The sequence below is a fragment of the Pseudoxanthomonas sp. UC19_8 genome, assembly GCF_042700505.1.
GTDB classification, from domain to species: domain Bacteria; phylum Pseudomonadota; class Gammaproteobacteria; order Xanthomonadales; family Xanthomonadaceae; genus Pseudoxanthomonas_A; species Pseudoxanthomonas_A winnipegensis.
The window spans coordinates 1,728,784-1,786,107 of record NZ_CP170559.1 but is presented as its reverse complement, the minus strand read 5'-3'; the positions used below and the strand labels follow the sequence as shown (position 1 = coordinate 1,786,107).

Genomic DNA, 57,324 nt, shown 5'->3' with positions numbered 1-57,324 from the left:
AGCGCGCCGAGGCCAGCCCGACCAGGACCATGCCCACGGCGGCGATGAGATAGACCGCGCGCCAGCCCCAGATTCCGGCAATCAGGCCGCTGCCCACGCGCGAAAGCAGGATGCCCAGCAACAGGCCGGTCATGACCGTGCCGACGATGCGGCCACGGTGTTCGATCCGCGCCAGCGTGGCGGCGGCGGGCACGAAGTCCTGCGCCACCGTGGCGGTCAGGCCGATCGCCAGGCTCGCGCAGAGCAGGGTGGTCATGCCCGGCGCCAGGCCGCCGACGGCCAGCGCCAGCGCCAGCAGGCCGCACTTGGCCAGGATCACCCGGCGGCGGTCGTAACGATCGCCCAGCGGCGCGCACAGCAGGATGCCCAGCGCATAGCCGAGTTGGTTGAGCGTGGGCACCAGGCCGGCGGTCTGGGCGCTGGCGTGCAGGTCGCCGGCCAGCACGCCGAGCATGGGCTGGCTGTAGTAGAGCGAGGCCACGCTCATGCCGGCGCCGATCGCCAGCAGCAGTACCAGCCGGCGCGGCAGGCCGGTGTGGCCGGGGGCTTCATGCGGATATTGAATGTGAGTCATGGCGTCGAGCGGCTGCAAGGTGGGGTGCGCGGTATTCTCCGGGCCGCCCGGCGCGCGTGGTAGCCTGCGCGCCGACACAATGCCTATGCGTCGGGCGTATGCAAGAGCCGATTTCCACCGGAACCGACCGCCTCGAGCTGATGCAGACCTTCGTCCGCATCGTCGAGGCCGGCAGCCTGTCGGCCGCCGCCGCGCAGCTCGGCGCCAGCCAGCCCACCGTCAGCCGGCGGCTGCAGGCGCTCGAACGCCTGCTCGGGCTCAAGCTGCTGCGTCGTTCGACCCACGCCATGACGCTGACCGAAGACGGCGCGCGCTGCTACGACAAGGCCCGCGACCTGCTGCAGGACTGGCAGGCGCTGGAAGACGACCTGCGCGGCGCCGGACAAGCCCCGCAGGGCCTGCTGCGCGTGGTGGTGCCGCACGCCTTCGGCCAGCGCCAGCTGATGGAACCGATGGCCGACTACCTGCGCCGCTATCCGCAGGTCTCGGTCGACTGGCTGCTGCACGAGCGCGAGCCGGACTTCGTCGCCGACAACATCGACTGCGCCATCCACGTCGGCACGGTGATGGATCCCTCGGTGGTGGCGGTGCAGATCGCCGAGGTGCCACGCATCGTGGTCGGCGCGCCGGAACTGCTGGAAGGGCGCGAGGCACCCGACGCCATCGAGACCCTGCGCGCGCTGCCCTGGCTGGCGATCAACCTGTTCTACCGCAACGACATCAGCCTGACCCATCGCCAGGACGGGCGGCAGTGCCATTTCCAGATCCGCCCCAGGCTGAGCACCGACAGCCTGCATGCCCTGCGCACCGCGGCGCTGGCCGGGCTGGGGGCGTGCATCGCCTCGGCCTGGCTGGTGGCCGAGGACGTCGCCGCGGGTCGGCTGCTGCACCTGGCCCCGGATTGGCGCGCCACGCCGCTGCCAGTGCACCTGGTCTATCCGCCGGCGCGGCACCAGCCGGCCAAGCTGCAGCGCTTCATCGAGCTGATGCGCCTGGCCGGGGCCAATATGACCGGCGTCGAGCCGCTGCGCGGCCGCGCGGGCTGAGTGCCGCTGAGAAGCTTCTATCGTCGTTCCCGCGAAGGCGGGAACCCAGCGACGCTCACGCGGGACGCTAAAAGGAGTAACGCGTTCCGGCGTCTGCAGCGTCAACGCCGCTCGAAACCCGATTCACCCGGAACGCGATGCCGGGCGCCGGTCGCTCACTGCGCCGGCGTCTTGGCCTTCTCGTCCAGCGAGAAACAGGCGTCCGGGCGCACTTGCGGGGCGGGGAAGTTCACCGGCACGTTGAGGGTCTGCGCCACCGGCTGGCCGCCGCGCGTGGCCGGCTTGAAGGTCCATTGCTTGACCGCGGCCACCGCCGCATCGTCCAGCGCCGCGTTGCCGCTGCCCTTGGCCACCACCACCTCGGTCGGCGTGCCGGCGGTGCCGACGGTGACCTTGAGCGTGGAGACGCCGCCGTGGCCGCTGCACGCGGCTTCCAGCGGGTACTGCGGCGGCGGGGTCTGCAGCGCGGTCAGCTCGGTGGCGGCCGGCGCGGCGGCCTCGGGCGCGGCCTGCCCGCCGCAGGCGGCGGCCAGCACGGCGAAACACGACAGCGCCAGCAGGCGCAACGGACGGGAAACGGTGTGGGTGTTCATGCGTCGGGTTCCAGTGCCTGCGCCTTGGCGGCGCAGATGAAGTCGTTCTCGCTCAGGCCGCCCACGTCGTGGGTGGAGAAACGCACCACCACCCGGTCGTAGTGCACGCCCAGGTCCGGATGATGGTCCTCGGCGTGGGCGATGTAGGCCAGCGCGTTGACGAAGGCCAGCGTGCGGTAATAGTCGGGAAAGCGGAAGGTGCGCACCAGCGCCTTGTCCTGTTCGGCCAGCTCCCAGCCGGGCAGCTGCGGCAGCAGCTCGGCGATGCGCGCCTGGCTGAGGCGGTGCTCGCTGCCGCTGCGCGGCAGGCAGTGCGCGGCGGCCAGGGGGACGAGGTCGGACATCGGGGGCTCCTGCAGGTGGCGCGGGGAACGTAGCATTCCCGCGCGTGACCATTCCGTTCTGACCGGTGCGCGGGCAGACCGCTAGAATACGCCGCATGATCCAGATCTCCGAGACCGCCCAGCACCATTTCCGCAAGCTGATCGAGCGCGAGGCCTCGCCCGGCCTGGGCGTGCGGCTCAGTGCGGTCGATCCGGGCACCCCGCGCGCCGACGCACGGCTGGAGTTCGCCGAACCGCGCGAACTGGCCGGCGACGAGTGGGCCGTGGACTGCGAAGGCTTCACCCTGTACGTGGACGCGGCCAGCGTGCCGTGGCTGGACGATGCCGAGATCGACTTCGTCACCCAGGGCGCCGGCAGCCAGCTGACGATCAAGGCGCCGCACATCAAGGGCAAGGCGCCGGCCGAGGGCGCCTCGCTGGTCGAGCGCGTGCGCTGGGTGGTGGAGCACGAGGTCAACCCGCAGCTGGCCTCGCACGGCGGCCGCGTGGCGGTGGAGGAAGTGACGGGCGAGGGCGTGGTGTTCCTGCGCTTCGGCGGCGGCTGCCACGGCTGCGGCATGGCCGATGTCACCCTGAAGCAGGGCATCGAGAAGACCCTGCTGACGCGCGTGCCGGGCGTGACCGCGGTGCGTGACGCCACCGACCACGACAGCGGCCAGGCGCCGTACATGCCGCGCGACGCGGCCTGATCCGTCCGCATCCGGTGACGACTGCCACCGAGATCATCGCCGCCCTCCTGCAGCGCAGGCCGGCGCCCATTCTGGAAAAACGCACCGGCCTGCCGCACGGCTGGGGCATCTGGCTGCGCAACCGGCCGGCGCAGGCCGGCCAGCTGAGCCGGGCCCCGGTCGAGGCGCTGGTGGCCGCCGCGGCCGCGCGCCCGCGCGTGGCGCCAATGGCGCGGCCGATGAACCGCTGGCAGGCCGCGTGGTCGCTGCACTGGCAGCACGGCGAGGCGCCGCCGCGCGAGGAGCGCTGGATCCGCTGGGTCGGGCGGCTGGGGAGCCTGCTGCTGCACCTGGCGTTCCTGGCGCTGCTGATCTTCGTCAGCCTGATGGCGCTGCCGCCCACGCCGACCGAGGAAGACGGCAGCCGCGTGCAGCTGACCTTCATCGGGCGCGGCACGCCGGGCGAGGGCGGTGGCTCGGGGCCGCAGCTGCCCACGCCTGGCGCGCAGCAGGCCGCCCCCGCCGCGCCGCGTGGCGCGAGCCGGCCCGCGCCTGCGGCGGCGACGCCCGAGGCCGCCGCGCCAGCCCCGGCGCAGCCCGCGCCGGCGCAGGCGGCCCCGTCTCCGCCCACGCCCACGCCGCCGCAGGTGGCCGAGCAGCCGGCCACCTCGCCGCAGCCCGAAACCCCAGCGCCGCCGACGCCGCCGGTCGAACAGCCGCTGCAGGTGACCGAGACCGCGCAGCCGACCCAGCGCTTCGTCCTGCCGCCGACCACGCCGCCGCAGGTGCAGTTGCCCGCGCCCCAGGTGCAGTGGCAGCCGCCGGCCGCGCGCGTGCGCCAGGTGGAGACCGTGCAGACCCAGCAGCCAGTTGCCGTGCAACAGATCGCCCCGCGCGCGGTCGACCTGCCGGCGCCGGCCGCGCCGCCCACGCAGGTGCGCCAGCGCGAGATCCCCAATCCCGAGCCGGTGCCCCAGGTGCAGGCGCCGGCGCTGCAGGCCCTGCGCAGCCCCGAGCCGGCGCCGGTGCAGCTGTCGGCCTCGACTCCGGCCCAGGCCCGCGTGCGCGAAATCCCGATGCCGGCGGCCCCCGCACCGGCCGCGCCGGCCCAGTCCGTCGCGGAGACCGCATCCAGCGCGGCCAACGCCGGCAGCCCGCAGGCCCAGCAGGGCCAGGCCGAGCGCGCCAGCCAGGCGGCGGCCGAGACCGGCCAGCAAGCCTCCAACACGGCCACCAACAGCGGCGCGCCGCCGTCGCCGGTGCAGGGCGGCCAGACCGCCGGCAGTCAGGCCAGCAGCCCAGGCGCCGGCGCACGTGCCGCGGACGAGTGGGGCACGCCGGGCCAGAAGCGCGCCGACGACTGGGGCGCCTCGCGCAACGCGCAGGCCGATAATCAGGGCAGCGCGGGGCAGGGCCTGCAGGGGCTGTTCAACGCAGACGGCAGCGTCAAGGTGCCGGATGCTTCGGGCAGCGGGCGCTCGGACCGCCCCGGCGCGCCGGGCTCGCGCCAGCAGGCCAAGATCGATGCGAACAACGCCGGCACCTGGCTGGACCGTCCGGCGTTCGGCTACGAGCCGACGATGTTCGACAAGTACTGGATGCCCGGCGGCACCCTGCTGCAGGACTGGGTCCGCGCCGGCATCCAGGACCTGGAGATCCCGATTCCCGGCACGTCCAAGCGCATCAAGTGCGTGGTGTCGATCCTACAGGCCGGCGGCGCCTGCGGCGTCTACGACCCCAACCTCAACGATCACCCCGCCACGGCGCGGCCGCCGCCGGACATCCCGGTCAAGCGCAATCCGATTCCGGTGGGGAGTTGAGGGGCGGGAAGCCTAAAGGCGGTCGCTCTCGCGGAAGATCTCGTCGCTCGAAGGTGTGCTGGTTCCCTCGTTCTAGGAGAACGACGATGGCGCCTTGCGTCTGGGTTGATCGGGAACGCCTCGACCCCTCCCCCTCAATCGCTAGCCGCGATTTCGAGCTCCCCTGCGCTTCGCGCAAGGGAGGGGGCACCAGGTCGCGAGCTGTCGCACCGTTTGTCACGGAGCGGAGTTCCTTAATCAAGCGCGCTTCGCGCGTGGAACCACAGCGCCAAGCGCTTCTGCCCCTCCCTTTCGCCGAAGGCGAAGGGGAGGGCTGGGGAGGGGTGCTGTTGCTTTTCGCTTTTCGCTCCCGACAAAGCGGACCGGCGCAAAGCCTTTATCCCGCGAGGCGAGCCATAGGTGGTTGGCGCTTTGGCGCGAAAGCCACTGGGTTCCCGCCTTCGCGGGAACGACGGTAGAAAGTTGGTCGGCTGCGTTTAGGCCAGAGGCCAGGCGATTTGAAAGCGGCTTGCGCCCGGCGTGACGCGGGCTGACGGCAATCGTTCGGTAAGAAGCGGCTTAACCGGCTCGGCCGCCGAGCCCTCAATCCAACCCGTGCAAGTCCCGCAGCTCACCCTTGCGCGAGGAGAAGTAGGCGGCCAGGTTGGCGATGTCCTGATCGCTCAGGTCCTTGGCCTGCGGCGTCATCAGCGCGTGCTGGCGATCGCCGGCGCGATAGGCCTGCAGGGCGTGGGCCAGGTAGTCGGCGTACTGGCCGGCCAGATGCGGGTAGGTGGCCGCGATCGGCTTGTCGCCTTCCGCGCCATGGCAGTCGATGCAGCTCTGGCCGGTGGCCTTGCCCTTTTCCTTCGACTTCTTCTCGCCGGCGGCGATGTTGCCCGGCGGCAGGCCGGCCGAGGAGGCGCTGCCGTGCTCGCCGCTGGCATGGCCAGGATCGGCCGCGGCGGTGTCGGTGGACTCGAGCTTGGTGCAGGCGCCCAGCGCCAGGGCGGCGGCCAGGGCGAAGGTCAGACGCGAAGCGAAGGCGGTGCGCATGGTCGGCTTACTTCAGGCTAGACAGGTAGGCGGCCAGGTCTGCGATGTCCTGGTCGGAGAAGCTCTGGGCCTGGGCCTGCATCGTCGGATGCTTGCGCTTGCCCGCCTTGTACTCGGTCAGGGCCTGGGCCAGGTACTCGGCCGACTGCCCGCCGATGCGCGGCACGTGGTAGTTGGGGTAGGCGTTCTTGTAGCCGATGACGCCGTGGCAGCCCTGGCAGGTATAGGACAGCTGCTTGCCGGCGGCGGCGTTGCCGCGCGGGGCGGCGACGGCGGCGGGTGCGGGAGTCGGGGCAGCGGCCGGGGCCGGGGCGTCCTGGCGGGCCTGGCCCGTGCCGGACACGCCGGCGTACAGCAGGGCAAAACAGGCGGCGAGCAACAACGATCGCGTCATGTCGTGTTCCGGGATTCGCGCGCGCCCCGTCCCATCCGCGGCGCTTGGCTTGCGGCGAGTATAGCCTGCCGTTCAGCGTCTCCGGCAAGCGCGCGACAGCGGAAAAAATGCCGCAGCGCAACAACTTACGCACGATTCGCGCAGTCCCGTGCTGTCGGCGCGCGTGCGGTGGGATGGGCGATCAAGGACACAGGTCACCATGACCTTCGGCGCATGGCGAGTTGTTGTTTTGGTGGTGTAGTTGCCTACAACACCAACAGCGACGCATCGCCATGTCCAAGTCCGCCCATCCCCGTCCCGCCACCGTCCTGGGGGCCGCCGCCCTCGCGCTGGCGCTGATCACCGCCTTGCCCGGCTGCGGCAGCGCGCAGGGCGCCGACCCCAAGGCCGACGACGCCAAGGCCGACAAGAGCAAGGACAAGGACAAGGAAAAAGCGGCCGACGCGGTGCCGGTGGAAGCGGTCAAGGCCACCCATCGCGCCGTGGCCGCCAGCTACGCCGGCACCACCACGCTGGAGCCGCGCGCCGAGTCGCAGGTCATCGCCAAGACCTCCGGCGTGGCCCTGGCGGTGCTGGTGGAGGAGGGTCAGGAGGTCCGGGCGGGCCAGCCGCTGGTGCGTCTGGACGCCGACCGCGCGCGGCTGTCGGTGGCGCAGACCGAGGCGCAGATGCGCAAGCTGGAGAACAACTACCAGCGCGCCCTGAAGCTGGTCGACCAGCAGATGATCAGCGCCAACGACGTCGACCAGCTGCGCTACGACCTGGAGAACATGCGCGCGCAGAACCGCCTGGCGCGGCTGGAGCTGTCCTACACCACGGTGGTGGCGCCGATCTCCGGCGTGGTCGCCTCGCGCTCGATCAAGCCGGGCAACTTCGTGCAGATCAACACGCCGATCATCCGCCTGGTGGATCGCTCGCGGCTGGAGGCCACGCTCAACGTGCCCGAGCGCGAACTGGCCACACTGCGCGCCGGCCAGCCGGTGACCCTGCAGGCCGATGCGCTGCCGGGCAAGGCCTTCACCGGCAAGGTCGATCGCGTCGCGCCGGTGGTGGACGCCGGCAGCGGCACCTTCCGCGTGGTGTGCGCGTTCGAGGGTGGCACCCAGCTGCAGGCCGGCATGTTCGGCCGGCTGCGGATCGAATACGACCACCGTGCCGACGCGCTGGTGATCCCGCGCGCGGCGCTGCTGGACGATGGCGATCCGGCGGTCTACCTGGTGCGCGCCGGCAAGGCGGTGCGCACCGCGGTCGAGCCGGGCTATGTCGATGGCGCCTGGGTCGAGATCCGCAAGGGGCTCAAGGTGGGCGATGCGGTGGTGACCGCCGGCAAGGTCGCCCTGCGCGACGGCAGCGCGGTGACGGTGATCGAGGCGCCGCCGGCGCCGGCGACGCAGGTCGCGCTGGCCGGCAAGCGCTGAGGGCGTCGCGATGCACACGGGGAATGGGGAGCACGCGCACGACGAGACCGGCGCCGGCGGCGGCCTGGTCGCCCTGGCGGTGCGGCGCCGGGTGACGGTGGCGATGGTGACGGTGACGCTGCTGCTGTTCGGCTTCATCGCGCTGCGGAGTCTCAAGGTCAACCTGCTGCCGGACCTGAGCTATCCGACGCTGACGGTACGCACCGAGTACACCGGCGCGGCGCCGGCCGAGATCGAGACGCTGCTGTCCGAGCCGGTCGAGGAATCGGTGGGCGTGGTCAAGAACCTGCGCCGGCTGACCTCGGTCTCGCGCACCGGGCAGAGCGATGTGGTGCTGCAGTTCGCCTGGGGCACCAACATGGACCAGGCCGGGCTGGAGGTGCGCGACAAGCTGGAGGCGCTGCAGCTGCCGCTGGAGGCCAGCGCGCCGGTGCTGCTGCGTTTCGATCCGTCCACCGAGCCGATCATGCGCCTGGCGCTGTCGGCCAAAGTGCCGGCCGATGACGCGCTGGCCGCGCAGCGGCAGCTGGTGGCGCTGCGTCGCTTCGCCGACGAGGACCTGAAGAAGAAGCTGGAGCCGGTCAGCGGCGTGGCCGCGGTCAAGGTCGGCGGCGGCCTGGAGGACGAGGTGCAGGTCGACATCGACCAGCAGAAGCTCGCCCAGCTGCACATGCCGCTGTCCACCGTGATCGAGCGGCTCAAGGCCGAGAACGTCAACCTGTCCGGCGGTCGCCTGGAGCAGGGCACGCAGCGCTATCTGGTGCGCACGGTCAACCAGTTCGGCAACGTGGAGGAGATCGGCGACCTGCTGCTGACCACGCGCAGCGGCGGTGACAACGCCGCGGCCAACGCGGCCGCGCAGATGGCCGCCATCGCCGCCTCCAGCGGCTCGGCCGAAGTGCTCGCCGCCGCTGCCTCGGTGCAGAGCGCTTCCTCTTCCAGCAGCACCGCCGTCGCCGCCGGCATGCCGGTGCGGCTGCGCGATGTGGCGACCGTGCGCCAGGGCTACAAGGAACGCGAGGCGGTGATCCGCCTGGCCGGGCGCGAGGCGGTGGAGTTGGCCATCTACAAGGAGGGCGACGCCAACACCGTGGCCACCGCCAAGGCGCTGTCGCAGCGGCTGGAGCGCCTGCGTGCGCAGCTGCCGGCCGACGTCTCGCTGGACACGCTGGACGACCAGTCGCGCTTCATCGAACACGCCATCGGCGAGGTCAAGCGCGACGCGGTGATCGGCGGCCTGCTGGCGATCCTGGTGATCTTCCTGTTCCTGCGCGATGGCTGGAGCACCTTCGTGATCGGCCTGTCGCTGCCGGTGTCGATCGTGGCCACGTTCTTCTTCATGGACCGGCTGGGGCTGAGCCTCAACGTGATGTCGCTGGGCGGCCTGGCGCTGGCCACCGGCCTGGTGGTGGACGACTCGATCGTGGTGCTGGAGAGCATCGCCAAGGCGCGCGAGCGGGGCTTGGGGATCGTGCAGGCGGCGATCGCCGGCACGCGCGAGGTGAGCATGGCGGTGGTCGCCTCGACCCTGACCACGATCGCGGTGTTCCTGCCGCTGGTGTTCGTCGACGGCATCGCCGGCCAGCTGTTCCGCGACCAGGCGTTGACCGTGGCGATCGCGATCGCGATCTCGCTGGTGGTGGCGATGACGCTGATCCCGATGCTGAGCTCGCTGCGCGGGCGCGCGCCGCTGGGTTTCGCCACCGAGGCGCCGCATCCGCGCTGGCAGCCCGATGCGCGCTGGCAGAAGCCGTTCGCGCTGGGCGGGCGCGGCGTCGGCGCGGCGGTGCGCGGTGCGGTGTTCGGGCTGGGCTGGCTGCTGGTCAGGCTGTGGCGGGGCGCGGTGTTCCTGATCGCGCCGCTGATGCGCCGGCTCAGCACGGTGGCGATGAAGCCCTACGGCTGGCTGGAGCGCGGCTACCTGCGCCTGCTGCCGGCCGCGCTGGCCTGCCCGTGGCGCGTGCTGGGCCTGGCCACGCTGGCGCTGGCCGGCACCGCGGCGCTGGTGCCGACCCTGGGCACCGACCTGATCCCGCAGCTGGCGCAGGACCGCTTCGAGATGACGGTCAAGCTGCCGCCGGGCACGCCGCTGCGCGACACCGATGCGGTGCTGCGCACGCTGCAGGAAGAGCACGTCAAGGACGCCGGCGTGGCGGCCATCTTCGGCGTCAGCGGCAGCGGCACGCGGCTGGATGCCAACCCGACCGAGAGCGGTGAGAACATCGGCAAGCTGACCGTGGTCATGGCCGGTGGCGGCACTCCGCAGATCGAGGCGCGCGAGACCGAGGCGCTGCGCGCCTCGATGCAGGCCTGGCCGGGCGCGCAGGTCGACTTCGCGCGGCCGGCGCTGTTCAGCCTGTCCACGCCGCTGGAAGTGGAGCTGCGCGGCCAGGACCTGGCCACGCTGGAGGTCGCCGGCCAGCGCCTGGCCCAGCTGCTGCGCGGCAATGCGCACTACACCGATGTGCGCTCGACGGTGGAGCAGGGCTTCCCCGAGATCCAGATCCGCTTCGACCAGGAGCGCGCCGGCGCGCTGGGCCTGACCACGCGCCAGGTCGCCGATGCGGTGGTGCAGAAGGTGCGCGGCGAGGTGGCCACGCGCTACAGCTTCCGCGATCGCAAGATCGACGTGCTGGTACGCGCCCAGGCGTCGGACCGCGCCTCGGTCGAGGACGTGCGCCGGCTGATCGTCAATCCCTCGAGCAGCCGGCCGGTCACCCTGGACGCGGTGGCCGACGTCATCGCCACCACCGGCCCCAGCGAGATCCATCGCGCCGACCAGGGCCGCGTGGCGATCGTCTCGGCCGGTTTGAAGGACATCGACCTGGGCGGTGCGGTGCGCGAGGTGCAGGCGCTGGCCGCCGCGCATCCGCTGGGCGCCGGCGTGTCGATGCATATCGGCGGGCAGGGCGAGGAGCTGGGCGATTCGGTGCGCTCGCTGCTGTTCGCCTTCGGGCTGGCGGTGTTCCTGGTGTATCTGGTGATGGCCTCGCAGTTCGAGTCGCTGCTGCATCCCTTCGTCATCCTGTTCACCATCCCGCTGGCGCTGGTGGGCGCGGTGCTGGCGCTGAAGCTGAGCGGCTCGCCGGTGTCGGTGGTGGTGTTCATCGGCCTGATCCTGCTGGTCGGCCTGGTGACCAAGAACGCCATCATCCTGATCGATTCGGTCAACCAGCTGCGCGCGGCCGGCCTGGCCAAGCGGCGGGCGTTGGTGGAAGGCGCGCGCTCGCGCCTGCGGCCGATCGTGATGACCACCCTGTGCACGCTGCTGGGCTTCCTGCCGCTGGCGCTGGCCTCCGGCGAAGGCGCCGAGGTGCGCGCGCCGATGGCCATCACCGTGATCGGCGGCCTGCTGGTGTCCACGCTGCTGACCCTGCTGGTGATCCCGGTGGTCTACGACCTGCTGGACCGGCGCGGCGCGGTGCGCACGGCGGACGAGCCGGGCGCGGAAGCGGCTGTCGTGGCGTCCTGAGCTCGCCTCGCTATCGCCGATCCCTGCCGCGCCCGATCCCCATCTTCATCATTGGAGTCACAGCATGTTCAAAGCCTCACGAACGCCGCGCCACTGGCCCGGTCTCAGCACGCTTCCGCTGTTGGCCGGGCTGATGATGCTCAGCGGCGCGGGGTGGGCACAGCTGCCTGCGGGCGAGGGCGATCCCTGTCCTTCGCTGGCCTCTGCCGCCCGCGATCAGCTGCTGGTCCATGTGCCCTTCGAAACGGTGGACGGGCGCATCTATGTCCGCGCCAAGGTCAACGGCCGCTCAGGCTATCGCTTCGCCGTCGACACCGGCGCCAGCGGCCTGGCGCGCGCCGATGCGCGCCTGACGGAAAGCCTGCATCTGCCCGCCGCGGGTCAGTCCGGGAATTCGGACGGCGTGCAGACCGCGGTGGCGCAGACGGTTCGTATCGACACGCTCGAGCTGGACGGTCTGCGACGCGCAGGCATCGAGGCGATCACGCGCGACTATCGCGCCAAACTGAAGGACGAAGCCGCCTTCGACGGCATCCTCGCGCGCGAGTTCTTCGCCGATGGCCTGCTGATCGTCGACTACCCGGCGCGGATGCTGTCCTTCAGCCGCACCTTGTCGCTGCCCGGCGACCGGGCGGACATGCTGCCCTACACCCGGCCCTTCCGCGTCCCCGTGCGGATCGGCGAGCGCCAGCTGGAGGGCAATCTGGATACCGGCGCCAACGTGGCGCTGGTGCTGCCCAAGGCGCTCTACGATCAGATCGAGGCCGGTCCCCTGGCCGAGGCCGGTTCGGGCCAGCTGAGCCACACCGCGATCGAACTCGGCAAGGCGACCGTGCACGGGCCGGTCCAGGTCGGTGGACTGGTCCTGCGCGATCTCGACGCCCGGGTGTCCGATCGCTATCCGGAGCTGCTGGTCGGCGCACTGGCCCTGAAGGGCAGCGTGCTGATGATCGACCAGCGCGCGATGCGCGTGGCGGTGTGCACGCCATGATGTCGCGCGCTCGCCTGTCTCCAGTCCTGCCTGGACGCCCCGGTCCCGCGCGGGGACCCCACGCCTGTGCCCGAGGTGAAGGATCAGCATCGCTGCGCTGAGCATCCGCCGGCCGGTGACCACGGTGATGTGCTTCGTCTCGCTGCTGGTGATCGGCGCGATCGCGGCGGTGCGGCTGCCGCTGGAGGCCTTCCCGGACATCTCCGCGCCGTTCCTGTTCGTGCAGCTGCCGTATCCGGGTTCCACGCCGGAGGAGGTTGAACGCAACATCCTGCGCCCGGCCGAGGAGGCGCTGGCGATCATGCCGGGCATCAAGCGCCTGCGCGGCACCGCCACCGCCGATGCGGCCAGCCTCTTCATCGAGTTCAGCGACTGGGACCGCGACATCGCCATCGCCGCCTCCGACGCGCGCGTGCGCCTGGACGCGATCCGCGGCGACCTGCCGGACGATCTGAAGCGCTACTCGGTGTTCAAGTGGTCCAGCAGCGACCAGCCGATCCTGCGCGTGCGCCTGGCCGGCGATCGCGACATGACAGCCTCGTACGACATGATCGAGCGCGAGTTCAAGCGCCGCCTGGAGCGCATCCCCGGCGTGGCGCGCGTGGAGATCTCCGGCGCGGCGCCCAACGAGGTGGAGGTGGCGATCGCGCCGGACCGCCTGAGCGCGCACGGCCTCAACCTCAACGACCTGACCACGCGCCTGCAGGCGGCCAACTTCTCGATCTCCGCCGGCCAGATCGACGACCACGGCCAGCGCCTGCGCGTGCAGCCGATGGGCGAGGTCGCCGACCTGCAGCAGCTGCGCGAGTTGGTGATCGCCGACAGCGGCCTGCGCCTGGGCGACATCGCCAGCGTGCAGCTCAAGCCCTCGCGCATGGACTACGGCCGCCGCCTGGACGGCAAGCCGGCCGTGGGCATGGACATCTACAAGGAGCGCAGCGCCAACCTGGTGCAGGTCTCGCGCGACGCGCTGGCCGAGGTGGAGGCGATCCGCGCCCAGCCCGAGCTGTCCGACGTGCAGATCAAGGTGATGGAGAACCAGGGCGAGAACGTCACCTCCTCGCTGCTGGAACTGGCCGAGGCGGGCGCGATCGGCCTGCTGCTGTCCATCGCCGTGCTGTTCTTCTTCCTGCGCCACTGGCCGTCCACGCTGATGGTGACCCTGGCCATCCCGATCTGCTTCGTGATGACCCTGGGCTTCATGTACTTCGCCGGGGTCACGCTCAACATCCTGACGATGATGGGCCTGCTGCTGGCGGTCGGCATGCTGGTCGACAACGCCGTGGTGGTGGTGGAGAGCATCTTCCAGGAGCGCGAGAAGATGCCGGGCGAACCGGTCAAGGCCGCCTTGCTCGGGACCAGGCATGTGGCCATCGCGCTGTCGGCCGGCACGCTGTGCCACTGCATCGTGTTCGTGCCCAACCTGTTTGGTGAGACCAACCAGATCAGCATCTTCATGGCGCAGATCGCGGTGACCATCTCGGTCTCGCTGCTGGCCTCCTGGCTGGTGGCGATCAGCCTGATCCCGATGCTGTCGGCACGCATGAAGACCCCGCCGCTGCTGCGCTCCGAGCGCGGCCTGATCCCGTGGCTGCAGCGCCGCTATGCGCGCCTGCTGCGCTGGACGCTGGAGCACCGCGGCTGGAGCGTGCTGGGCATCGTGCTGATCGTGGCCGCCAGCCTGGTGCCGATGAAGCTGACCGAGATGGACATGTTCGGCGGCGGGCAGGCCGGCGAGACCTCGGTGCTGTACCAGTTCCGCGGCTCCTACACGCGCGACCAGATGTCGGCCGAAGTGGCGCGCGCCGAGCAGTACCTGGAAAGCCAGCGCAAGGCCTTGGGCATCACCCAGATCTATTCGTGGTTCAGTGAGAGCGAAGGCGCCTCCAGTTCGGTCAAGTTCGACACCACCGATCCAGACGAGACCAAGCGCCGCGTCGAGCTGCTGCGCAAGGGCATGCCCAAGTCGGCGCGCGCCGAGATCGTGATGGGCAGCGGCAACGGCAACGGCGGCGGCAACAAGAACGGCGTGCAGGTGCAGCTGACCGGCGATTCGACCGCCGTGCTGCAGGAGATCGCCCGTGACGTGCTGCCGGCGCTGGCCAGCCGCCCCGAGCTGCGCGATGTGCGCATCGACGCGGGCGACCAGAGCAGCGAGCTGAAGGTGCACGTGGATCGCGAACGCGCCGCCGCGTTCGGCTTCTCGGCCCAGGACGTGGCGAGCTTCGTCAACATCGCCCTGCGCGGCGGCAAGCTGCGCGAGCTGCGCCGCGGCGACACCGAGGTGCCGGTCACCCTGCGCTTCGCCGGCGCCGAGCAGTCGACCATCGCCGACCTCGAAGGCTTCATGGTGCGCGCCAAGGACGGGCGCAGCGTGCCGCTGATGTCGATGGTCAGCATCGACATGGCGCCGTCGGCCTCGCAGATCTCGCGCAGCAACCGCCAGACCACGCTGGCCATCACCGCCAATCTGGCCGAGCAGGTCACCGCGCCCAAGGGCCGCGAGGCGATGGAGGCGGTGCTCAAGTCGATGTCCTTCCCGGCCGGCTACCACTACACCTTCGACGGCGGCGATTACCAGGACGACGGCGAGGCCATGCAGCAGATGCTGTTCAACATGGTCATCGCCCTGCTGATGATCTACCTGGTGATGGCGGCGGTGTTCGAGTCGCTGCTGTTCCCGGCGGCGATCATGTCCGGCGTGGTGTTCTCGATCTTCGGCGTGTTCTGGCTGTTCTGGCTCACCGGCACCGCCTTCGGCGTGATGTCCTTCATCGGCATCCTGGTGCTGATGGGCGTGGTGGTGAACAACGGCATCGTGATGATCGAGCACATCAACACGCTGCGCCGCGGCGGCCTGAGCCGCACCGATGCGCTGGTGGAGGGCAGCCGCGAGCGCCTGCGCCCGATCATGATGACCATGGGCACGGCGATCCTGGCGATGGTGCCCATCGCCATGGGCGGCACGCAGATGGGCGGCGACGGACCGCCGTATTTCCCGATGGCCCGCGCCATCGCCGGCGGCCTGGCGTTCTCGACCGTGGTCAGCCTGCTGTTCCTGCCCACGATCTACGCGATCCTGGACGACCTGCGCGCCGGCATGGGCCGGCTGGTGCGCCGCGCCCGCGGCGTGCCGCAGGCGGCGGCGGTCGGCACGGCCTGAGCGCCGTGCCGGTCGGCGTCCGTCGCCGGGCCGCGCCTCAGCCCAGCAGCTTGCGCGCCACCAGCACGCCGGTGATCCAGAAGCCGGCCATGCTGCCCAGGTTGGTCAGCATGAAGGTCAGCACCACGCGGCAGACGCGGTTGCGGTACCAGCCCTTGAGCGTCTGCGCATCGTCGCGCAGCGCCAGGAAGTCGCCGTAGGCAGGCTTGCGCAGGTGCACCTCGACCAGTGCGCTGAAGGCGCCGGCCGGCAGGCCCGGGCGGAACGGCTTGAGCGGCGCGGCGACGATCGCCGCCAGGATGCTCAGCGGATGGCCGGCCGCGGCCAGGCAGCCCAGCCCGGCCAGGCCGCCGGTCAGCAGCAGCCACTGCACCAGCAGCGTGCTGCCGACCTTCAGCCCGCCGCTGTAGAAGCCCCAGACGATGCCGCCCAGCACCAGCACGCTCAGCAGCATCATGATCCAGGGCAGCTTGCGCTTGGGCTGGACGAATTCCAGTTCGCTGCGCACCACGACCGGGTCGGCCTGGTCCTCGGCCAGATGCCTGGCCAGGCCCTGCAGATGGCCGGCGCCGACCACGGCCAGCACTTCGCGCGCGCCGCCGGCCTGTCCGCGCAGGCTGGCGGCCATGTAGCGGTCGCGCTCGGCGATCACCGCCTCGTACAGGGCCGGACTCTCCTTGGCGAACTCGCCGAAGCTGGCCTCGAGCATGTCGCCCTGCTTGAGCTGTTCGATCTCCGCTTCGCCCACCTCGTCGGAGGCGAACAGGCCGCCGAGCAGGCCGGCGCCCAGCTTGAGCTTGCCGAACAGGCCCAGCTTGGCCGAGGCGCGCTTGAAGGTCAGGCCGACCTCGCGATCGATCAGATGCACGGCCAGCCCGCGCGCGCGGGCCACGTCCACCGCGCGCTTGAGCTCGGCGCCGGGCTCGATGCCCAGCTGCTCGGCCAGGCGCCGCTGATAGGCGGCCAGCGCCAGGTTGGCGGCGAACAGCGCCACGCGGCCCTTGCGGATCACCTGCACCAGGTCCAGCTTGGCCAGCGCGTCCGGATCGCTCAAGGCCTGCAGGCGCTGGGCGTCCAGTTCGACCGCCACCGCGTCGTAGGCGCCGCTGTCGATGGCCTGCTGCACGGCCTCCACGCTGGCCTTGGACACGTGCGCGGTGCCCAGCAGCGTGTAGCGCACGCCATCGCGTTGCACCACGCGCTGCGGCTGTTCGGCCGTCTCCTCGTGCGCGGGCGTGGCGGGCAGGGCGGTGGAATCGGAATCGGTCATGGATTACTCGTCGAAAGGAGCGCCAGCAGCGCCTTCACCCAGCGCGCGCTGCATCTGAAGCAGGTCGAGCCAGCGGCCGTGCTTGCGGCCGATGCCCTGGAAGACGCCCACGGTGCGGAAGCCGGCGCGCTCGTGCAAGCGCACCGAGGCGGCGTTGGCCGAGTCGCCGATCACCGCGATCATCTGGCGGAAGCCGCGCGCGGTGCAGTCCTCGATCAGCGCCTGCAGCAACGCGCTGCCGATGCGCCGGCCGTGCAAGGCCGCATCCACGTAGACCGTGTTCTCCACGGTGAAGCGGTAGGCACTGCGGGCGCGGTAGCTGCCGGCGTAGGCGTAGCCGGCGACGCGACCGTCGCACTCGGCCACCAGATACGGATAGCCCTGATCCAGCAGCGCCTGCATGCGGCGCCGCATCTCGTCGACGTCCGGCGGGTCGTATTCGTAGGTGGCCACGCCGCCGTCGACCTGCGCGGCGTAGATCGCCGTGATCGCCGGCATGTCCTCGACGCGCACGGGTCGGATGCGCGGCAGCGCGGCGTTCATGCGGACGGCGCGCGCTGGGCCATCAATCGATGTAACGGCGGGTTAGATCGCCGTAGGCGTCGATGCGGCGATCGCGCAGGAACGGCCAGATGCGGCGCACGTGCTCGCTGCGCTGCAGGTCGACCTCGACGCTGAGGATCTCCGCCTCGCCGCCGGCTTCGGCCAGGAACTCGCCCTGCGGCCCCAGCACATGGCTGTTGCCCCAGAAGTCGATCCCCGAGGCGCCCAGCGGCGAGGCCTCGTGGCCGACGCGGTTGCAGCTGAGCACCGGCAGGCCGTTGGCCACGGCGTGGCCGCGGTGGCTCAGCACCCAGGCATCGCGCTGGCGGGTCTTCTCGTCCTGCGCATCGTCCGGATCCCAGCCGATGGCGGTGGGGTAGAGCAGCAGGTCGGCGCCGGCCAGCGCCATCAGCCGCGCGCCTTCCGGATACCACTGGTCCCAGCACACCAGCACGCCGAGGCGGCCGACCGAGGTGTCGATCGGCTTGAAACCCAGATCGCCCGGGGTGAAGTAGAACTTTTCGTAGAAGCCCGGGTCGTCCGGGATATGCATCTTGCGGTACTTGCCCGCCGTGCTGCCGTCGGCGTCGAACACCACCGCGGTGTTGTGGTACAGCCCGGCGGCGCGCCGTTCGAACAGCGAGCTCACCAGCACCACCTTGTGCTGTTTGGCCAGCTCGGCCAAGCGCGCGGTGCTCGGGCCCGGGATCGGCTCGGCCAGGTCGAACTCGTGCACCGACTCGTGCTGGCAGAAATAGGCGCCGTTATGCAGCTCCTGCAGCAGCACCAGTTTGGCGCCGCGCTTGGCGGCCTCGGCCACGCGCTGCTCGATCACCGTCAGATTGGCATCGGCGTCGCCGTGGTTCTTTTCCTGGATCAGGGCAACGGGCAGGGTGCGACGGGTCATGGCAGCAGTGCGACAGCAGGGGAGAAGGAATGGTAACGCGGATGTGTGGGACGCCCTGCGTCCGCGCAAGGCCGCTCACGCTGCCGGGCGCGATGCCGCACGGCGCAGATTCACGCGGCCAGCAGGCCTTCGGGCAGCTGCATGGTCACGCAGTGCAGGCTGCCGTTCTGCCAGATCAGCGGACGGCAGGGGATCTGCACGATCTCCCGGCCGGGATAGGCCTTGGCCAGCACCTCGGCGGCCGGGCCATCGGCCGGATCGCCGTAGGCAGGCATCAGCACCGCGCCGTTGAGGATCAGGTAATTGGCGTAGCTGGCGGCCAGGCGACGGCCGTCGTCCAGGATCGGCTGCGCCCACGGCAGCGGATACAGCGTGTAGGGCGCGCCATCGGGCGTGCGCAGCGCGGCCAGCTCATCGCCCATCGCGCTCAACTCGGCGTGGTGCGCGTCGCCGGCGTCGTCGCAGGCTTGGTAGACGATGGCATCGCCCGGTGCGAAGCGGGCCAGGGTATCGATGTGGGCATCGGTGTCGTCGCCTTCCAGATAGCCATGGTCCAGCCACAGCACGCGCTCTTGCTGCAGCGAGGTCTTCAGCGTGTCGGTGATCTGCCCGCGCGTGGCATCGGGATGGCGCTCGTGCAGGCAGCGCCAGGTGGTCAGCAGGGTGCCGGCGCCATCGGTCTCGATGCCGCCGCCCTCCAGCGCGAAGTCCACGCGCTGCACGTAGGCATCGCGGAACACGCCGGCCCCGGCCAGCGTGCCGACCAGCAGGTCGTCCAGCGAGGCCTCGTACTTGCCGCCCCAGCCGGTGAAGCGGAAGTCCATCAGCTTGAAGCCCTCGCTGCTGCGCAGGCTGATCGGGCCGGAATCCCGCAGCCAGGTGTCGTCGTATGGCGCCTCGACGAAGCGCACGCGGTCCATGTCCACACGCGCCGAGCGCAGGCGCGCCTCGGCGTAGACCTGCAGGTCCGCGTCGGCCACGCAGATCACCACCGGCTCGAAGCGGGTGATGCCCGCCACCAGGGCGATATAGGTCTCCTCGACCGATTCCAGGCGCGCGGCCCAGTCGGTGCCGGCATGCGGCCACGCGATGAGGATCGCGGATTGGGGTTCCCACTCCGCGGGGAAACGGACATTGGTCATCGGGTTTTCCATCAGCTGCGCCGGGATCGCACACCGGCAGGTCTTGCTTGATTATGCGGTGCTCGCGTCGGTGCGATGACCGCGAGCCGGCCTGCGCATCGCAGGCCGCGCGTGAACCGGCTTCAGCGGATCGGCGGCTTGGGGCCGATCTCGCTGGGGCTGGCCTTGTTGGTCACCACGTCGATCACCTTGTTCTTCTCGAAGTACACGGTGAAGTTGGGGTAGACCCAGCGGTTGATCGTCGGCCACTGGCGCTTCTGCCCGCCGCGCGGGTCCAGGCGCTGCTGCGGCGCGCCGAACCTGGCTTCCACCTGGCTGGTGGTGAGCCCGCGCACGGGCAGGTTGGAGGCCGGATCGCGCGCCCGGTCGACCAGCAGGGTCTCCGCGCCGGACGGGCCGGCCAGCGCAGCCAGGGCAATCAGGGACAGCAGGCGCATGCGAGGCTTCATCACGAGGTTCCCCCAGGTAAGGTCGTCTTTATAGCAGAGCGACCGCAACAAAAAACCGCCCGGCGAAGGGCGGTTTCCGGTGGACCGTACAGCGCTGGAACTCAGCGCTGGCGGGCCTTGAAGCGCGGGTTGGACTTGCAGATCACGAAGACCTTGCCACGACGGCGGACCACCTTGCAGTCGCGGTGACGGGCCTTCGCCGACTTCAGGGAGGACAGGACCTTCATGACGTAAAACCTCGGCGTGGAATGGGATGGAACCTACTAAGCCCGCCATTCTAGCCTGGCTTTCCGAGTCGATTCAAGCAGTTGGCCGGAAATTTCTTCGCATCCGGTCCGGAGGGTGCCGGCGAGGGCGCGCGCGTCGGCGATAATGCGGCGTTTCCCCTGCCGAGCCGCCCCATGATGACAGCCTCCGTTCCCGTTCTCACCATCGATGGTCCGTCCGGGGCGGGCAAGGGCACCGTCAGCCGCCTGGCCGCGACCCGGCTGGGCTGGCACTACCTGGATTCGGGCGCGCTGTACCGGGCGGTCGGCGTGGCGGCCAGCTGGGCCGACCTGGACCTGTCCGACGCCGCCGCGCTGGTGCGCTGCACCTTCGACACTCACGTCAGCTTCCGCGACCAGGACGGCGCAGAGATGCGGGTGCTGGTCAACGGCGTGGACGCCACCGACGAGCTGCGCCTGGAGACCACCGGCACGGTGGCCTCGGCGATCGCCGCGATCCCCGAGGTGCGCTCGGCGCTGAAGGAGCGCCAGCGGGCGTTCCGCACCGCGCCCGGCCTGGTCGCCGACGGCCGCGACATGGGCACGGTCATCTTCCCGGACGCCCCCTACAAGGTGTTCCTGACCGCCAGCGCCGAGGAGCGGGCCGAGCGTCGCTATAAGCAGTTGAAAGACAAGGGGGTTTCAGTCACAATCGACGGTCTGCTGCGCGAGATCCTCGCGCGCGACGCCCGCGATGCCCAGCGCACGGTGGCGCCGCTGCGGCCGGCGCAAGACGCCGTCCTCATCGACACCACCGGCCTGGACATCGAGACCGTCGTGACGCGGGTGCTGGCCCTGTTGCCATCGCCCGCCGCCTGAGTCGATCGCGGCAGACATCAACCCCACCTCGTCCATGTCGGCCGGGGTGGTCATCCAACCAACCAACACACGGCAGCCGACCTTGGTGCCGCAACGGGTGGACAGGGGCGAGGCCGCGCAGGCGGTGAGCACCTGTCCGTGTGTCCAACTGAGTAATCAACAATGACCGAATCATTTGCAGAACTGTTCGAGCAGAGCCAGACCCATCTGGCCAAGCTGAAGCCGGGCGCCATCGTCGTCGGCACCGTGGTCGAGGTGCGCAACGACGTGGTGGTGATCAACGCCGGCCTGAAGTCCGAAGGCATCGTGCCGATCGAACAGTTCCGTAACGACGCCGGCGAGATCGACGTGGGTGTGGGCGACCAGGTGAAGGTCGCGCTCGACTCGCTCGAGAACGGCTTTGGCGAAACCGTCCTGTCGCGCGAGAAGGCCAAGCGCGCCATGGTGTGGGACGAGCTGGAAGAAGCCCTGGAGAAGAACGAGACCATCACCGGCCGCATCAGCGGCAAGGTCAAGGGCGGCTTCACCGTCGACATCAAGGACGTGCGCGCGTTCCTGCCCGGTTCGCTGGTCGATGTGCGCCCCGTGCGCGATCCCGGCTACCTGGAAGGCAAGGAGCTGGAGTTCAAGCTCATCAAGCTGGACCGCAAGCGCAATAACGTGGTCGTTTCCCGCCGCGCCGTCGTCGAGTCCGAGCACTCCGAGGAGCGCGAGGCCCTGATGGACAAGCTGCAGGAAGGCGTGGTGCTGAAGGGTGTGGTCAAGAACCTCACCGACTACGGCGCGTTCGTCGACCTGGGCGGCATCGATGGCCTGCTGCACATCACCGACATGGCCTGGAAGCGCGTGCGCCATCCGTCCGAGGTGGTGGAAGTCGGCCAGGAGCTGGAAGTGCGCGTGCTCAAGTACGACCGCGAGCGCAACCGCGTCAGCCTGGGCCTGAAGCAGCTGGGCGAGGATCCGTGGGACAACATCGCCCGCCGCTATCCGTCCAACAGCCGCGTGTTCGGCAAGGTCTCCAACGTCACCGATTACGGCGCGTTCGTCGAGATCGAGCCGGGCGTGGAAGGCCTGGTGCACGTGTCCGAGATGGACTGGACCAACAAGAACGTCAACCCGTCCAAGGTCGTGCAGGTCGGTGACGAGGTGGAAGTCATGGTCCTGGACGTGGACGAGGAGCGCCGCCGCATCTCGCTGGGCATGAAGCAGGTCGCCGCCAATCCGTGGGAGACCTTCGCGGCCATCCACAAGAAGGGCGACAAGGTGTCCGGTCAGATCAAGTCGATCACCGACTTTGGCATCTTCATCGGCCTGGACGGCGGCATCGACGGCCTGATCCACCTGTCGGACATCAGCTGGAACTCGACCGGCGAGGACATCGCCCGCAACTTCAAGAAGGGCGACACGCTGGACGCCGTGGTGCTGGCCGTCGATCCGGAGCGCGAGCGCATCAGCCTGGGCGTCAAGCAGCTGGAGCAGGATCCGTTTGGTCAGTACATGGCCTCGCATCCGAAGGGCTCCAAGGTCGAAGGCACCGTCAAGGAAGTCGATTCCAAGGGCGCCACGATCGAGCTGGCCGACGGGATCGAGGGCTATGTCTCGGCCCGCGACATCAGCTACGAGCGCGTGGACGATGCCAGCCAGCACCTGAAGGTCGGCGACAAGGTCGAGGCCAAGTTCATCGGTATGGACCGCAAGGGCCGCACGATGCAGCTGTCGATCAAGGCCAAGGACGAGGCGGAAACCGCCGAGGCGCTGGCCGAGTACAACAAGACCGCCGCCGAGGCCGCCACCGGTACCACCAGCCTGGGTGCGCTGCTGCGCGCGCAGCTGGACGGCGGCAAGTCCGAGTAATCCCGCAACACGCTTGAAAACCATGCCGGCCCGGTTCGTCCGGGCCGGCCATGGTCATGCCCAACGCGCACCCCGCAGCCGATGACGAAATCCGAACTGATCGAGATTCTGACCCGCCGACAGCCGCACCTGAAGCCGGACGACGTCGACCTGGCGGTCAAGTCGCTGCTGGAGATGATGGGAAGCGCGCTGACCCGCGGCGAGCGTATCGAGATCCGTGGCTTCGGCAGTTTTTCCCTGCATTACCGTCCGCCGCGCATGGGGCGCAACCCCAAGACCGGCGACGCCGTGGCCCTGCCGGCCAAGCATGTCCCGCATTTCAAGCCGGGCAAGGAGCTGCGCGAACGCGTCAGCACCGTGGCCCCGATCGAAGAAATCGGCAGCGACTAGCGCGCCACTCGCGCCGTAGCGTCGCTTCCGCAACAAGGGCTTACGCCCAGCCTTCCCCAGCTGGCTGCCTCGGCTAAGCTAGGCGCCATTCGCCTCCTGGAGGGATCCCATGAATATCGTTCGCCTGATCATTGCCCTGGTCTGTCTGGCCATCGGGCTCATCATCGGCATCCTCAATACCCAGCCCATCACGCTCAACCTGCTGGTCACGCAGATCTCGACCGGCTCGGGCGCGGCCATCATCGTCTCGCTGCTGGCCGGCGTGTGCATCGGCGCGCTGATCGTGCTGGCCACCGTGGCCTGGCCGCTGTACGCACGCCTGCGCAAGGCCGGTCGCGTCAGCGCCCCTGCCGCGCGCAACGACGCGGTGCCGCCGGGTCCTGAGTCTGACGCCCGATGGAATTCCTCGACCAGTGGTTCTGGTTCATCCTGTTCGTGCCGCTGGCGGCACTGGTGGGCTGGGTGATCGGCCGTCGTGGCGGCCAGCGCCACAACGTCACCCAGGTCAGCCACCTGTCCAGCACTTACTTCCGCGGCCTGAACTATCTGCTCAACGAGCAGAACGACAAGGCCATCGAGCTGTTCCTGCATGTGGCCGAGCTGGACAAGGAGACTTTCGAGACGCAGGTCGCCCTGGGCCATCTGTTCCGCCGCCGCGGTGAGGTCGATCGCGCCATCCGCCTGCACCAGGGGCTGGTCCAGCGCAACGACCTGACCGACGCGCAGCGCGTGCAGGCCCTGCTGGCGCTGGGCGAGGACTACATGCGCTCGGGCCTGCTCGACCGCGCCGAGACGGTGTTCACCGACCTGGCGCGCATCGACCAGCGCGCCCCGCAGGCGCTGCGTCACCTGATCAGCATCTACCAGGCCGAGCGCGACTGGGAGAAGGCGATCGACAACGCCACGCGCTATGAGGAAGTCACCGGCGAGCCGATGGGCAAGCTGGTGGCGATGTTCCAGTGCGAGCTGGCCGAGCGCTATCGCACGGCCAACGATGTCGAGGCCGCGCGCGCCGCCGTCGCGCGCGCCTATCAGGCCGACGCCAAGAGCGTGCGCGCCGGGATTCTGGAGGGCCGTCTCGAGGTCGAGGCCGGCCACCCGGAGGCCGCGATCCGCGCCTTCGAGCGCGCCGCGCGCCACGACCCGGACTACCTGCCCGAAATCCTGCCCGGGCTGCTGGCCAGCTACGAGCAGGTGGGCGACGTGCCGGGCGCGCGCGCCTTCCTGTCGGAGATGTGCGAGCACTACCGCGGCATCGCGCCGGTGCTGGCGCTGACCCGGCTGGTCGAGCGTCACGATGGCCTGCACCAGGCGCGCGTCTACCTGGCGCGCCAGCTGAAGGATCGGCCTTCGGTGCGCGGCGAGGCGGCGTTGATCGACCTGACCCTGTCCGAGGGCACCGATGCGGACGCCACCCTGCACGACCTCAAGCACATCACCGACCAGCTGCTGGTGCGCAATCCCAGCTATCGCTGCACGCGCTGCGGCTTCGGCGCGCGCACCCACCACTGGCAATGCCCGAGCTGCAAGGAGTGGGGCACGGTCAAGCCGCTGCTGAACTACGCCGTCGTCTGATGCCGCCACTGGCCTATGGCGTCGGTCTGGCCGCGCTTGCCGCGCTCCTGACATGGTTGACGCGCCTCTACGCGCTGCGGCGCGGGCTGATGGATGCCCCGGGCGAGCGGCGCAGTCATCAGATCGCCACCCCGCGCGGCGGCGGGATCGCCATCGTGGCGGTCGTGCTGCTTGGCTGCGTCTGGCAGGCCTGGAACGCGGACGCCGGGCAGGGCACACCCATCGTCCTGTTCGCGGTGGGCTTCGCCCTGGTCGCCGGGATCGGCTGGCTGGACGACCATCGCCCGCTTTCGGCGCGGCTGCGCTTCTCCATCCACCTGATCGCTGCCGCGCTGCTGGCGATCGCGCTGTGGCGGCTGGGGTATGCATTTTGGCTGGTCGTGGCCGGCTTCGTCCTGGCCGCCAGCCTGATCAACATCTGGAATTTCATGGACGGCATCAACGGGCTGGCGGCGAGCCAGGCCGCGATCGCCGCGGCCGGGTTCGCGCTGGTGCTGCCTTCGGCCTGGTCCCTGTTGGCGCTGGCGCTGTGCGCGGGCTGTCTGGGTTTCCTTCCGTTCAACTTTCCGCGGGCCCGCATTTTCCTGGGAGATGTCGGCAGCGGCGCGTTGGGATACGCCTTGGCAGCGCTTACAGCGGTGGCCGCCGCGCAGACTGCCTCGCCGATCCTGGTGCTGCTGCCGCTGACCATGTTCAGCGTTGACGCGGGTTTCACCCTTTCGCGTCGTGTACTGTCTCGCGAGCCGTGGTGGCAGCCGCATACCACGCACGCCTACCAGCGCACCGCCCGTCGTCTGGGGCATACCATGGTGACAGCCGCTTGTGCCATCTTCACGCTGACCGCTACGATCATGATGGTGATGTCATGGCACTGGGACGGATGGTCCGCCCTGGTGATCGCAGCAACTTGCTTTGCCTTCGCCTCATGGACTTGGGTGCGGCTGCAGGCCAGGACCGGATTCCAGGGATGAGGACTGCATGAAGAATTGGCGCTCGCGCCTCTCGGTCACCGTGCCGCGCGTGGCGATCGTGTGCCACGACCTGCTGATGGTGTGGCTGTGCTGGCACGGACTGCATTGGCTGCGCTACGCCATGGTGCCGGGCGCGCCGCCGCTGCCGTGGTGGTCCACCGAAAGCGCCATCGTCCTGATCGCGCAGGGCATCGTGTTCTGGCGCGTCGGCCTGTATCGCGGCCTGTGGCGCTTCGCCAGCGTCCCTGACCTGGCCAACATCTTCAAGGCGGGCCTGATCGGCCTGCTCGCCATCGCCATCTGCTTGGTGATCTACAACCGCATCGACGCGGTCTCGCGCGCGGCGCTGCTGCTGTACCCGTTCGGTCTTGTCGGCCTGCTCGGCCTGCCGCGGCTGCTCTATCGCGCCTGAAGGACCATCAAATCGCCGACGCGGTCGATGTGCGCGCCAAGCGCGTGCTGATCCTGGGCGCGGGCCGCGCCGCCGAGGCGCTGCTGCGCGACCTGCGCCGCAGCGGCGCCTGGGAACCGGTGGGCCTGCTGGACGATGATGAGAAGCTGCAGGGCACCAAGCTGCGTGGCGTGCCGGTGCTGGGCAAGTTGGACGATGCCGCCAACATCGCGCGCGAAACCGCCGCGCGCCTGGTGGTGATCGCGATGCCCTCGCTGGACGCCTCGCAGATGCAGCGCGTGGTCGGCATCTGCGAGAACGCCGGGCTGCCGTTCCGCACGGTGCCGCGTCTGGTCGACATCCTGGAAGGCCGCTCGATGCCGGGCGAGCTGAAGGAGGTCGCGATCGACGACCTGCTCGGCCGCAAGCCGGTGACCCCGGACTGGAAGCTGATCCGCGGCTGGCTCGGTGGCCGCACGGTGCTGGTGACTGGCGCCGGTGGTTCGATCGGCTCGGAACTGTGCCGGCAGTGCGCGCGCCACGGGGCCGCCCGCATCGCGCTGATGGAAATCAGCGAGTGGGCGCTGATCCGCTCGCACCAGGCGCTGACCAAGGCCTTCCCTGATCTGGAAGTGATCCCGTTCCTGGGCAACTGCGGCGATCCGGCGGCCATCCGCCGCGCGCTGGCCATCGTCCAGCCCGACGCGGTCTTCCACGCGGCCGCCTACAAGCACGTGCCGCTGCTCGAAGGCCAGCTGCGCGAGGCGATCCGCAACAACGTGCTGGTGACCGAGACCATGGCGCGCGCCTGTCGCGAGGCCAAGGTCGGCACCTTCGTCTTCATTTCCACCGACAAGGCGGTGGACCCGGCCAACGTGCTGGGCGCCAGCAAGCGCCTGGCCGAGATGACCTGCCAGAGCCTGGACGAGCGGGGCGGCGGCACGCGTTTCACCACGGTGCGCTTCGGCAACGTGCTGGACTCGGCCGGTTCGGTGGTGCCGCTGTTCCGCGAGCAGATCCGCACCGGTGGCCCGGTCACGGTGACCCATCCGGACGTCACCCGGTACTTCATGACCATCCCCGAGGCCTGCCAGCTGATCGTGCAGGCCGCCGCCAGCGCCGCGCATGCCTCGATCTACACGCTGGACATGGGCGAGCCGATCCCGATCCGCATCCTGGCCGAGCAGATGATCCGCCTGGCGGGCAAGCAGCCAGGGCGCGATATCGCCATCACCTATACCGGCCTGCGCCCCGGCGAGAAGCTGCACGAGACGCTGTTCCATGCCGAGGAGCTGTACCGGCCGACCGCGCATTCGAAGATCCTCGAGGCCCGCGCCCGCGACGTCTCGCTCGAGGCTGTCACGCGGGCATTGCAACAGCTGCGTCAAGCTGTCGCCGATTACGATGATGAAACCATGCGCCGCGTGCTGCATGCGGCGATCCCGGAGTTCATCCCGGCGCCGGAGCACGAGGCCATGAACACCGTCGTCCAATTCCCCACTCGAGAGGCCAGGAACCACCGATGACCCAACGTATTCGCAAGGCAGTCTTCCCAGTCGCCGGACTTGGCACGCGCTTTCTGCCGGCCACCAAGACCGTGCCGAAGGAGATGCTGCCCATCATCGACCGGCCGTTGATCCAGTACGCCGTCGATGAGGCGGTCGAGGCCGGTTGCGATACGTTGATCTTCGTCACCAACCGCTACAAGCACGCCATTGGCGATTACTTCGACAAGGCCTACGAGCTCGAGCACCGCCTGGAGCAGTCCGGCAAGCACGAGCTGCTGGAGAAAGTGCGCAAGCCGCTGCCCGATGGCGTGCGCGCGATCTTCGTCACCCAGCCCGAGGCGCTGGGCCTGGGCCATGCGGTGCTGTGCGCCAAGCCGATCGTGGGCGAGGAGCCGTTCGCGGTGATGCTGCCGGACGATCTCATCGTCAACCGCAGCGGCGCCGGCGCGCTCAAGCAGATGGCCGATGCCCATGAGGCCACCGGCGCCAGCCAGATCGCGGTGCAGGACGTCGCCCCGGACAAGACCGACAGCTACGGCATCGTCGCCACCGAGGCGTTCAACGACCGCAGCGGCAAGATTACCGCCATGGTGGAAAAGCCCAAGCCGGCCGATGCGCCGAGCAACCTGGGCGTGGTCGGCCGTTACGTGCTCGACGGCAGCATCTTCAAGCTGCTGGAAGCCACCAAGCCGGGCGCCGGCGGCGAGATCCAGCTGACCGATGCGATCGCCACGCTGCTCCAACAGAAGCCGGTGCATGCGTATCGCTTCAAGGGCACGCGCTTCGACTGCGGCGCGCACATCGGCCTGGTCGAGGCGACCATCAGCTATGCCCTGCACAGCGAGAAGATCGGCGAAGCGGCGGCCAAGGCGATGCGCGAAGCGCTCAAGGAATTGGGTGTGCGCGAGGATTGAGTCCGTTACGCGCGGGCTAGCTCCGACTAAGAAAAAGGCGGCCATGGGCCGCCTTTTTCGTTTCCAGATCCGGACGCCTCCGGCGAGGCTCGGGCCGACGATCTCACCAGCGCAACGATCGATGCCAACTGATGCCGTGGGAGCCGCCATGGCGGCGATCGGGCTTTACCGGTAGAGCTTCATCGCCGCCATGGCGGCTCCCACAACAACACCGAACCCCATCACCGCCGCTGGCACTAGTGCGCTCACCTTCCACGCACGGCTGCCACTAGCGCCTACGGTGGTGTCGTCGGACGAGGCATACCCCCGTCAGTCTCAAAGCGCTTCGAAGATGCCCGCCGCGCCCATGCCGGTGCCGATGCACATGGTCACCATGCCGTACTTCTGCTGGCGGCGGCGCAGGCCGTGGACGATGGTCGCGGTGCGGATGGCACCGGTCGCGCCCAGCGGATGACCCAGGGCGATGGCGCCGCCCAGCGGGTTGACCTTGGACGGGTCGAGCTCGCTGTCGCGGATCACCGCCAGCGACTGCGCGGCGAAGGCCTCGTTGAGCTCGATCCAGTCCAGCTGGTCCTTGGTCAGGCCGGCCTGCTTGAGGGCCTTGGGGATCGCCGCGATCGGGCCGATGCCCATTACTTCCGGGCGTACGCCGGCCACGGAGAAGCTGACGAAGCGCGCCAGCGGGGTCAGCCCGTAGTCCTTGATCGCCTGCTCGGAGGCCAGCAGCACCGCACCGGCGCCGTCGCTCATCTGCGAGGAGTTGCCGGCCGTAACGCTGCCGCCGAACTGGCCGTTGCGGAACACCGGGCGCAGCTTGGCCAAGCCTTCCAGCGAACTGTCCGGGCGCGGGCCTTCGTCGTGTTCCACCCGCAGCTTGCGCAGGGCGATGGTGTTGCCGTCGACGAGATTGGGCTGGTAGGAGTGGATCTCGTACGGGGTGATCTCCGCGGCGAACTCGCCAGCCTGGATCGCGGTGATGGCCTTCTGGTGCGAGGCCAGGGCGAAGGCGTCCTGCTCCTCGCGCGAGACCTTCCATTCCTCGGCCACCTTTTCGGCGGTGATGCCCATGCCGTAGGCGATGGCGACGTGGTCGTCCTTGAACACCGACGGCGACAGGGCGATCTTGTTGCCCATCATCGGCACCATCGACATCGATTCGGTGCCGCCGGCCAGCATCAGGTCGGCATTGCCCAGACGGATCTGGTCGGCCGCCAGCGCCACGGCCTGCAGGCCGGAGGAGCAGAAGCGGTTGATGGTCTGGCCGGCCACGGTATTGGGCAAGCCGGCCAGCAGTACGCCGATGCGCGCCACGTTCATGCCTTGCTCGCCCTCGGGCATGGCGCAGCCGATGATGGCGTCGTCGATGCGGCCCGGGTCGATGCCCGGCGCCTGTGCGACCACGGCCTTGAGCACGTGGGCGAGCATGTCGTCGGGACGGGTGTTGCGGAACATGCCCTTGGGCGCCTTGCCGACCGGCGTGCGGGTGGCGGCGACGATGTAGGCGTCCTGGATCTGCTTGGTCATTTGGCTTTCTCCGAAAGCCGGGAATGGGGAATGGGGAGTCGGGAATCGGGGAGGCGGATTCGCGCGATCTGCAGCAGTCCTATTTCCGGCAGAAATTAGGAGGGAAGGAGGAGTCGGGAGCGCTTTCCACTCCCGGTTCCCAATTCCCGATTCTCAGTTCCTAAGCGGCTTACCCGTCTTGAGCATGTGCCCAATCCGCGCCTGGGTCTTTTCCTGCTGGGCCAGTTCGACGAAGTGGCGACGCTCCAGCCTGAGCAGCCAGTCCTCGTCCACCACCGCGCCACGATCCACTTCGCCGCCGCACAGCACGGTGGCGATGCGGGTGGCGATCTCGTAGTCGTATTCGCTGATGAAGCGGCCTTCCAACATGTTGACCAGCATCATCTTGAAGGTGGCGATGCCGACGTCGCCGGCGACCTGGATGCGGCGCGTGGGCAGGGGCGGGCGATAGCCGGACTCGGCCAGCGCCGCGGCCTCGTTCTTGGCGATGTAGAGCGACTCGTAGGCGTTGAACACGATCTTGTCGGTTGGACGCAGCAGGCCCAGCTCCTGGGCATTGACGGCCGAGTTGGAGACCTTGGCCATGGCGATGGTCTCGAAGGTCTTCTTCAGCTCGGCGAACACGTCGCCGCCAGGCCCCGCGGCCGCCGAGGCGCGCGCGGCCAGTTCCTTCAGGCCACCGCCGGCGGGCAGCAGGCCCACGCCGGCCTCGACCAGGCCGATATAGCTCTCCAGCCCGGCCACGGTCTTGGCGCTGTGCATCTGGAACTCGCAGCCGCCGCCCAGGGCCAGGCCGCGCACGGCGGCCACGACCGGCACCAGCGAATACTTGATGCGCTGACTGGTGGCCTGGAAGTTGGCGACCATCGCCTCGAACTCGGCGATCTTGCCCGCCTGCAGCGCGCCCAGGGCACCGGCCAGATCGGCACCGGCGGAGAAGGGCTCCTTGGGCTGCCAGATCACCAGGCCCTTGAAGTCGCGCTCGGCGCGGCCGACGGCTTCCTGCAGCCCGTCCAGCACCTGGTCCGAGACGGTGTGCATCTTGGTCTTGAAGCTGACCACGGCCACCTCGTCGCCGTCGTGCCACAGGCGTACGCCGTCGTTCTCGTAGACCGTCTCGCCCTGCGGGTACTGCTCGCCCAGCACCGGATCGGGGAAGCGCTGGCGCTTGTAGACCGGCAGCGCCGAGCGCGGCAGCTTGGCGTCCTTGGCCGGGCTGTAGGAGCCTTCCGCACCGTGCACGCCGTCGCGGCCGTCGAACACCCAGTTTGGCAGCGGCGCGCTGCTCATGCTCTTGCCGGCGGCGATGTCGTCGGCGATCCACTGCGCCACCTGCTTCCAGCCGGCGGCCTGCCAGGTCTCGAACGGGCCCAGCGACCAGCCGTAGCCCCAGCGGATGGCCAGGTCCACATCGCGCGCGGTCTCGGCGATATCGGCCAGGTGGTAGGCGCTGTAGTGGAACAGGTCGCGGAAGGTCGCCCACAGGAACTGGGCCTGCGGGTGCTGGCTCTCGCGCAGCTTGGCGAACTTCTCGGCCGGGTTCTTGATCTTCAGGATCTCGACCACTTCCGGCGCGGCGCCACGGTCGGCCGTGCGGTAGTCCTGCTGCTCCAGATCGAGCACCACGATGTCCTTGCCGACCTTGCGGAAGATGCCGGCGCCGGTCTTCTGGCCCAGCGCGCCCTTGGCGATCAGGGCCTCCAGCCACTTGGGCGACTTGAAGAACGCATGCCACGGGTCATCGGGCAGGGTGTCGGCCATGGTCTTGATGACATGGGCCATGGTGTCCAGGCCGACCACGTCGGAGGTGCGGTAGGTCGCCGACTTCGGCCGGCCGACCAGCGGGCCGGTCAGGCCATCGACCTCGTCGAAGCCCAGGCCGAATTCCTGGGTGTGGTGGATGGTGGACAGGATCGAGAACACGCCGATGCGGTTGCCGATGAAGTTCGGCGTGTCCTTGGCATAGACCACGCCCTTGCCCAGCGTAGTGACGAGGAAGCTCTCCAGGCCCTCGAGCACCGCCTTGTCGGTGCCCTTGGCCGGGATCAGCTCGGCCAGATGCATGTAGCGCGGCGGATTGAAGAAGTGCACGCCGCAGAAGCGGTGGCGCAGCTGCTCGGGCAGCACCTCGGCCAGCTTGTTGATGCCCAGGCCCGAGGTGTTGGAGGCCAGCACGGCGTGGTCGGCCACGTACGGGGCGATCTTGGCGTAGAGGTCCTGCTTCCAGTCCATGCGCTCGGCGATGGCCTCGATGATCAGGTCGCAGCCGCGCAGCAGGTCCAGGTCGCTGCCGTAGTTGGCCGGGGTGATGGCCTCGGCCAGCCCCTTGGCCGCCAGCGGGGCGGGGGAGAGCTTGCCCAGGTTGGCGATGGCCTTGAGCACGATGCCGCTGGCCGGGCCCTCCTTGGCGGGCAGGTCGAACAGGATCGTGTCCACGCCCGCATTGGTCAGGTGGGCCGCGATCTGCGCGCCCATCACGCCGGCGCCAAGCACGGCGGCGCGGCGTACAAGCAGTTTCTCAGACATATTCAACAAACCTTTGTTTTGATTGAAATTACGCTTGGACGCTGCCGGCGCGGAAGCCGGCCTCGGCGAAGCGGATGAGTTCACGGGCGGCCAGTTCACGATGCGCCGCTTCGGTAACGCCGGCGGGACGCTTGATCAGGCCGAAGTCGGCCATGGCATAGGTCAGGGCGCCGGCCAGGAAGTCCAGGCGCCAGTACAGCTCCTGCTTGCTCAGGCCCGGCAGGCAGGCGGCGATGGCCTTGGCGAATTCGCGCAGGACATGGCCGTAGTGGTCGGAGAGGAACTTGCGCAGGTTGTCGTTCTTCTCGGCGTAGGCGCGGGCGATCACGCGCACGAAGGCGCCGCCGCCCTGGCCGTCCTGGGCCATGGCCAGGGCCGGTTCGACGAAGGCGGCCAGGATGGGCTCCAGCTCGCCGGGCCGCTTGAGGGCCTGCTCCAGCTGGCCCAGGCGTGCGGCGGTCATCACGTCCATGCGCCGGCGGAAGACCTCGTTGACCAGGTTCTCCTTGGAGCCGAAGTGATAGTTGACCGCGGCGATGTTGACGTCGGCCCGGGTGGTGACCTGGCGCAGGGAGGTGCCGGCGAAGCCATGCAGGGCGAACAGCTCCTCGGCGGCGCCGAGAATGCGGTCCTTGGTCGAGAACTGGGTGCCGGTGACCATGTGAACGGGGGCTCTGAATCAAACGCTTGTTTGAGTTTGCGCCGAGCCCGATCCGGATGTCATGTTGCACTGCGTCAAAGACGCCTGCGGACAGATGCAAGTGGCATTGCAATCCGTTAGAATTGCCGCAGAAATCAAATTCAAGCCCGCGTTTCCACGCGGGTTTTTTCTTAAGCCAACTTGGGTCGAACCTGGCCCCGAACTTCGGAGAACTCTCATGGCGCTGGAGCGCACCCTGTCCATCATCAAGCCGGATGCCGTCGCCAAGAACGTCATCGGCGAGATCTATGCCCGCTTCGAGAAGGCCGGCCTGAAGATCGTGGCCGCCAAGTACAAGCAGCTGTCGCGCCGCGAGGCCGAGGGCTTCTACGCCGTGCACAAGGACCGCCCGTTCTTCAACGCGCTGGTCGAATTCATGATCTCCGGCCCGGTGATGATCCAGGCGCTGGAAGGCGAGAACGCCGTGGCCGCGCACCGCGAGCTGCTGGGCGCCACCAATCCGAAGGACGCCGCGCCGGGCACCATTCGCGCCGACTTCGCCGATTCGATCGACGCCAACGCCGCCCATGGCTCGGACTCGCTGGAGAACGCGGCGATCGAAGTGGCGTACTGGTTCGCCGCCACTGAAGTGGTCTCGCGCTGAGCCTTCGATCAGCCAGATCGCGCCGATTCCCAGCGTGACCACCACCGGCGAGCCGCTCGCCGGTGCGCCGGCGCGCAAGCAGAATCTGCTCGACCTGGACCGGGCGGGCCTGGAGCGCTTCTTCGAGGAGACCCTCGGCGAGAAGCGCTACCGCGCCCACCAGGTGATGAAGTGGATCCATCACCGCTACGTCACCGACTTCGACGGCATGACCGACCTGGGCAAGCCGCTGCGCGCCAAGCTGCAGCAGCACGCCGAGGTGGTGGTGACGAACGTGGTGTTCGACAAGCCCTCCGCCGACGGCACGCACAAGTGGCTGCTGTCGATGGGCGCCGATGGCAAGAACGCCATCGAGACGGTCTACATCCCGGACAAGACCCGCGGCACGCTGTGCGTGTCCTCGCAGGTCGGTTGCGCGCTGAACTGCCAGTTCTGCTCGACCGCCACGCAGGGCTTCAACCGCAACCTGTCCACGGCCGAGATCATCGGCCAGGTCTGGGTGGCCGCGCGCCACCTGGGCAATGTGCCGGCGCAGATCCGCCGCCTCACCAACGTGGTGATGATGGGCATGGGCGAGCCGCTGGCCAATTTCGACAACGTCGTGCGCGCCATGAGCATCATGCGCGACGACCTGGGCTACGGCCTGGCCAGCAAGCGCGTGACGCTGTCCACCGCCGGCATGGTGCCGATGATCGACCGCCTCTCCACCGAGAGCGACGTGTCGCTGGCGGTCTCCCTGCATGCGGCGCAGGACGAACTGCGCAGCCAGCTGGTGCCGCTCAACAAGAAGTACCCGGTCGAGCAGCTGATGGCCGCCTGTGCGCGCTACCTCAAGGCCAGCCCCAAGCGCGACTCGATCACCTTCGAGTACACCCTGATGAAGGGCGTCAACGACCAGCCCGAGCACGCCCGTTCGCTGGCGCGGCTGATGCGCCAGTTCGGCAACCAGATGCAGTCGCGCGAGGCGGGCAAGGTCAATCTGATCCCGTTCAATCCCTTCCCGGGCACGCGCTACGAGCGCTCGGACGAGGCGCAGATCCGCGCGTTCCAGAAGATCCTGCTCGATGCGCAGGTGCTGACGATGGTGCGCCGCACCCGCGGCGACGACATCGATGCGGCCTGCGGCCAGCTCAAGGGCCAGGTCATGGACCGCACCCGGCGCCAGGCCGAGTTCAACCGCCAGCTGCGCGAGCAGGGCCTGGGCGATGCGGCCGCATAACCTCCTGCTCGCCGGGCTGCTCGTGGCCGTGGCCGCGACCGGCTGCTCGCGGCTGACCTTCGTGCGGCCCAAGGGCGGGGTCAAGCCGGTGCAGACGCCGGCCAGCGACTATCACGTCAGCGACGACAAGGCCACGCGCAAGCGGATCGAGGAGAGCGAATCGCTGGGCATGGCCGAGCAGCGCCTGCGCGTGGGCGACCTGGACACCGCCGAGCGCGAGTCGAACAAGGTGCTGCGCGCCAACCCGAAGTCCGCCGCGGCCCACACCATCCTGGCCATCGTCGACGGCGCGCGCGGCGACACCAAGGGCGCCGGCGAGCACTACCGCCAGGCGGCCGAGCTGGCGCCGCAGGACGGCGGCATGATGAACAACTACGGCGCCTGGCTGTGCGCCAACGGCTATCCGGCCGAGGCGCTGGTCTGGTTCGACCGCGCCATCGCCGCGCCCGGCTATCCGACCCCGGCCGCGGCCCTGGCCAACGCCGGCGGCTGCGCCCTGCAGACCGGCCAGTACGAGCGGGTCGAGCGCGACCTGCGCAAGGCGCTGGCGCTGGACCCGAACAATGCCTATGCGCTGCTGTCGATGGCGCGCAACGAACACCGGATCGGCCACGACATGGACGCGCGCGCCTTCATCGAGCGGCGCATCGCGGCTGCACCCGTCGACGCAAGCGTGTTACAACTTGCGGCTGACATTGAGAACAGGCTTGGCGACAAGGCTGCCGCCGAGAGATATCGACAGCGTCTGCGGGCGGAGTTCCCACAAGCCGCTGCGGCAAGTCCCGGGGATAGTGCAAGACCATGATGGATCGCAACACGACCCAACCCGCATCCGGCGAAGCGCAGCAGGCGCAGATCGCCGCGCTGCTGCGCCAGGCGCGCGAGCAGCAGGGCATGACCGTCGCCCAGGCGGGCACCAGGCTCAAGGTGCCGGCCAGGGTGGTCGAGATTCTCGAATCCGGCCAGTGGGAGGCGCTGGGCGCCCCGGTCTTCGTCCGCGGCCACGTGCGCAGCTACGCCCGCGCCCTGGGCGTGGACATCGGCGCCTACCTGGACCAGTCGCTGCTGCAGGCCGTGCGCCCGGTGGAGCTGGTCAGCCGCACCCATACCCCGCGCTACCAGCGCGTGCTGGAGTCCACCGCGCGCCGCGCGGTGTATGTGGTGATCACGGTGTGCTTCTTCGCCGTGCCGTTCTGGCTGGTGGTCTCCAACAATTCAGGCAAGCCGGCACTGAAGACCGCCTCGCTGGACGAAGTGCCCAAGGCCATGGCGCCACTGGCGCCCTCCAACGTCACCGCCGCCGCGCCCGTGGCCGCCCCGGCGCCCGCGCCGCAGGTCGAGCCGGACAACGCCCCGATCACCGCCTCGATGGCGCCGCGCCTGACCCGTGAGACCCCGCCGGCCGCCGCCGCGCTGACGCTCACCTTCAGCGGCGACAGCTGGGTCGACGTGCAGGGCCCCGATGGCCAGAGTCTGGAGCGCGGCCTGCTCAAGGCCGGCCAGACGCGCAGCTTCCAGGCCGGGCAGGTGGCCCGGGTCAAACTGGGCAATGCGAACGCGGTTCAGGTTCAGCGAGCCGGGCGTACGGTGGACCTGACGCCGTATCAGCGGGCCAACGTGGCACGCTTTGCGGTATCCTCCGACGGATCACTCGCGCCGGTTCAGGACTGACCCGCGAAGGTCCACCTGTCGCAATTAGATGACCCCGCGCAATGGCGGGGCGAGAGTACGCATGGCAATCGATGACCTGCTGGACGAGCACGAGCAGAGTGAGCGCGTCCGCAATTGGCTCAAGAACAACGGCGCCGGGATTATCGGCGGTATCGCGCTGGGGCTGGCGCTGATCTTCGGATGGAAGTGGTACGGCCAGCACCGCGAGCAGCAGTCGCAGGCCGGCTATGCCAGCTACGCCGAGGCGGTCAAGGCCATCGGCGGTGCCGATCTGAAGGCCGCGCAGGACAAGGTCGCCGCGCTGCAGAAGCACGACGCCGATTCGATCTACACCGAGCTGGCGCTGCTGCAGCTGGCCCAGGCGCAGGTCAAGGCCAAGCAGAACGACGCCGCGCTGGCGACGCTCAAGGCGGTCAAGGCCGATTCGCCGGTCAAGCCGTACGCCGACCTGCACGCCGCGCGCCTGCTCAATGCCGCGGGCAAGCAGGACGAGGCGATCAAGCTGCTGGCCTCCTACGACAGCGCCTCGGCGCTGGAAGTGCGCGGCGATGCGCTGGTCCTGGCGGGCAAGCGAGACCAGGCCCGCGAGACCTATCTGAAAGCCTTGACCAGCCTGGACGTGGCCTCGCCGCAGCGCCAGATGGTCGAAATCAAGCTCACCAACGCCGGCGGCACGCCGCCCGGGTCCGCGGAGTCGATCTGATGAAAGTGGTTGTGAACATGAAGCGTGCGGCCGCCGTGGTCGCGCTGGTGGCGGTCCTGTCCGGTTGCAGCACGGTCAAGGGCTGGTTCACCGACGATAAGAAGGCCGCCGAGAAGGCCGCCACCGAGCCGGTCAAACTGGAGAAGTTCGAGCCCAGCATCCAGATCGACAAGCTCTGGTCCACCAGCGTGGGCAAGGGCGAGAAGCTGCTCGGCGTGCGCGAGGGCCCGGCCGTGGCCGACGGCCACGTCTACGCCGCGGCGATCGAGGGCGGGGTCAAGGCGCTGGATCTGCAGACCGGCAAGGAACTGTGGCACCACAAGATGAAGGACGAGCGCGTCTCGGCCGTCGGCGCCGGCGACGGGCTGGTGGTGGTCGGCACGCTGTCGGGCAAGCTCTTCGCGCTGGATCCGGCCACGGGCGAGGAGAAGTGGACCGCCAAGGCCAGCAACGAGATCATCGCCCCGCCGACCATCGGCCAGGGCAACGTGCTGGTGCACGCCAACGACGGCCAGGTGCTGTGCTTCCAGGTGACCGACGGCGTGCGCCGCTGGTTCTGGAACCGCGAGCAGCCGGCGCTGACCGTGCGCGGCAACGGCCCGGTCACGCTGGGCCCGGGCCTGGTGTTCGTGGGCAACGACGACGGCACCATGACCGCGCTGGCGCTCAACGACGGCCATGCGCTGTGGGACCAGACCGTGGGCCAGCCCGAGGGCCGCACCGAGCTGGACCGCATGGCCGACGTGGACGGGCCGCCGGTGATCGACGGCACCACGCTCTACGCCTCCAGCTACAAGAACGCGACCCTGGCCATCGACGGCCCCAGCGGCCGCCCGATGTGGAGCCGCGACAAGGGCGGCGTCGCCGGCCTGGCCTGGCCCCGTCCAGCGTTGTGCTCTCTGACAAGGGCGGCGTGGTGTGGGCGCTGGACAAGACCAGCGGCGGTTCGCTGTGGTCCAACCAGAAGCTGCTGCGCCGCGCGCTGACCGCGCCGGCGGTGCAGGGCGACTACGCGGTGGTCGGCGATTACGACGGCTACGTGCACTGGCTGCGCCTGGACAACGGTGAGCTGGCCGCGCGCGAACGCGCCGGCGGCGACCCGATCCGCGCCACCCCGGTGGTCGCCGATGGCGTGCTGCTGGTCCAGAACATCGACGGCAAGCTGACCGCGTTCCGCATCAAGTAAGCCTTCCACGCAAGACCCACGGGGAGCCGGAACATGCGTCCGGCTCCCCGTTTTCGTATCCTGTGCCGCCTTCGCCGCGTGCCCATGGCCGCGCCGCCGGGTCCGTGCGGCGGGCCGCCGGCCCCGGCCCCGCTCGTTCTTCGCCTTCCAGGTCTGGTTTCCAATGCTGCCTCTCGTCGCCCTGGTGGGCCGCCCCAACGTGGGCAAGTCCACGCTGTTCAATGCGCTCACGCGCACCCGCGACGCGCTGGTGCACGACCAGCCCGGCGTGACCCGCGACCGTAACTACGGCGTGTGCCGGCTGCTGCCGGAGACCCCGTTCGTGCTGGTCGACACCGGCGGCATCGCCGGGGACGAGGAGGGCCTGGCCGGCGCCACCGCGCGCCAGTCGCGCGCCGCCGCGGCCGAGGCCGATCTGGTGCTGTTCATCGTCGATGCGCGCGAGGGCGCCTCGGCGCTGGATGACGAGATCCTGGCCTGGCTGCGCAAGACCGCGCGGCCGACCCTGCTGGTGCTCAACAAGATCGACGGCGTGGACGAGGAGGCCGCTCGCGCCGACTTCGCCCGCTATGGCTTCGCCGATGTGCTGACCCTCTCGGCCGCGCATCGCCAGGGCGTGGACGAACTGGTCGAGGAAGTGCTCGAACGCGTCCCGGCCGAGGGCGCCGGCGAACTGCTGGACGAAGACCCGAAGCGCATGCGCATCGCCTTCGTCGGCCGGCCCAACGTGGGCAAGTCCACGCTGGTCAACCGCCTGCTGGGCGAGGAGCGCATGATCGCCTCGGAGGTGCCGGGCACCACGCGCGACTCCATCGCGGTGGACCTGGAGCGCGAGGGCCGCCTGTACCGGCTGGTCGACACCGCCGGCCTGCGCCGCAAGGGCCGCGTGGACGAGGTGGTGGAGAAGTTCTCCATCGTCAAGACGCTGCAGGCCATCGAACAATGCCAGGTCGCGGTGCTGCTGCTGGACGCCAGCGAAGGCGTGACCGACCAGGACGCCAGCGTGCTGGGCGCGATCCTCGACGCCGGCCGCGCCCTGGTGGTGGCGGTCAACAAGTGGGACGGGCTGACCGACTACCAGCGCCAGCAGGCCGAGCAGCTGCTCTCGCGCAAGCTGGGCTTCGTCGAATGGGCCGAGGCGGTGCGCATTTCGGCCAAGCACGGCTCGGGCCTGCGCGAGCTGTTCCGCGCCATCCACCGCGCGCATGCCTCGGCCACCAAGACCTTCAGCACCAGCGAGGTCAACACCGCGCTGGAGATCGCCTACGAATCCAACCCGCCGCCGAGCATCCGCGGCCATGTCTCCAAGCTGCGCTACGTGCATCCGGGCGGCGAGAACCCGCCGACGTTCATCGTCCACGGCACGCGCCTGAAGGTGCTGCCCGAATCCTACAAGCGCTACCTGGAGAATTTCTTCCGCAAGCGCTTCAAGCTGGTGGGGACGCCGGTGCGCTTCCTGTTCCGCGAGGGCGCCAACCCTTACGAGGGCAAGAAGAACGTGCTGACCGAGCGCCAGATCGCCAAGAAGAAGCGCCTGATCCGCCACGTCAAGCGCGGCAAGTAAGCCTATGACGTTCCCCACGCGCATCGACTACACGCAGGCGCTGGAGATCGTGGCGCGGATCGGTGCGCAGCATCGCGCCCCGCCGCAGCGGCTGGCGATCCAGCGCGTCGATGGCCGCGTGCTGGCGCAGGCGGTCGGCGCGGAGTTCCCGCTGCCGCCGTTCGACAACAGCCGCATGGACGGCTTCGCGGTGCGCAGCGCCGACCTCTCGCCCGAGGCGCCGACCACGCTGACGCTGGCCGGCGAGCAGTTCGCGGGACCCGAGGCCGGCCTGGTGCTGCAGCCCGGCCAGTGCGCGCGCATCACCACCGGCGCGCCGCTGCCGGGCGGCGCCGATGCGGTGGTCATGAAGGAGCGAGTCCAGGTCGATGGCGCGCGCGTCACTGTGCCGGCGGGGATTCAGGCGGGCCACGACATCCGCCGCGCCGGCGAGGACGTGCAGGCCGGCGCGCAGGTGCTGGAGGCCGGCCAGGTGCTGACCCCGGCGCGCGTGTCGCTGGCGGCCGCGCTCGGCCATGCCGACCTGGCGGTCTTTCCGAAGCCGACCGTGGCCGTGTTCTGCACCGGCGACGAGCTGGTCGAGCCGGGCATGCCGCTGGCGCCGGGGCAGATCTACGACAGCAACCGCGACCTGCTCATGGGCCTGCTGCGCCAGCTCGGCCTGGAGCCGGTCGCCTGGCCGCGCCTGCCCGACGATCCGCAGCGGGTGGAGACCGCGCTGCGCGATGCGGCGAGCGCGTTCGACCTGGTGATCACCGCCGGCGGGGTCTCGGCCGGCGAGCGCGATCTGCTGCCCGGGTTGCTGCAGGCGCAGGGCCAGGTGCATTTCTGGAAGGTGCGGATCAAGCCCGGCATGCCGGTGCTGTTCGGCGCGCTGGAGCGGGCCTTGATGCTCGGTCTGCCGGGCAATCCGGTCTCGGTGCTGGCGACCTTCCTGGCGCTGGGGCGGCCGCTGATCGATGCGCTGCAGGGCAGGGCGGAGCCGCGCCCGCGGTTCACCGCCTGCCTGGCCAGCGACTGGCGCAAGACGCACGATCGGCTGGAGTTCCTGCGCGGACGGCTGCGCAGCAGCGAGACGGGCGTGCTGCTGGTCGAACCGAATCCGGCCAAGGCCTCGCACCAGCTGCGCGGGGCGGCCGACAGCGATGCGCTGATCGTGCTGGAGGCCGGTGAGCGAGATTACGCGGCGGGGACGCCGGTGACGGTGCTGCCCTACTGATCGCTCGGGCGGCCTATCTGTAGAGCGGAGCTTGCTCCGCTGGGGCTTTCCCATGAACCGGACGAAGAGCAGCGGAGCAAGCTCCGCTCTACAGGGAGCGTGCGCTGTGATCGGAATAGACGGCAGCGCCCACCGAGCATCAGAGCAGACGTGTGATCTACGCGCTCGGGGCGCCGATGCCGGCATGACACGGCGTCGACGATAATCCTGGCGATGAAGATCGAACTGCTCACGCCCGCGCAGGCGCGCGCGCGCCAGGCCGCCGGCGCGGTGCTGATCGATGTGCGCGAGGTGCACGAACGCGCGCAGGGCCAGGCCGAAGGCGCGCTGGGCATCGAACGCGCCGCCCTGGAGGCCGCGCCGCAGACACAGCTGCCCGATCTGTCGCGCGAGGTCCTGCTGATCTGCCAGAGCGGGGCGCGCTCGCTCGCCGCCGCGCAGGCGTTGCTGGAGCGCGGCTATCTGCGCGTGGCCTCGGTCGAGGGCGGCACCACGCGCTGGATCGCCGGCGGGCTGCCCCTGGTCATGCCGCTCGTTGACGCCGAGCAGGCGCGCTTTGCCGAGCGTTACTCGCGCCATCTGCTGTTGCCGGAAGTCGGCCCGACCGGCCAGCAGCGTCTGCGCGATGCGCGCGTGCTGATCGTCGGCGCCGGCGGGCTGGGATCGCCGGCCGCCTACTATCTGGCGGCGGCCGGCGTGGGCCGGCTGCGCATCGCCGACGACGATGTAGTCGAGCGCAGCAACCTGCAGCGCCAGATCCTGCACGGCGAGGACCGCATCGGCCAGCCCAAGGTGAGCTCGGCGGCGCAGACGCTGCAGGCGCTCAATCCGGACATCGCCATCGACGCGGTGGCCGCACGCGTCACGGCCGACAACGTCGAGGCGCTGCTCGACGGCGTGGACGTGGTGATCGATGGCGCCGACAACTTTGCCACGCGCTATCTGCTCAACGATGCCTGCGTGCGCCAGGCCAGGCCGCTGGTATACGGCGCGGTGCAGCGCTTCGAAGGGCAGGTGAGCGTGTTCGACGCCGGGCGCCGGCGGGGCCAGGTGCCGTGCTATCGCTGCCTGTTCCCCGCGCCGCCGCCGCCCGCGCTGGCGCCGAACTGCGCGCAGGCCGGCGTGCTCGGCGTGCTGCCCGGCGTGATCGGCCTGCTGCAGGCGACCGAGGCGATCAAGCTGCTGCTGGGCCTGGGCGAATCGCTGGCCGGACGGCTGCTGGGCTTCGACGCGCTGGGCATGCGCTTCCACGAGCTGGCCCTGCCGCCGGACCCCGACTGTCCGGTGTGCGGCGCCGCGGCACCCTGAGGCGGCCGGCGAAGAGATGCGGCGTGCGCCCGCCTTGCGCTAACGTGCCGGCCATCCTCCTGCCCGAGACGCGCCGCACCCCATGCGTACCCTGATCCTGATCGTGGCCGGGCTGCTGATCGCGCTCGGCGTCGTGCTGCGCATGCCGGCGCGCCTGCGCCGCCAGGGCGCGATCGGCTTCACCGTGCTGTGGCTGCTGGCGGTGCTGTGGAATCTGCGCACCGGCCTGGCGCACGGCTACACGCTGGAAGAAGAGGCGCCGATCCAGGCGCTGATCTTCCTCGTGCCGGTCGTGCTGGCCTGGGTGCTGGCGCTCAAGCTGCCGCGTCGCGGCGTCTGGCCATGAGCCACGGGCACGCACCCGTGCGCGATGTCCCGGCCGCGACCACGCCGCATCCGTTGCTGCGCGTGCGCGATGGCAGCGAGGCCAAGGTCAGCTACGCCGAACTGTTCTTCGACCTGGTCTACGTGTTCGCCGTCACCCAGGTCTCGCATTTCCTGCTCGGGCATCTGACCTTGCTGGGGGCGGCCCAGGCGCTGCTGCTGTGGTTCGCGGTCTGGCTGGGCTGGCAGTACACCTGCTGGATGACCAACTGGTTCGACCCCGGAGACCCGGCCGATCCGGGTGATGCTGTTCGCGCTGATGGGCGTGGGGCTGCTGTTCGCCGCCGCGCTGCCGGAGGCCTTCGGCGAGCGCGCTCTGCTGTTCGCCGGCTGCTATGCGGTCATGCAGGTGGGGCGAGCGCTGTTCCTGCGCCTGCAGTTGGGCGACCATCCCCTGGGGCCGAACTTCAGCCGCATCCTGGCCTGGGCCGTCCTGTGCGCGGCGCTGTGGATCGGCGGCGGCCTGGCCGAGCCGGGCTGGAGGATGCTGCTGTGGGGCCTGGCGGTGGCGTGCGAGTACGTCTCGCCGATGTTCGGCTTCCCCGTGCCCGGCCTGGGCCGGTCGGACAGCGCGCGCGAGTGGACCATCGAAGGCGGCCACCTGGTCGAGCGCTGCGCGCTGTTCGTGATCGTGGCCCTGGGCGAATCGATCCTGATCACCGGCGCCACGCTGGCCCATGCGCCGGCCTGGGACGCGGCGGAGATGATCGCCTTCGCCACGGCCTTCGTCGGCAGCCTGGCGATGTGGTGGCTGTACTTCAACATCGCCGTGCGCGATGCGACCGAGATCATCGTCCAGGCCGACGATCCGGGCCGCTATGGCGCGCTGTTCCACTATCTGCACGTGGCCATCGTCGGCAGCGTCATCGTCACCGCGGTCGGCAACGATCTGATGATCGCCCATCCGCATGGCCATATGACGCTGGCCTTCGTGCTGGTGATGCTGGCCGGGCCCGGACTGTTCCTGGCGGGCAACGGGCTGTACAAGCGCGCGGTCTATGGGCGCTTTCCGCTCTCGCATCTGATCGGGCTTGCGTTGCTGCTGCCGCTGGCGTGCCTGGCGCAGGTGCTGGGGCTGCTGTGGTTGAACGCGCTGACTACGGTGGTGCTGATCGTCACGGCGTCGCTGGAAACCGCCGCGCGTGGTGGCCCGCCTGACAAGCAGGTCAGCACACACTGATCCGCGACGGCGCACATTGCAGCGCTGACATGCGCCGTTAGACTCGGTGCATGAGCGTCGAATCCGAATCCAGCCAACTGGTCAACGTGGTCGCCCTGCTGGGCGCGGCGGTGGTCGCTGTCCCGCTGTTCCGCCGTCTGGGCCTGGGCTCGGTGCTGGGCTATCTGGCCGCCGGCCTGGTCATCGGCCCGTTCGGGCTGGGCTGGTTCAACGATCCGCAGTCCATCCTGCACGTGGCCGAGCTGGGCGTGGTGCTGTTCCTGTTCGTGATCGGGCTGGAGATGCGGCCCTCGCATCTGTGGGGCCTGCGCAGGCAGATCTTCGGCCTGGGTTCGCTGCAGATCGCGCTGTGCACCGCGGCGCTGACCGGCGTGGGCATGCTGTTCGGCCTGCATGGGGCGGTGGCCTTCGTCGGTGCGGCCGGCTTCGTGCTCACCTCCACCGCGATCGTCATGCAGCTGCTCGGCGAGCGCGGCGATATCGCGCTGCCGCATGGGCAGAAGATCGTCGCGGTGCTGTTGTTCGAGGATCTGCTGATCGTGCCGCTGCTGGCGCTGGTCGCGTTCCTCTCGCCGCTGCCGGCCGAGAGCGGGGGGCATTCGCGCGGGATGTCCATCGGCATCAGCGTGGCCTGCCTGGCCGGGCTGATCGCCGCTGGGCTGTGGCTGCTCAATCCGCTGTTCCGGCTGCTGGCGCGGGCCAAGGCGCGCGAGGTGATGACCGCCGCCGCCCTGCTGGTGGTGCTGGGCGCGGCGCTGCTGATGCAGCTGGGCGGCCTGTCGATGGCGATGGGCGCGTTCCTGGCCGGCGTGCTGCTGTCCGAGTCCACGTTCCGCCATCAGATCGAGGCGGACATCGAGCCGTTCCGCGGCCTGCTGCTGGGCCTGTTCTTCCTCTCGGTCGGCATGTCGCTGGACCTGTCGGTGGTGGCCAACAACGCGCTGGTCGTCGCCGGGCTGGTGGTGGCGATGATGGTGACCAAGGCGCTGTGCATCTATGTGGTCGCGCGCCTGACCCACAGCAGCCATGGCGAGGCGCTCGACCGCGCGGTGCTGATGGCCCAGGGCGGCGAGTTCGCCTTCGTCCTCTATGCCGCCGCGCTGGCCGCCGGCCTGATCGATCCCACCATCAGCGCGACCATGACCGCGGTGGTGGTGCTGTCGATGGTGCTCACCCCGCTGGTGGTGCTCGTGGCGCGCCGCTTCATGCCGCAGGCGGCCGCCTCGATGGAGGGCATCGAGGCGGTGCACGACCAGAGCGGCAGCGTGCTGATCATCGGCTTCGGCCGCTTCGGCCAGGTCATGAGCCAGTCGCTGCTGGCGCGCGACATCGATGTGACCATCATCGACAGCGACATCGACATGATCCGCAGCGCCGAGGAGTTCGGCTTCAAGGTGTTCTTCGGCGACGGCACGCGCCTGGATGTGCTGCGTGCCTCCGGTGCATCCACCGCGCGCCTGATCGCCATCTGCACCGACAGGCCCGAGACCACCAGCCTGATCGTCGAACTGGCCCAGCAGGAGTTCACCCAGGCCAGGGTGCTGGCGCGCTCCTTCGACCGCGAGCATTCGCTCAAGCTGGTCGCGGCCGGAGTGGACTTCCAGATCCGCGAAACCTTCGAATCGGCAGTGCGCTTCGGCCAGGCCGCGCTGGAGGCCATGGGCGTGGACGAGGACGTGGCGGCGCGCACGGCCAGCGAGGTGCGCCGGCTGGACGCCGAGCGCTTCGACCTGGAGGTCGCCGCCGGCGATGTCCGTGCCGGCATTCCGCTGCTGATCGGCAACACCGCGCCGGCCACGCCGACCCCGTTCACCGCGCCGCGCCGAGAGAGCCGGCGTCTGGATGCCGGCGGCGAAGCCGAAGACTCCAGCGCGTGATAACGACGCGGCATGTGCTCATGCCGAGCCGGCAGAAAGCGTTTCCACGCTTCTAACTCCTCCTTTACACCGGGCGCATCGGGCTGCGGTCAGATGGGCGTTCCGCTGGGAGACAGGAAGGATCGCCATGCACATCACCCTGATCGGGGCAGGCTTCTGTGGAAGCGCACTCGCGGCGGAGCTGCTGCGCCAGGGCGGGCCCCAGGCCCGCGTCACGCTGGTCGGTCAGCCGGAGACCTTCGGCCGCGGCGTGGCCTACGGTGCCGCGCGGCCCGAGCACCTGCTCAATGCGCGCGCCAAGGACCCGGGCCTGGTCGCCGACGCGCCGACCGGGTTCGCCGATGCGCTGGCGCTGGGCGAGGGCGGGCGGCTGGGGTTCCTGCCGCGCTTGGCTTACGGCGACTATCTGCAGGACCAGCTGCACCAGGCCACGGCGCAGGCCCAGAACTTCGCCCGCATCGAAGAAGAAGTGATCGCGGTGGACCGTGTGCCCGGCGGCTTCCGCGTGCTGCTGGGCAATGGCGAGGACTTCCTCAGCGACCGCGTGGTGCTGTGCGTGGGCGCGCTGCCGCCGCAGCGCCTGGCCGGCGTCGGTCCGCGCCTGGCGGTGGACCGGCGCTACATCGGTTGGCCGTGGCAGGACGGGGCGATCGACGCCATCGCGCCGAACGCGCGGCTGCTGATCGTCGGCACTGGACTGACCATGGCCGATGTGGTGGTGACGCTGCGCCAGCGCGACCATCGCGGGCCGATCACGGTGCTCTCGCGCCACGGCCTGATGCCGCTGCCCCATCTGGAGGCGCCCGGGGCGCCGCTCGAGCTGCCGCCGAGCGTGCAGCAGAGCCTGCGCGACCACGATCTGCGCGGGCTGGTGCGCACGCTGCGCCAGCTCTCCGCGGTGGTGGACGACTGGCGGCGCCTGATCGATGCGCTGCGTCCGCATCTGCAGCCGTTCTGGCGCGGACTGAATCAGGCCGATCGCGCCCGGTTTCTGCGCCACCTGCGCTCGCACTGGGAGGCGCTGCGCCATCGGGTGGCGCCCAAGGTCGCCGAGCAGCTGCAGGCTCTGCAGGATCGCGGCCAGCTGCGGGTGCTGGCCGGGCGCCTGCTGCGCGCGCGGCTGGGCGCGCACGAGGTCGAGGCGCTGGTCCGGCCGCGCGGCGCGACCAGCGCCTGGGTGGGTCACTTCGACGTCCTGATCCGGGCGACGGGACTGGATACCGACATCGAGCGCACCAGCCATCCGCTGGTGGCCACCCTGCGCGACGCAGGCCTGCTGGGTGCGGACCCGCTTGGCCTGGGCGTGGACGTGGACGAGCGTCTGCAGGTGCGCGATCGTTCCGGCAGTGCGGTGCCGGGCCTGTACTGCCTGGGCCCGCTGCTGCGGGGCCAGCTGTGGGAGATCACCGCCGTGCCCGAACTGCGCGCCGCCGCCCGCACCCTGGCCACGCGGCTGCTGGCGCAGCCGGTCGACTCGGACGCAGGACAGCCGGCGCTGCGCGCGGCGGTCTGAGCGAAGGACAGCGACACGGCGCCAGTGCAAGACGCGACGAGAGGTGCGTGTGACTTCCCGGCGACGCGTTCGGGCTGCTGATGAGGGGCTTTTCTCCCGATCGGGCGCCGCTACGCGTGAGCGTCTCGGCTTCGGAAGGGCAGCGGTCCGGCGGGCGGCGTCCGCTTTTCCCTCAATCAGGGCATCGGCGCCCTGATTCGGGCGCTCGGCTCCTGCCTCGCTAGGCGCGGCCACCGCCCGCCGGACCGCTGCTGCGCGCGTTAACTCAGGGGCTTCGGGTCGAAGGTTGAAAGGAGCTGATCCATTGGCTGCTGGCCTGGAATGCCGGCTCCCCTCTGTAGAGCGGAGCTTGCTCCGCTGCTCTTCGTTAGGTTCGTGGGAAAGGCCCCAGCGGAGCAAGCTCCGCTCTACAGGCAGGACGCGACAGTTGCCCCCACCGAAGCATCAGGCGGTCGATCCGCGCCTATCCCATTGTCGACCCTGGATGGCGGACCGAGTCGAGGAGCCGCCCGGCTCGGTCGAGGCTGGGTAGCCAAGTCTGCTCACCCGCCCGAACTCCTGCGAAGACCCGAAAAGAGGCCTCTAAGGCAGTCTTGCTAGAATGGCGGGCTATCCATTGCCACGCATCGCATCGCTCCCATGATCGAACTCAATCCCGTCCGCCAGCGCATCGCCGACCTGACCGAGCGGCTGGGCTCGCTCAGGGGGTATCTTTGACTACGACGCCAAGCGCGAGCGTCTGGAAGAAGTCGAGCGCGAGCTCGAAAACCCCGATATCTGGAACGACCCCGAGCGCGCCCAGAACCTGGGCCGCGAGCGCGCCCAGCTGGACCGCACGGTCAACGGCATCCGTGATCTGACCGAAGGGCTCAACGGCGCCAGCGAGCTGCTGGAACTGGCCGAGATGGAATCCGACGAGGACACCGCCAACGCGGTGGTCGCCGACGTCGAACGCTTCGCCCGCGACGTGGACAAGCTGGAATTCCAGCGCATGTTCTCCGGCGAGATGGACGCCACCAACGCCTTCGTCGACATCCAGGCCGGTGCCGGCGGCACCGAGGCCCAGGACTGGGCCGAGATCTTGCTGCGCATGTATCTGCGCTGGGCCGAGGGCCGCGGCTGGAAGGTCGAGCTGATGGAGGCCTCGGCCGGCGAAGTGGCCGGCATCAAGTCGGCGACCTTCCGCGTGGAAGGCGACTATGCCTACGGCTGGCTCAAGACCGAGATCGGCGTGCACCGGCTGGTGCGCAAGTCGCCGTTCGACTCGGACAACCGGCGCCACACCAGCTTCACCAGCGTGTTCGTCTCGCCCGAAGTTGACGACAACATCGACATCGAGATCAACCCGGCCGACCTGAAGACCGACGTCTACCGCTCCTCCGGCGCCGGCGGCCAGCACGTGAACAAGACCGAGTCGGCCGTGCGCATCACCCACGTGCCGTCAGGCGTGGTGGTGGCCTGCCAGACCGAGCGCAGCCAGCACGCCAACCGCGACCGCGCGATGAAGATGCTCAAGGCCAAGCTGTACGAGCTGGAAATCCAGAAGCGCAACGCCGAGAAGAACGCGCTGGAAGCCACCAAGTCCGACATCGGCTGGGGCAGCCAGATCCGCAACTACGTGCTCGACCAGAGCCGCATCAAGGACCTGCGCACCGGCGTGGAGCGCTCGGACACGCAGAAGGTGCTCGATGGCGATCTGGACGAATTCCTCGAGGCCAGCCTCAAGTCCGGCCTGGACGCGGGCGCCAAGCGCGTCGACGCCTGAAGGCAGGAGCGCCTGGAGAGGCGTGAGAGGTGAGTCGAGGCGGGCCGTGCCTGCCGCCACACTCGCCGTCTCCTGCCCTTGCTCGCTTCTTACTTCTCACTTCTCCCAACCTTAGTCCTCACCCCATGACCGACCAGCCCACCACCACGCCCACCGACGAGAACAGCCTGATCGCCGAGCGCCGCGGCAAGCTCACCGCGCTGCGCGGGCAGGGCATCGCCTATCCCAACGACTTCAAGCGCGAGGTCTATGCCGGCGATCTGCAGGCCGAGTTCGCCGACGCGGAGACCTTTACCGCCGAGGTGCTCGAAGGGTTGGATCGCCAGGTCAAGCTGGCCGGCCGGCTGATGGCCAAGCGAGTGATGGGCAAGGCCAGCTTCGCCCAGGTGCAGGACGAGTCCGGGCGCATCCAGCTGTTCCTGCAGGGCAATACGCTGGGCGAGGCCTATACCGCGTTCAAGGGGTGGGACGTGGGCGACATCATCGCCGTGGAAGGCACGCTGACCCGCACCAAGACCGGTGAGCTGTCGATCAAGGCCACCACGATCCGCCTGCTGACCAAGTCGCTGCGGCCGCTGCCGGACAAGTGGCACGGCCTGAGCGATGTCGAGCAGCGCTATCGCCAGCGCTATGTCGACCTGATCGTGACGCCCGAGTCGCGCGAGGTGTTCATCAAGCGCAGCAAGATCATCCGCGCCATCCGCGCCTGGCTCGACGCGCGCCGCTTCCTGGAAGTGGAAACGCCGATGATGCATTACATCCCCGGCGGCGCCACGGCCAAGCCGTTCACCACACACCACAACGCGCTGGACCTGCAGCTGTACCTGCGCGTGGCGCCGGAGCTGTATCTCAAGCGTCTGGTCGTCGGCGGCCTGGAGCGCGTGTACGAGATCAACCGCAACTTCCGCAACGAAGGCGTCTCCACGCGCCACAACCCCGAATTCACCATGCTCGAGCTGTACGAGGCCTACGCCACGTACCACGAGGTGATGGACCTGACCGAAGGTGTGATCCGCGACACCGCCCAGACCGTGCTCGGCACCACGCAGGTGGAATGGGACGGCGCGCGGATCGAACTGGGCCCGGCGTTCCGCCGCTGGCGCATGGACGAGGCCGTGCGCCACCACAACCCGGAGATCACCGCCGCCGACTGCACCGACCGCGACGCCCTGCGGCGCCACTGCGAGCGGCTCGGGATCAAGGTCAAGCCGTCCTGGGGCTGGGGCAAGCTGCTGCTGGAGATCTTCGAGGCCACCGTCGAGCACACCCTGGTGCAGCCGACCTTCATCACCGACCACCCGGTCGAGGTCTCACCGCTGGCTCGCGCCAGCGATACCGAGGCCGGCTACACCGATCGCTTCGAGCTGTTCATCAACGGCAAGGAGATCGCCAACGGCTTCTCCGAGCTCAACGATCCGGAAGACCAGGCCGCGCGCTTTCGCGCCCAGGTCGAGGCCAAGGACAGCGGCGACGACGAGGCCATGCACTTCGATGCCGACTACATCCGCGCCCTGGAGTACGGCATGGCGCCGACCGGCGGCCTGGGCATCGGCATTGACCGTCTGGTGATGCTGCTGACCGGCACCTCCTCGATCCGCGACGTGCTGCTGTTCCCCTACATGCGACCCGAGACCCAGGGTTGAAAAGTGACGCAGCCGGGCAGGCCAGCCTGCCCGGGCCTCAATTGGTTGCATAGGAAACTTTTTGTGCGCGGACCAAACGCCTCGAAACGGCGGCATTTGGCCCCTTTCCACCGGGTTGGACGTCTTTCCATCAGGGATTGACGGTTTTTTGCCGAAAGATCCGACTCGGGTTCGGTGGCATGCTTCATGCTTGACAGTAGGTCTCGATCCGTGGCGTGCGCCGCGATTCGAGGCGGGAATCCCGATGCGGCGGGGTTCCTTCACATTCTGGCAGCCTCGTAATCCCCCGAGAGGTGGTGTTTCATGCTTACCCCGAGCCGCGTGTTCACTGCGGTGTCCTCCCCGACGGACCAGCAACGCTGGCCCAATGGCGCAGGTAGCGAATTGAACATCGTCATCATCGACGACCAGGCGTCCGCGCGGACCATGCTGCGCCACGTGATCGAGGACATCGCCACCGAGCTGGCGGTGCACGACTTCGGCGACCCGCAGGTGGCGCTGGAGTGGTGCAGCCAGCACCGCACCGACCTGCTGCTGCTGGACTACCGCATGCCGGGCATGGACGGGCTGGAGTTCGCCCGCCGCTTCCGCCGCCTGCCCATGCACCGCGACATCCCGGTGATCCTGATCACCGTGGTCGGCGATGAGCCGATCCGCCAGGCCGCGCTGGAGGCCGGCGTCATCGATTTCCTGGTCAAGCCGGTGCGCCCGCGCGAGCTGCGCGCCCGCTGCCGCAACCTGCTGCAGCTGCGCCAGCAGTCGGAGAACGTCAAGCAGCGCGCGCTGTCGCTGGAACAGCGCCTGCTGTCGAGCATGCACGAGGTCGAGGAGCGCGAGCGCGAGACGCTCTCGCGCCTGGCCCGCGCCATCGAGTACCGCGACAGCGGCACCAGCGCCTTCCTGGAACGCATGGCGCGCATCGCCGCGCTGGTGGCCGAGCAGCTGGGCATGGGCGAGGAGGACGTGCGCGCCATCGAGCTGGCCGCGCCCCTGCACGACATGGGCAAGATCGCCATCCCCGACGCGGTGCTGATGAAGCCCGGCCCGCTGGACGCCGAGGAGCTGGCGATCATGCGCCGGCATCCGAAGATCGGCCATGAGCTGCTCAGCGGCAGCCAGAACCGGCTGATCCAGACCGGCGCGATCATCGCCCTGCGCCATCACGAGCGCTTCGACGGCAGCGGCTATCCCGACGGCCTGCGCGGTGAGCAGATCCCGATCGAGGCGCGCATCGTGGCGGTGGCCGACGTGTTCGACGCGCTGATCTCCGCACGCCCCTACAAGCCGGCATGGACGCGCGATGCGGCGCTGGCCTATCTCTACGCGCAGCGCGGGCGGTTGTTCGACCCGGCCTGCGTGGACGCGCTGTTCCGCGGCCGCGAGCGGCTGGACCAGATCTGCGACCGTTATTCGACGCTGCAAGCACGCCCCGGATTGGAGTAGTCCCATGGCCGCCCTGCTGCAACAGTTCAAAGAGCGCCTGCCGGCGCGTCGCGACAACGAACACGGCCAGGCCCTGGTCCGGATCGCGCTGATCAGCCTGATCCTGATGTACGTGCTGCTGCCGCCGGTGCGCGCGCAGCTGCCGGCCGCACAGTACGAGGGCGTGCTGGCCATCGTGCTCAGCGGGCTGACCCTGGGCTGCATCCTGCTCGGCTGGATGTGGCTGCGACCGGAGCGCTCGGACACGCGCCGCATCATCGGCATGCTCGCCGATTACGGCCTGATGGCCGCCGGCATGATCCAAATGGGCGAGCCGCTGGGCTGGGTGTATGTGGTGGTGATGTGGGTCACCGTCGGCAACGGCATGCGCTACGGCAACAACTATCTGTACCTGGCCGTGGCCATGGCGATGGTCAGCTTCACCACGACGGTCCTGATGACCGACTACTGGCTGTCCAATCTGAAGCTGGGCATCGGCCTGATCGGCGGCTTGGCCGCGGTGCCCCTGTACTTCTCCAACCTGCTGCGCAAGCTGACCCGTGCCAGCGCCGACGCGCGCCGCGCCAGCGAGGCCAAGAGCCGCTTCCTGGCCAATATGAGCCATGAGTTCCGCACGCCGCTCAACGGCCTGTCGGGCATGACCGAGGTGCTGGCCACCACGCGCCTGGACGCCGAGCAGCGCGAATGCCTGAACACCATCCAGGCCTCGGCCCGCAGCCTGCTGGCGCTGGTGGAGGAGGTGCTGGACATCTCGGCGATCGAGGCCGGCAAGCTGCGCCTGGACATCAGCGAGTTCGCCCCGCGCGAACTGGTCAAGCATGTGGGCTTCATCATGCTGCCGCAGGCCAAGGCCAAGAAGCTGGACTACACCGTCCACTTCGCCGACGACGTGCCGGCCACGCTGATGGGCGATGCGCGCCACCTGCGTCAGGTGCTGATCAATCTGGTCGGCAACGCGGTCAAGTTCACCGACCGCGGCGGCGTGCGCATCCAGGTCGTTACCGTGCCTTCGATCGATGCGCGCGTGCGCCTGCGCTTCACGGTGATCGACACCGGTGTGGGCATCCCGCCGCGGCTGCAGGACCGGCTGTTCGAGGCCTTCGAGCAGGCCGATGTCAGCCTGAGCCGTCGCTACGGAGGCACCGGCCTGGGCGCGGCCATCGCCAAGGGCCTGACCGAGGCCATGGGCGGGGCCATCGGCTTCGAGAGCGAAGTCGGTCTGGGCAGCACCTTCTGGGTCGAAGTGCCGTTCGACGGCGTGGTGCCCAGCGAGACGCCGATGGTGCCGGCGCTGGCCGAGGACGTCGACGAGGTCGAGGACTGGGCCGAGGCAGGCGCCGCGCAGGAGGTGCGCGCGGAGAATGTCATCGCCTTCTCCGATCCCTTCCTGCGTCATCGCGCGCGCGTGCGCAGCATGCAGATCCTGGTGGCCGACGACCACGAGGCCAACCGCATGGTGCTGCAGCGCCTGCTGCAGAAGGCCGGCCACCGCGTGGTCTGCGTCAACGGCGGCGAGGAGGTGCTCGACGCCCTGGCGGTGACCGACTACGACGCGGCCATCATCGATCTGCACATGCCCGGCATGAGCGGGCTGGACCTGCTCAAGGAACTGCGCGTGATGCAGGCCGGCGGCGGGCCGCGCACGCCCGTGCTGGTGCTCAGCGCCGATGTCACCCCGCAATCGATCAGCAGCTGCGAGCAGGCCGGCGCCTACGCCTTCCTGGCCAAGCCGGTGGTGGCGAGCAAGCTGCTGGATGCGCTCAACGACATCGCCAGCAACAGTGGCCTGCGGCAGACGCCGGCCAAGCCCGGCGTGGCGCGGGGCAACGAGGCGGCCGGCGCGAGCCAGGCCGAGGTGTTCGATCCGCACGTGCTGGACGAACTGCTGCAGCTGGGCATGGGCGAGGCCTTCGAACAGGAATTCGTCCAGCAATGCCTCAACGACGCCGAGGCCTGTTTCCACGGCATGCTGCGCGCCGGCGAGCAGCCGGATTGGGAACGCATGCGCGAATACGCACATGCGCTTAAGGGTGTCGCCGGCAACCTGGGCATGTCGCGTCTGGCCGAGGAGAGCGGTCAGTTCATGCGCATGGCCGACTGGCAGATGCTGGCCGAATGGCGCCAGCGCATGCACCAGCTCGACGGCCACTTCCGCATGGGGCGTGAGGCGCTGGCCGCGCGTGCACAGCAGCGCCGCAAGGCGCGCGATGGCGGCGAGCGTTGATCATCCCGCGCCCGAGACAACGGGCGCGCAGCGTCTTTCAGGTTTGATGGAATGACCAACCCCGCCTTGCGGCCGGGTTGGGAATCCATTCCGGCAGGTCAGGCCACCACGTCCAGGCTGGCGCGGCGGGTCTGCGCCTTGACCAGGCGGTCCATGGTACGCAGCGACTTGTCGCCCAGGGCCAGCGCGGTCTCGACCCACACCTTGGTGATCTCCATCAGTTCGTCGTAGCTGACGGCCTGGGCCAGGTTGCGGGCCGAGTTCATCGCAAGATAGGAGTGCGGAATGCGGCGCTGGGTGCGGATCAGGTCCTCGACGGCCGCCACGCCCTGGCCCTTGGGCACCAGGATGTCGACCACGCCCAGCTTGTACATCTCCTCGCTGCTGTAGACGCGGCCTTCCAGGATGATCTTCTCGGCCACCTGCGGCGCCACGCGACGGCACAGGAACGAGTAGGCGCCCATGCCCGGGAACAGGCCGAACAGCACCTCCGGCAGGCCCATGCCGCAGCCTTCCTCGGCCACGATGGTGTGGCAGGCCAGCGCCATCTCCAGGCCGCCGCCCAGCGCATCGCCCTGGATCAGCGCGATGCTGCGCACGTCGCCGCCGAAGCCCACGTGCAGGTGGTGCACACCTTCCACGCAGCGCTGGGCATAGGCCAGCAGACGGTCGCGGTTGCCTTCGCGGATCAGCTGGGTGAACAGGTTCAGATCGCCGCCCAGGTTGTAGGCCGCCGCGTCCGAAGCCAACACGAAGTGGCGCAGCGCGCCGCTGGCGCGTTGCGAGGGGGGCAGGGTGATCTGGTTCATCACCGACCACATTTCGTCGAGCATGTCCTTGCGGCAGCACGGGCGCACGCCGGTGGCGGCATCGGCATGCATGTACAGCCAGTGCGCGTTGCCCTCGTGGGTCGTTTCGGTGCGGATGGTGGAGTAGGTGCGCTGACGCGGCTGGAGCTTTTCGATCAGGTTCATGGCGGCGATCTCTTGAAGGGCGTGAGAGAGAAGGGGGTCGTCGCCGCGTCGGGGGCCGCGGCGACGCCGATCCTACACCTGAACCAAGTGTTAAATGCGTCAAAAAAAGCCCGTGACTCAATGACTTAGAGTAACCCGGGCGAAAGTCCGTTTTTAGTGTGATAGACATCACCAAAGCGCGCAGAGGCCCTCGCCGACGGCCTGCGGCGGGCGCACACTTCCTGAAATGTGTGGGGCGCCGACGCGAGGTCGGCGACCGCCTGCCGCCGCATTCAGCGCGCGGCTTTCTCCTGCTGGCGCAGTTCCTTGCGCAGGATCTTGCCCACGTTGCTCTTGGGCAGCTCGTCCCTGAATTCGATCCGGCGCGGCTGCTTGTAGCCGGTGAGGTTCTCGCGGCAGAACGCCTTGACGTCGGCCTCGCTCAGGGCCGGGTCCTTGCGCACGATGAAGACCTTGACCACCTCGCCGGAGTGCTCGTCCGGCACGCCGACCGCGGCCACTTCCAGCACGCCGGGCATGCCGGCGATCACGTCCTCGATCTCGTTGGGATACACGTTGAAGCCGGACACCAGGATCATGTCCTTCTTGCGGTCGACGATGTAGAAGAAGCCGCGCGCGTCCATCCGCGCCATGTCGCCGGTGTGCAGCCAGCCCTCGTCATCGATGACCTTGGCGGTCTCGTCGGGACGGTTCCAGTAGCCCTTCATGACCTGGGGGCCCTTGATGCACAGCTCGCCGACCGTGTCGTCGCCGCCGGGCAGGGTCTTGCCGTCGTCGTCCTTGAGGCAGCAGTCGGTCGAGGGCACCGGCAGGCCGATGGCGCCGTTGTAGTCGGCCAGGTCCATCGGGTTGATGCATGCCGCCGGCGAGGTCTCGGTCAGGCCGTAGGCTTCGATCAGGGTCACGCCGGTGACCTGCTTCCAGCGCTCGGCCACGCTGCGCTGCACCGCCATGCCGCCGCCCAGGGTCAGGCGCAGATGGCTGAAGTCGATCTGGTCGAAACCTGGCGTATTCAACAGGCCGTTGAACAAGGTGTTGACGCCGGTCATCGCGGTGAACGGCGCCTTGGAGAGCTCCTTGACGAAGCCCTTCATGTCGCGCGGGTTGGTGATCAGGTGGTTGAGGCCGCCGCACTTCATGAAGACCAGGCAGTTCGCCGTCAGGGCGAAGATGTGGTACAGCGGCAGCGCGGTAATGATGTACTCCTCGCCCGGTCGCGTCTTGATGCCGACCCAGGTCGAGGCCTGCTGCATGTTGGCCACCAGGTTGCGGTGGGTCAGCATCGCGCCCTTGGCCACGCCGGTGGTGCCGCCGGTGTACTGCAGGAAGGCGATGTCGTCGGGCTGGATGTCCAGCGGGGGCAGCGGCCTGCTGCCCTGGCGCAGCACGTCCTTGAAGCGCACGGCGCCGGCGATCTCGTAGTCGGGCACCATCTTCTTGACGTACTTCAGGACGAAGTTGACCAGCGGGCCCTTGGGAAAGCCCAGCATGTCGCCCAGCGCGGTGGTGATGACATGGCGCACGCCGCTGCCTTCCAGCGCCTTCTGCGCGGTGACGCCGAAGTTGTCGACCACGATCAG

General features: G+C 69.3%; 45 protein-coding genes and 4 pseudogenes (2 of these 49 cut by a window edge). 33 read left to right on the top strand and 16 right to left on the bottom strand.

Features of this window, described 5'->3' with window-relative positions; translation table 11 throughout:
• Positions 1-574 carry the 5' portion of an MFS transporter gene (locus tag ACFJIT_RS07715; RefSeq protein ID WP_337052377.1) on the bottom strand. Its footprint begins 695 nt before the window's first position, so only the first 574 of its 1,269 coding nucleotides appear in the window; it begins with the start codon at positions 572-574; the stop codon falls past the left edge of the window.
• A 140-nt stretch (positions 575-714) separates the two neighbouring features.
• Between ACFJIT_RS07715 and ACFJIT_RS07710 the strand changes: the two genes are divergently transcribed.
• Positions 715-1,620, top strand: coding sequence for a LysR family transcriptional regulator (locus ACFJIT_RS07710; RefSeq protein ID WP_379655487.1), 906 nt, complete (start codon positions 715-717; stop codon positions 1,618-1,620).
• 155 nt (positions 1,621-1,775) lie between these two features.
• Here ACFJIT_RS07710 and ACFJIT_RS07705 read toward each other — a convergent pair whose 3' ends face one another.
• A complete protein-coding gene (locus ACFJIT_RS07705; protein WP_379655486.1) occupies positions 1,776-2,213 on the bottom strand; it encodes an energy transducer TonB in 438 nt (145 codons plus the stop codon).
• Entirely contained in the window at positions 2,210-2,557 is a 348-nt protein-coding gene (locus ACFJIT_RS07700; protein ID WP_130518700.1) for a 4a-hydroxytetrahydrobiopterin dehydratase, read from the bottom strand. Before ACFJIT_RS07700 ends, ACFJIT_RS07705 begins: the two co-directional genes overlap by 4 nt.
• A gap of 95 nt (positions 2,558-2,652) precedes the next feature.
• Between ACFJIT_RS07700 and ACFJIT_RS07695 the strand changes: the two genes are divergently transcribed.
• Positions 2,653-3,246, top strand: coding sequence for an NfuA family Fe-S biogenesis protein (locus ACFJIT_RS07695; RefSeq protein ID WP_130518698.1), 594 nt, complete (start codon positions 2,653-2,655; stop codon positions 3,244-3,246).
• Between the two features lie 14 nt (positions 3,247-3,260).
• Positions 3,261-5,045, top strand: a complete 1,785-nt coding sequence (locus ACFJIT_RS07690) for a transmembrane repetitive protein (protein ID WP_379655485.1) — start codon at positions 3,261-3,263, stop codon at positions 5,043-5,045.
• 582 nt (positions 5,046-5,627) lie between these two features.
• Here the strand turns inward: ACFJIT_RS07690 and ACFJIT_RS07685 are convergent.
• Together ACFJIT_RS07685 and ACFJIT_RS07680 are read right to left on the bottom strand one after the other, a co-directional pair.
• A complete protein-coding gene (locus ACFJIT_RS07685; protein WP_379655484.1) occupies positions 5,628-6,080 on the bottom strand; it encodes a c-type cytochrome in 453 nt (150 codons plus the stop codon).
• 7 nt (positions 6,081-6,087) lie between these two features.
• On the bottom strand, positions 6,088-6,474 hold the full coding sequence (locus tag ACFJIT_RS07680) for a cytochrome c (RefSeq protein WP_130531287.1): 387 nt from the start codon (positions 6,472-6,474) through the stop codon (positions 6,088-6,090).
• Positions 6,475-6,746: 272 nt separating this feature from the next.
• Between ACFJIT_RS07680 and ACFJIT_RS07675 the strand changes: the two genes are divergently transcribed.
• From ACFJIT_RS07675 to ACFJIT_RS07660, 4 genes and pseudogenes are all read left to right on the top strand, one after another.
• On the top strand, positions 6,747-7,892 hold the full coding sequence (locus ACFJIT_RS07675; RefSeq protein WP_379655483.1) for an efflux RND transporter periplasmic adaptor subunit: 1,146 nt from the start codon (positions 6,747-6,749) through the stop codon (positions 7,890-7,892).
• Between the two features lie 10 nt (positions 7,893-7,902).
• Positions 7,903-11,307 (top strand): annotated as a pseudogene (locus tag ACFJIT_RS07670) (efflux RND transporter permease subunit); the annotation flags it as partial.
• 121 nt (positions 11,308-11,428) lie between these two features.
• A complete protein-coding gene (locus ACFJIT_RS07665) occupies positions 11,429-12,355 on the top strand; it encodes an aspartyl protease family protein (protein ID WP_379655482.1) in 927 nt (308 codons plus the stop codon).
• An 82-nt stretch (positions 12,356-12,437) separates the two neighbouring features.
• Entirely contained in the window at positions 12,438-15,518 is a 3,081-nt protein-coding gene (locus tag ACFJIT_RS07660; protein WP_379655739.1) for an efflux RND transporter permease subunit, read from the top strand.
• Between the two features lie 37 nt (positions 15,519-15,555).
• Here the strand turns inward: ACFJIT_RS07660 and ACFJIT_RS07655 are convergent, their stop codons facing one another.
• From ACFJIT_RS07655 to ykgO, 6 genes are all read right to left on the bottom strand, one after another.
• Entirely contained in the window at positions 15,556-16,788 is a 1,233-nt protein-coding gene (locus ACFJIT_RS07655) for a TraB/GumN family protein (RefSeq protein WP_379655481.1), read from the bottom strand.
• A 3-nt stretch (positions 16,789-16,791) separates the two neighbouring features.
• Positions 16,792-17,331 (bottom strand): N-acetyltransferase family protein, encoded by a 540-nt coding sequence (locus tag ACFJIT_RS07650; protein ID WP_337052387.1) that lies wholly within the window; start codon positions 17,329-17,331, stop codon positions 16,792-16,794.
• Between the two features lie 22 nt (positions 17,332-17,353).
• Positions 17,354-18,238, bottom strand: coding sequence for a carbon-nitrogen hydrolase (locus tag ACFJIT_RS07645; protein ID WP_130531300.1), 885 nt, complete (start codon positions 18,236-18,238; stop codon positions 17,354-17,356).
• Positions 18,239-18,348: 110 nt separating this feature from the next.
• On the bottom strand, positions 18,349-19,380 hold the full coding sequence (locus ACFJIT_RS07640; protein ID WP_379655480.1) for an agmatine/peptidylarginine deiminase: 1,032 nt from the start codon (positions 19,378-19,380) through the stop codon (positions 18,349-18,351).
• 122 nt (positions 19,381-19,502) lie between these two features.
• A complete protein-coding gene (locus ACFJIT_RS07635; RefSeq protein WP_130522449.1) occupies positions 19,503-19,829 on the bottom strand; it encodes a hypothetical protein in 327 nt (108 codons plus the stop codon).
• A 101-nt stretch (positions 19,830-19,930) separates the two neighbouring features.
• On the bottom strand, positions 19,931-20,056 hold the full coding sequence (ykgO, locus tag ACFJIT_RS07630) for a type B 50S ribosomal protein L36 (protein ID WP_010342887.1): 126 nt from the start codon (positions 20,054-20,056) through the stop codon (positions 19,931-19,933).
• 177 nt (positions 20,057-20,233) lie between these two features.
• Between ykgO and cmk the strand changes: the two genes are divergently transcribed.
• From cmk to galU, 8 genes and pseudogenes are all read left to right on the top strand, one after another.
• Positions 20,234-20,914, top strand: coding sequence for a (d)CMP kinase (cmk, locus tag ACFJIT_RS07625; RefSeq protein ID WP_337052742.1), 681 nt, complete (start codon positions 20,234-20,236; stop codon positions 20,912-20,914).
• A gap of 162 nt (positions 20,915-21,076) precedes the next feature.
• Positions 21,077-22,768 (top strand): 30S ribosomal protein S1, encoded by a 1,692-nt coding sequence (gene rpsA, locus ACFJIT_RS07620; RefSeq protein WP_131659981.1) that lies wholly within the window; start codon positions 21,077-21,079, stop codon positions 22,766-22,768.
• Positions 22,769-22,849: 81 nt separating this feature from the next.
• The gene (locus ACFJIT_RS07615) at positions 22,850-23,158 is read left to right on the top strand and encodes an integration host factor subunit beta (RefSeq protein ID WP_130518672.1); all 309 of its coding nucleotides are present in this window, start codon (positions 22,850-22,852) and stop codon (positions 23,156-23,158) included.
• 109 nt (positions 23,159-23,267) lie between these two features.
• On the top strand, positions 23,268-23,624 hold the full coding sequence (locus tag ACFJIT_RS07610) for a hypothetical protein (protein ID WP_379655479.1): 357 nt from the start codon (positions 23,268-23,270) through the stop codon (positions 23,622-23,624).
• A complete protein-coding gene (gene lapB / locus ACFJIT_RS07605) occupies positions 23,555-24,733 on the top strand; it encodes a lipopolysaccharide assembly protein LapB (RefSeq protein ID WP_130518668.1) in 1,179 nt (392 codons plus the stop codon). Before ACFJIT_RS07610 ends, lapB begins: the two co-directional genes overlap by 70 nt.
• Positions 24,733-25,704 carry a glycosyltransferase family 4 protein gene (locus tag ACFJIT_RS07600; RefSeq protein WP_379655478.1) on the top strand — a complete coding sequence of 324 codons (972 nt, stop codon included), beginning with the start codon at positions 24,733-24,735 and terminating at the stop codon, positions 25,702-25,704. The genes lapB and ACFJIT_RS07600 overlap by 1 nt, the downstream gene beginning before the upstream one ends.
• A 7-nt stretch (positions 25,705-25,711) precedes the next feature.
• Positions 25,712-27,621 (top strand): annotated as a pseudogene (locus ACFJIT_RS07595) (polysaccharide biosynthesis protein).
• Positions 27,618-28,517, top strand: a complete 900-nt coding sequence (gene galU / locus ACFJIT_RS07590) for a UTP--glucose-1-phosphate uridylyltransferase GalU (protein ID WP_130518664.1) — start codon at positions 27,618-27,620, stop codon at positions 28,515-28,517. Before ACFJIT_RS07595 ends, galU begins: the two are co-directional and overlap by 4 nt.
• Before the next feature lie 315 nt (positions 28,518-28,832).
• On the opposite strand, the gene ACFJIT_RS07585 is transcribed toward galU, so the two are convergent.
• The 3 genes from ACFJIT_RS07585 to ACFJIT_RS07575 all read right to left on the bottom strand — a co-directional run bounded on the left by ACFJIT_RS07585 (position 28,833) and on the right by ACFJIT_RS07575 (position 33,228).
• Positions 28,833-30,041 (bottom strand): acetyl-CoA C-acyltransferase, encoded by a 1,209-nt coding sequence (locus ACFJIT_RS07585; RefSeq protein WP_379655477.1) that lies wholly within the window; start codon positions 30,039-30,041, stop codon positions 28,833-28,835.
• A 153-nt stretch (positions 30,042-30,194) separates the two neighbouring features.
• The gene (locus ACFJIT_RS07580) at positions 30,195-32,567 is read right to left on the bottom strand and encodes a 3-hydroxyacyl-CoA dehydrogenase/enoyl-CoA hydratase family protein (protein WP_379655476.1); all 2,373 of its coding nucleotides are present in this window, start codon (positions 32,565-32,567) and stop codon (positions 30,195-30,197) included.
• Positions 32,568-32,595: 28 nt separating this feature from the next.
• A complete protein-coding gene (locus ACFJIT_RS07575) occupies positions 32,596-33,228 on the bottom strand; it encodes a TetR/AcrR family transcriptional regulator (protein WP_130518658.1) in 633 nt (210 codons plus the stop codon).
• Between the two features lie 217 nt (positions 33,229-33,445).
• Here ACFJIT_RS07575 and ndk point away from each other — a divergent pair, with 217 nt between their 5' ends.
• From ndk to ACFJIT_RS07485, 18 genes and pseudogenes are all read left to right on the top strand, one after another.
• Complete coding sequence (ndk, locus tag ACFJIT_RS07570) at positions 33,446-33,871, top strand: nucleoside-diphosphate kinase (protein ID WP_130518656.1); 426 nt, start codon at positions 33,446-33,448, stop codon at positions 33,869-33,871.
• Between the two features lie 34 nt (positions 33,872-33,905).
• The gene (gene rlmN / locus ACFJIT_RS07565) at positions 33,906-35,090 is read left to right on the top strand and encodes a 23S rRNA (adenine(2503)-C(2))-methyltransferase RlmN (protein WP_379655475.1); all 1,185 of its coding nucleotides are present in this window, start codon (positions 33,906-33,908) and stop codon (positions 35,088-35,090) included.
• On the top strand, positions 35,077-35,895 hold the full coding sequence (pilW, locus tag ACFJIT_RS07560; RefSeq protein ID WP_130531312.1) for a type IV pilus biogenesis/stability protein PilW: 819 nt from the start codon (positions 35,077-35,079) through the stop codon (positions 35,893-35,895). Before rlmN ends, pilW begins: the two co-directional genes overlap by 14 nt.
• Positions 35,892-36,761 (top strand): helix-turn-helix domain-containing protein, encoded by an 870-nt coding sequence (locus ACFJIT_RS07555; protein WP_379655474.1) that lies wholly within the window; start codon positions 35,892-35,894, stop codon positions 36,759-36,761. The genes pilW and ACFJIT_RS07555 overlap by 4 nt, the downstream gene beginning before the upstream one ends.
• Before the next feature lie 61 nt (positions 36,762-36,822).
• Positions 36,823-37,464, top strand: a complete 642-nt coding sequence (locus ACFJIT_RS07550) for a tetratricopeptide repeat protein (protein ID WP_130518650.1) — start codon at positions 36,823-36,825, stop codon at positions 37,462-37,464.
• A pseudogene (gene bamB, locus ACFJIT_RS07545) lies at positions 37,464-38,650 on the top strand (outer membrane protein assembly factor BamB). Before ACFJIT_RS07550 ends, bamB begins: the two are co-directional and overlap by 1 nt.
• A 163-nt stretch (positions 38,651-38,813) precedes the next feature.
• Complete coding sequence (gene der, locus ACFJIT_RS07540; RefSeq protein ID WP_379655473.1) at positions 38,814-40,214, top strand: ribosome biogenesis GTPase Der; 1,401 nt, start codon at positions 38,814-38,816, stop codon at positions 40,212-40,214.
• A gap of 4 nt (positions 40,215-40,218) precedes the next feature.
• The gene (glp, locus tag ACFJIT_RS07535) at positions 40,219-41,433 is read left to right on the top strand and encodes a gephyrin-like molybdotransferase Glp (RefSeq protein ID WP_379655472.1); all 1,215 of its coding nucleotides are present in this window, start codon (positions 40,219-40,221) and stop codon (positions 41,431-41,433) included.
• A gap of 213 nt (positions 41,434-41,646) precedes the next feature.
• Positions 41,647-42,741, top strand: coding sequence for a molybdopterin-synthase adenylyltransferase MoeB (gene moeB / locus ACFJIT_RS07530; RefSeq protein ID WP_379655471.1), 1,095 nt, complete (start codon positions 41,647-41,649; stop codon positions 42,739-42,741).
• An 82-nt stretch (positions 42,742-42,823) separates the two neighbouring features.
• Entirely contained in the window at positions 42,824-43,087 is a 264-nt protein-coding gene (locus tag ACFJIT_RS07525; RefSeq protein ID WP_379655470.1) for a hypothetical protein, read from the top strand.
• Positions 43,084-43,296 (top strand): annotated as a pseudogene (locus ACFJIT_RS07520) (low temperature requirement protein A); the annotation flags it as partial. The gene ACFJIT_RS07525 and the pseudogene ACFJIT_RS07520, both read left to right, overlap by 4 nt.
• 73 nt (positions 43,297-43,369) lie before the next feature.
• On the top strand, positions 43,370-44,305 hold the full coding sequence (locus ACFJIT_RS07515; RefSeq protein WP_379655469.1) for a low temperature requirement protein A: 936 nt from the start codon (positions 43,370-43,372) through the stop codon (positions 44,303-44,305).
• 50 nt (positions 44,306-44,355) lie between these two features.
• On the top strand, positions 44,356-46,182 hold the full coding sequence (locus tag ACFJIT_RS07510; RefSeq protein WP_379655468.1) for a monovalent cation:proton antiporter-2 (CPA2) family protein: 1,827 nt from the start codon (positions 44,356-44,358) through the stop codon (positions 46,180-46,182).
• A 127-nt stretch (positions 46,183-46,309) separates the two neighbouring features.
• The gene (locus ACFJIT_RS07505) at positions 46,310-47,695 is read left to right on the top strand and encodes an FAD/NAD(P)-binding protein (protein ID WP_379655467.1); all 1,386 of its coding nucleotides are present in this window, start codon (positions 46,310-46,312) and stop codon (positions 47,693-47,695) included.
• Between the two features lie 639 nt (positions 47,696-48,334).
• Positions 48,335-49,460 (top strand): peptide chain release factor 2 gene (gene prfB, locus ACFJIT_RS07500; RefSeq protein WP_379655466.1). Its coding sequence is split into 2 segments (ribosomal slippage): positions 48,335-48,409 and positions 48,411-49,460, totalling 1,125 coding nucleotides; the frame shifts between segments, so codons are not numbered across the junction.
• A 125-nt stretch (positions 49,461-49,585) separates the two neighbouring features.
• Entirely contained in the window at positions 49,586-51,103 is a 1,518-nt protein-coding gene (gene lysS / locus ACFJIT_RS07495) for a lysine--tRNA ligase (protein ID WP_379655465.1), read from the top strand.
• A 303-nt stretch (positions 51,104-51,406) separates the two neighbouring features.
• A complete protein-coding gene (locus ACFJIT_RS07490; protein WP_130522467.1) occupies positions 51,407-52,546 on the top strand; it encodes a two-component system response regulator in 1,140 nt (379 codons plus the stop codon).
• 4 nt (positions 52,547-52,550) lie between these two features.
• Complete coding sequence (locus ACFJIT_RS07485; protein ID WP_379655464.1) at positions 52,551-54,770, top strand: ATP-binding protein; 2,220 nt, start codon at positions 52,551-52,553, stop codon at positions 54,768-54,770.
• A gap of 98 nt (positions 54,771-54,868) precedes the next feature.
• Here the strand turns inward: ACFJIT_RS07485 and ACFJIT_RS07480 are convergent, their stop codons facing one another.
• Positions 54,869-55,744, bottom strand: coding sequence for a crotonase/enoyl-CoA hydratase family protein (locus tag ACFJIT_RS07480; RefSeq protein WP_130533038.1), 876 nt, complete (start codon positions 55,742-55,744; stop codon positions 54,869-54,871).
• Positions 55,745-56,016: 272 nt separating this feature from the next.
• Positions 56,017-57,324, bottom strand: partial view of an AMP-binding protein gene (locus tag ACFJIT_RS07475; RefSeq protein ID WP_379655463.1) — the 3' portion only. Its footprint extends 378 nt past the window's final position; 1,308 of the gene's 1,686 nt are visible here — the last part of the coding sequence; its start codon lies off the right edge, out of view; its stop codon occupies positions 56,017-56,019.

Coding starts and splice junctions, on each gene's coding strand:
- ACFJIT_RS07585 (WP_379655477.1), bottom strand. CDS start 30,041: ATGACCAAGCAGATCCAGGACGCCTACATCGTCGCCGCCACCCGCACG.
- glp (WP_379655472.1), top strand. CDS start 40,219: ATGACGTTCCCCACGCGCATCGACTACACGCAGGCGCTGGAGATCGTG.
- ACFJIT_RS07655 (WP_379655481.1), bottom strand. CDS start 16,788: ATGACCGATTCCGATTCCACCGCCCTGCCCGCCACGCCCGCGCACGAG.
- ACFJIT_RS07665 (WP_379655482.1), top strand. CDS start 11,429: ATGTTCAAAGCCTCACGAACGCCGCGCCACTGGCCCGGTCTCAGCACG.
- ACFJIT_RS07640 (WP_379655480.1), bottom strand. CDS start 19,380: ATGACCAATGTCCGTTTCCCCGCGGAGTGGGAACCCCAATCCGCGATC.
- ACFJIT_RS07505 (WP_379655467.1), top strand. CDS start 46,310: ATGCACATCACCCTGATCGGGGCAGGCTTCTGTGGAAGCGCACTCGCG.
- ACFJIT_RS07705 (WP_379655486.1), bottom strand. CDS start 2,213: ATGAACACCCACACCGTTTCCCGTCCGTTGCGCCTGCTGGCGCTGTCG.
- galU (WP_130518664.1), top strand. CDS start 27,618: ATGACCCAACGTATTCGCAAGGCAGTCTTCCCAGTCGCCGGACTTGGC.
- ACFJIT_RS07675 (WP_379655483.1), top strand. CDS start 6,747: ATGTCCAAGTCCGCCCATCCCCGTCCCGCCACCGTCCTGGGGGCCGCC.
- ACFJIT_RS07550 (WP_130518650.1), top strand. CDS start 36,823: ATGGCAATCGATGACCTGCTGGACGAGCACGAGCAGAGTGAGCGCGTC.
- ykgO (WP_010342887.1), bottom strand. CDS start 20,056: ATGAAGGTCCTGTCCTCCCTGAAGTCGGCGAAGGCCCGTCACCGCGAC.
- ACFJIT_RS07525 (WP_379655470.1), top strand. CDS start 42,824: ATGCGTACCCTGATCCTGATCGTGGCCGGGCTGCTGATCGCGCTCGGC.
- moeB (WP_379655471.1), top strand. CDS start 41,647: ATGAAGATCGAACTGCTCACGCCCGCGCAGGCGCGCGCGCGCCAGGCC.
- ACFJIT_RS07600 (WP_379655478.1), top strand. CDS start 24,733: ATGCCGCCACTGGCCTATGGCGTCGGTCTGGCCGCGCTTGCCGCGCTC.
- ACFJIT_RS07555 (WP_379655474.1), top strand. CDS start 35,892: ATGATGGATCGCAACACGACCCAACCCGCATCCGGCGAAGCGCAGCAG.
- ACFJIT_RS07645 (WP_130531300.1), bottom strand. CDS start 18,238: ATGACCCGTCGCACCCTGCCCGTTGCCCTGATCCAGGAAAAGAACCAC.
- ACFJIT_RS07510 (WP_379655468.1), top strand. CDS start 44,356: ATGAGCGTCGAATCCGAATCCAGCCAACTGGTCAACGTGGTCGCCCTG.
- ACFJIT_RS07615 (WP_130518672.1), top strand. CDS start 22,850: ATGACGAAATCCGAACTGATCGAGATTCTGACCCGCCGACAGCCGCAC.
- ACFJIT_RS07700 (WP_130518700.1), bottom strand. CDS start 2,557: ATGTCCGACCTCGTCCCCCTGGCCGCCGCGCACTGCCTGCCGCGCAGC.
- ACFJIT_RS07485 (WP_379655464.1), top strand. CDS start 52,551: ATGGCCGCCCTGCTGCAACAGTTCAAAGAGCGCCTGCCGGCGCGTCGC.
- ACFJIT_RS07635 (WP_130522449.1), bottom strand. CDS start 19,829: ATGAAGCCTCGCATGCGCCTGCTGTCCCTGATTGCCCTGGCTGCGCTG.
- lysS (WP_379655465.1), top strand. CDS start 49,586: ATGACCGACCAGCCCACCACCACGCCCACCGACGAGAACAGCCTGATC.
- der (WP_379655473.1), top strand. CDS start 38,814: ATGCTGCCTCTCGTCGCCCTGGTGGGCCGCCCCAACGTGGGCAAGTCC.
- ndk (WP_130518656.1), top strand. CDS start 33,446: ATGGCGCTGGAGCGCACCCTGTCCATCATCAAGCCGGATGCCGTCGCC.
- ACFJIT_RS07580 (WP_379655476.1), bottom strand. CDS start 32,567: ATGTCTGAGAAACTGCTTGTACGCCGCGCCGCCGTGCTTGGCGCCGGC.
- ACFJIT_RS07490 (WP_130522467.1), top strand. CDS start 51,407: ATGCTTACCCCGAGCCGCGTGTTCACTGCGGTGTCCTCCCCGACGGAC.
- ACFJIT_RS07515 (WP_379655469.1), top strand. CDS start 43,370: ATGCTGTTCGCGCTGATGGGCGTGGGGCTGCTGTTCGCCGCCGCGCTG.
- rpsA (WP_131659981.1), top strand. CDS start 21,077: ATGACCGAATCATTTGCAGAACTGTTCGAGCAGAGCCAGACCCATCTG.
- ACFJIT_RS07685 (WP_379655484.1), bottom strand. CDS start 6,080: ATGCGCACCGCCTTCGCTTCGCGTCTGACCTTCGCCCTGGCCGCCGCC.
- ACFJIT_RS07575 (WP_130518658.1), bottom strand. CDS start 33,228: ATGGTCACCGGCACCCAGTTCTCGACCAAGGACCGCATTCTCGGCGCC.
- ACFJIT_RS07480 (WP_130533038.1), bottom strand. CDS start 55,744: ATGAACCTGATCGAAAAGCTCCAGCCGCGTCAGCGCACCTACTCCACC.
- lapB (WP_130518668.1), top strand. CDS start 23,555: ATGGAATTCCTCGACCAGTGGTTCTGGTTCATCCTGTTCGTGCCGCTG.
- ACFJIT_RS07650 (WP_337052387.1), bottom strand. CDS start 17,331: ATGAACGCCGCGCTGCCGCGCATCCGACCCGTGCGCGTCGAGGACATG.
- ACFJIT_RS07710 (WP_379655487.1), top strand. CDS start 715: ATGCAGACCTTCGTCCGCATCGTCGAGGCCGGCAGCCTGTCGGCCGCC.
- ACFJIT_RS07695 (WP_130518698.1), top strand. CDS start 2,653: ATGATCCAGATCTCCGAGACCGCCCAGCACCATTTCCGCAAGCTGATC.
- ACFJIT_RS07680 (WP_130531287.1), bottom strand. CDS start 6,474: ATGACGCGATCGTTGTTGCTCGCCGCCTGTTTTGCCCTGCTGTACGCC.
- pilW (WP_130531312.1), top strand. CDS start 35,077: ATGCGGCCGCATAACCTCCTGCTCGCCGGGCTGCTCGTGGCCGTGGCC.
- ACFJIT_RS07610 (WP_379655479.1), top strand. CDS start 23,268: ATGAATATCGTTCGCCTGATCATTGCCCTGGTCTGTCTGGCCATCGGG.
- cmk (WP_337052742.1), top strand. CDS start 20,234: ATGACAGCCTCCGTTCCCGTTCTCACCATCGATGGTCCGTCCGGGGCG.